This window comes from Mailhella massiliensis (assembly GCF_900155525.1).
GTDB classification, from domain to species: Bacteria; Desulfobacterota; Desulfovibrionia; order Desulfovibrionales; family Desulfovibrionaceae; genus Mailhella; species Mailhella massiliensis.
Genome location: NZ_LT706952.1, coordinates 1081618 through 1138502, shown reverse-complemented (window position 1 = coordinate 1138502; position 56885 = coordinate 1081618). Strand labels below are relative to the sequence as shown.

Genomic DNA, 56885 nt, shown 5'->3' with positions numbered 1-56885 from the left:
ACCGACGCGGAAAGCACCGTGGCCGCCGCCCTCAAGCTGGGCAAGCCCGTCATCATGTGGTCCTGGTCCGAAGCCCGCACCGGCGGCCGTCTGCTGCTGAACTCCTTCTGCGGCGTCAACCTGGCTTCCCATGCCCTGAGCCGCCACGGCAAGAGCATCGTCCATGTGCACAAGGATTCTTCCGATCCCGAAGCCGCGAAGGAAATCTTCCATGCCGCTCAGGCCGCTTCCGTGCTCAACCAGCTCAAGGGGCAGAAGTTCCTGCTCATCGGCGAACATCCCGACGGATTCGATGCCTGCAACTTCAACCCCAACGATCTGTTCCGCCTGTTCGGCATGACCACGGATCATATCGACATCCTCGACTTCATCGAGGAAACCAAGGCTCAGCCCGACAGCGTGGCCGACGCTCCGTATGCCCGCCGTGCGGCCCAGTTCCCGAACCTCGGCGAACTCGACCACGACGCCACCATCAAGACCTGCAAGATCTACGCCCGTATGCGCGACAAGGCCGCCGAACAGGGCTATCTCGGCATGACGGTGCGCTGCTGGCCCCACTTCTTCACCCACTACGGCGCGGCCGCCTGCGGCGCCATGGCCATGATGAATGAAGACGGCGTGCCCTGCGGCTGCGAAGGCGACCTCTACGGCGTGCTCACCGCTCTGCTTCTCACCCGCCTGCAGAACTCCGGCGCGTTCAATACCGACCTTGTGGATGTGGACGTGAAGGACGACACCGTGGTGTTCTGGCACTGCGGCCAGGCCCCCATCGACATGGCCGATCCCGAAGGCCCCATCCGCGGTACCATTCATTCCAACCGCAAGCTTCCCCTGCTTTCGGAATTCTGCCTGAAGCCCGGCCGCTTCACGCTGGCCCGCATCAGCCAGGGCAAGGGCAAGCTGCGCCTGCTCATCGGCGGCGGTGAAATGATCAGCCGTCCTCTGGCCTTCTCCGGCACCGCCGGCGTGGCCCGCATGGACATTCCCGCCGAACAGTTCATGAAGAACCTCATTGCCGAGGGTATGGAACATCATTCCGGCATCGTGTACGGCGACTGCCGCGAACAGCTCAAAATGATAGCCGAAATGGTCGGCCTCGAAGTGGTGGATCTCACCAAGGCGTAATACAGGGAACGGAGGCGGGCCGTAACGGTTCGTCTCCGTTTTCGTATCCGACTGTTTCCCTATTTCCGAAGAAATTTCTTTGCAACATAAGTCATAGCAGAACAAGGCAGAGCACTATGCAGAAATTTGAGAATCTATCCCCATGCAAGGGGCTGGCCCTGGCTTCTCTTGCCGAGAACAAGGCTGTTTTTTCCACCGATGTCGGAAAGCTTGAGGTCACGGTGTATGCGGAAGGCTGCTTCCGCGTCCGCCTCGGCGACGCTGAGGTCAACGATTACGGTATTGTATGCGCCAAGGACGAACGTCTGGCCCTGAATGTGCTGGAAAGCCAGGATGATGTGCTCTGCTCCAGCGGTGAATACGCGCTTCGTCTGACCCGCTCCCCCCTGACCTACAGCCTGGAAAAGAACGGCAAGGTCGTGCTGCCCGTCACCGAAGACAGCCACTTCGTGCGCAAGTTCCGCCTGCCTCCCGTGGCCGCCACGGAAGAAGGCTGGTTTGCCGCTCTGGGCCTGCCCTTCGGCGTGGCCGTGTACGGCGGCGGCGAGAACTACGCGGGGCTGAACCGCCGCGGTATGCTGCTGGACATGTGGAATGAAGACGCCCTCGGCGTGAACAGCTCCGTCTGCTACAAGAACTGCCCCTTCGTGTGGTCTCCCGAAGGTTACGGCGTGTTCGTGAACACTCCCGCCTATGTGCGCATCGGCGTCGGCTATCAGCAGTGGGCCAACCAGAGCCTCTGCCTCGACGTGAAGGACGCCGTGCTCGATCTGTTCTTCCTCTTCGGCGATACCCCCGCCGAAATACTGCGCCGCTACACGCACCTCACCGGCCGTGCCGCCAAGGCCCCGGTGTGGAGCCTCGGCCTCTGGCTCTCCAAGGCCTACTACCGCGTGCCCGCCGAAACGCTGGAAGCCGCTTCCAAGATGCGTGAGATGGACGTGCCCTGCGACGTGATCACCATCGACGGCCGCGCCTGGCAGGATACCGACACCCGCTTCGCCTTTGAATGGGACCCCACCCGTTACGACGATCCCAAGGCCTTCTGCGATTCCTTGAAGGCCATGAACTACAAGATCTGCGTGTGGGAATATCCGCTGGTCTCCATCAAGAACAAGCTCTTCGGCGAAATGGCGGAAAAGGGCTGGCTGCTCCGCGACAAGGACGGCAAGGCCTATGAATACGCCTTTGATCCCGGCCCCTTCGGTCAGGTCCTGACCCAGCTGCCCAACAGCGGCCTTGTGGACTTCACCAATCCCGAAGCCTGGGAATACTGGTGCGGCCGCCACAAGGAACTGTTTGATGCCGGTGTGGACTGCATCAAGGCCGACTTCGGCGAACAGGTGCTGCCCGACATGTACGCCTGCAACGGCGACGACGGCATCCGCATCCACAACGTGTATTCTCTGCTGTACAACCTCTGCGTCTACGAAGCCGGACGCCGTTACTATGGCGAAAACGCACTCTGCTGGTCCCGTTCCGGCTGGGCGGGCAGCCAGCGGGCTCCCATCCAGTGGGCGGGCGACTCCCAGTCCAGCTGGGGCGGACTTGCCGGTTCCATCCTCGGCGGTCTTTCCTGGGGCATGAGCGGCGTTCCCTACTATTCCTCCGACATCGGCGGCTTCTACGGCGATCAGCCCACGCCCGAACTGTTCGTGCGCTGGACCGAAGCCGGAGCTCTCGGCTCCCACATGCGTTTCCACGGCATAGGACCGCGCGAACCCTGGGCCTACGGCGCTGAAGCGGAAGACATCTGCCGCCGCTGGGTGCGTCTGCGCTACCGCCTCATCCCCTATCTGTCCGACGCCAGCGCTCAGGCGGCCGCCACGGGTATGCCTCTCATGCGCTCCATGGTGCTTTCCTTCCCCGATCAGCCCGAAGTGTGGCCCTTCGAACTTCAGTACATGCTGGGCGACAGTCTGCTCGTCGTGCCCGTGGTCCGCGAAGGCGGCAAGGTGCGCTATCGTCTGCCCAAGGGCACCTGGTACGACTTCTGGACGGGCAAGGCCGTTGCCGGCGACCGTACCGTGGAAGAAACCGTCGCGCTTGACCGCATCCCCGTCTTCGTGCGCGAAGGTGCGGTGCTCAAGCTCGGTCCCGTGGTGAGCCATACCGGCGAAATCGAAAACGGAAAGCGCATTGCAGCTGTGACCGTATTCGGTGAAGCTGCGGAAAATTCCTGCACCTACGACGACGAAGTCGCCTTTGAAAACGGAAAGCTTGTTCCCGCCGCTCATGTGAGCGTCGTGGAACCGGAAAAGCTTCATGAATATATTTTTTCCGGAGGAAATATATGCTGAATATGCTTGACAATCTGATCAGGCGGATCAACGGCGTAGCCGTCAAGATCAGCACCGTGCTCATGGCGGGTATGCTGGCCGTGGTGACGCTGAATGTTATTCTGCGTTACTGCTTCGGTTACAGCATCACCTGGACGGAAGAGAGCGCCCGCTTCATGATGGTGTGGATCACCTTCCTGCTCTTCCCCTACGCGCAGCAGCGCGGGGAACTGGTGGCTCTGGACTTTCTTGTGCAGCGCATGCGTCATACCTTCACAGGCGTGGTGCTGGCCATCATTACCGAAGCCCTGGCTCTTGTTGTGCTTTCGGTGTGCGTGTACCAGTCCTACTTCTATATCCAGCGCTCCTTCTCCGCCGTCAGCATGGCCATGCAGCTGCCCATGTGGATTGTTTCCATCGTGTTGCCCTACAGCTTCTGCATGACGTTTCTTGCCAGTCTGCTGTGGTTCCTCAAGCTTATTCCCTGCCTCGGCAACCCGGACAGGCTGAAGGAACTCGATGAAAGCCGCGCGGCTTGATCCAGACGGCGTTACTGCTGAAATATCCATGATTTCCGGAGTTTTTCATGAATATCATTGCTAAGATCGCAGCACTCAAAATGTTTTATCTGGTCTACTTCCTCGGCCTTGTGCTCATAGGTCTTCCCATAGTCTATGTGCTTCTGCTCGCGCCGGGTATCGACCTTGCTCAGAACGGCCAGTGGGCCTTCTTCCCCCTGCTGATGCAGCGTCTGTGGAACGGCGTCGACAGCTTCGCCCTCATGGCGCTTCCCTTCTTCGTTCTTGCCGGCGAACTCATGAGCGCCGGCGGTGTGACCGTGCGTATCGTGACCTTTGCCGAATCCCTCATCGGGCACTTCCGCGGCGGTCTCGGTCATGTGTGCGTGCTGGCCTCCGTCATGCTCTCCGGCGGTTCCGGTTCCGCCGTGGCCGACGCCTCGGCTCTGGGCGGCATGCTCATTCCGGCCATGAAGAGAATGAAGTATCCTGAAGGCATCTCCGCGGCCATCATCGCTTCCGCCGGTATTCTCGCCCCCATCATTCCGCCGAGCGGCCTCATGATCATGTACGCCTTCGTGGAAAACTGCTCCGTGGCGGCCATGTTCGCGGGCGGCATCATTCCCGGCCTCATGATTGCGGGCGGCCTCATGTCGGTCATCGCCTTCCGTGCCCGTTCCGGCGTGTTCCCCGATCCCAAGCCCCGTGCGAGCTGGGCGGAACGCGGCCAGGCTGCCAAGAAGGCCATCCTGCCCCTGGGTACCCCCGTCATCCTCATGGGCGGCATCCTCGGCGGCATCATGACGGCTACGGAAGCTGCGGCCATCGCGGCCTTCTATGCCCTGCTGCTCGGCGTGTTCTACACCCGTGAGATCAAGCCCTCTCAGCTTCCTCACATTTTTGCGAACTCCGCCATCGCTTCCGCCAAGATCCTCATCCTCGTGGGTGCGGCCGTGGCGTTTGCCTCCGTGGTGAGCCTGCGCCATACCCCGCAGATGCTCGGTTCCGCCCTGGTGGCCCTCACGAGCGATCCGTACCTGCTGTTCCTGCTCGTCAACATCACGCTGCTTCTGGTCGGCTGCATCATGGACGCCGGTCCCACCATCCTGATCCTCGGCCCCATCCTCGCTCCCGCCATGGAGGCCGTGGGCATCGACCCCATCCACTTCGGCGTGGTCATGGTCATCAACCTCACCATCGGTCTCATCACTCCTCCCATGGGCCTGGTGCTCTTCGTGACGCAGGGCATCAGCGGCGTCAGCCTGGACAAGCTGGTCAAGGAAATGCTGCCCTTCTTCGCAGTGCTTGCCGCGCTGCTGTGCGTCTTCAGCTACTTCCCCGAAACCGTTCTGTTCCTGCCCAAGGCCTGGGGCCTCATGTAAGTTCGCTGATCCGGCCCCTGAGGGCCGGATCAGCCCCGAATCCGCGTAGGATGCGGCCGCTTAGCGCGGCCGTCCACGGCACATAAACCTTTAACGAAAGGATATCCCTATGAAAGGCTTTGTGAAGTCCGTCGTCTCCCTGTCCCTCGTACTTGGCCTGGCCTGCGCCGCCGAAGCCAAGACCGTGCTGAACCTCGACTTCCTTTCCAATGAAGGAACCGCCGAGCATGCCTCCACCCTGTTCCTGAAGCAGTATGTGGAAAACCGTACCGGCGGCGAACTGCAGATCGACATCTATGCCGGCGCCCAGCTCTGCGGCAATCCCATCGAATGCTTCCAGGCCCTGGAAGCCGGCGTGGTGCACATCTACCCCGCCACCGCCGGCGGCATCGCCGTGGTGTATCCTCCCATCGCCGCTCTGGATATTCCCTACATCATGCCTTCCGAAACCGTGGCTCAGAACGTGCTCTCCGGCCCCTTCGAAGACAAGCTGCGTGAACTCATCTACAAGAACACCGACGGCAAGCTCCTCATGATGAGCCTTTCCAACAGCGCCGGCTGGAGAAACTACGCCAACGCCAAGCATCCCGTGAAGAGCCCCGCCGACCTGAAGGGCCTCAAGCTCCGTACCGTGGAAAACAAGGTGCAGCAGGAACAGGTTCGTCTGAACGGCGCTTCCCCCACCCCCATCCCCTTCATGGAAGTGTATGACGCTCTGAGCAAGGGCGTGGTGGACGGCACCCTGAACTCCATCACCGACCTCACCGCCGTGCGTCTGCATGAAAAGGCCAAGTACATGACCCTCGACGGCCACAACTTCATGTTCTCCGCCTGGTTCATGAACGCCAGCTACTTCAAGAGCCTGCCCAAGGAATTCCAGGATGCCCTCATCGACGGCTTCAAGCTGATGGGTATTGTGGAAAACGGCGTGCAGATGGATATGGAACGTCCCGCTTACGCTGCCTTTGCCAAGGCCGGCGGTCAGACCTACTTCCCCACTGCTGAAGAAAAGGCCCAGTTCATCGAAGTGGTGAAGCCCCTGCGTGAAATGTATCTGAATGAAACCGAAGGCGGCGCTGAATTCCTGAAGGAACTCGATGCGGCCATCGCCAATGCTTCCAAGTTCGAACAGAACCGTCGTGCTTCCTTCGACGCTCTGAAGTAGTCTTGTGAGTTTTTCGGCCGGGGGATTTTGTCCCCCGGCCTGCATGAGGCTTTCTCCAAGCGCCCCAGCGGGTGAGGCGTTTGGACAAAACCGTCATGAAAAGGCGCATCCGCGCCCGCGGACGGGAGGCCGGTTGCCTGCCGACCCTTTTTTTTCTCTGTTACCCTTCTTTTGTGGAGAATCATCATGGCTGTCAGCGTCAAACCTTTCGGCAGATTCTGGAATCAGGATATCAAAGCCACCGTGCTTTCCAACAAGAACGGCATGGAAGTGGAAGTGCTCGATTACGGCTGCATCATGCGCCGCCTCGTGGTGCCGGGCAAGACCGGTTCCGCCGACGTGATCCTGGGCTTCGACAATCTCGCCCAGTACCTCTACGGTCATCCCTGCTACGGCATTCTCGCCGGTCGTGTGGCCAACCGCATCCATAACGGCGAATTCACTCTGAACGGCAAGACCTATCATCTGCCCTGCAACGAAGGCCCCACCGGTCAGCATCTGCACGGCGGTCTCCGCGGCTTCGACAAGTATGTGTGGACGTCCGAAGCGGAAGAAAAGGACGGCGTTTCCCGCGTCGTTCTGCGCAGAACCTCTGAAGACGGCGAACAGGGCTACCCCGGCGAACTCGACGTCGTGGCCGAAATCAGCCTCGATGAAGACAACGGCGTGGCCATGAACTTCACCGCCACCGCCAAGGAGCAGGACACCATCGTCAATCTCGCCAACCATAACTACTACAACCTTGCGGGCCACGATTCTCCCAGCATCGAAGGTCACGAACTGCGCCTGTATGCCGATGCCTACACCCCCGTGCAGAGCAACATGATCCCCACCGGTGAAATCCGCCCCGTGGCCAAGGACCCCGCCTACGACTTCACCTCCATGAAGCGCATCGGCGATCAGATGGCTCTGCCCGGCCTGCCCGACCGCATGATCGACGTGAACTATGTGCTGAACGGCACGCCTTCCTCCGAAGCCGGGCTCACCCTCGCCGCGGAACTGCGCGATCCCGTTTCCGGCCGTACCATGACGGTGTCCACCGATCTGCCCGGCATTCAGTTCTACAACGGCTCCAAGCTGAGCCTGCGTCACTGGGAAGGCAAGGACGGCGTGGTCTATCAGGCCTTCAACTCCCTGTGCCTGGAAACCCAGTTCTTCCCCGACGCGCCGAACCAGCCTTCCTTCCCCTCCATTGTGCTCAAGGCCGGTGAAACCCGCACCACGCACACCATGCACCGTTTCAGCTGGTAAAGCAGGGCCGGGGCGGAAGCACGGCATGTTCCCGCCCCTCCCGTCGTATTCCTTCCACCTTTTCACATCTCTGCGAGGTTCCCCATGCCCTTTTATACAATGAACGAACTCCTTGCCCTCGACCCCGCCAAAGACTGGTGCATCGGTCACTTCAACGTGCACAACTACACCACCCTCGGCGGCGTGGTGAAGGCCGCTGAAGAAATGAAGGCCCCCGCCATTCTCGCTCTGGGCGCCCAGGCCTACAAGCACATCGGCATGGAGAACATCATGGCTCTGTGCTTCTCCGCCATGGAACAGAGCAACGGCCGTTTCGCCCTGCACATCGACCATGCCCGCGATCTCGGCCTCATCCGCAAGGCTCTGCGTCTCGGCGCTTCTTCCGTGATGTTCGACGGCTCTTCCCTGTCCTTTGAAGAGAACATCCGCATGACGAAGGAAATGGTGCAGATGGCCCACGACTACGGCGCGAGCGCCGAAGGTGAAGTGGGTGAAGTGCCCATGCCCGGCGGCAGCCGTGCCGACATCATGTACACCGATCCCGATCAGGCCGCCGAATTCGCCGAACGTACCGGCGTCGACTTCCTGGCCGTTTCCCTCGGCTCCATCCACGGCATGAAGACCAGCTCCATGGATCTCGATCAGGATCTGCTGCGCCGCCTGAGCGCCATCGGCGTGCCGCTGGTGCTGCACGGCGCTTCCGGCGTGACCGAAGACGCCATCCGCACCGCCACCCGCAACGGTCTGCGCAAGATCAACATCAACACCGCGCTGAAGTGCGCCGCCGTGAAGCACATCCGCGAACGCCTCGCCGTGGAACCCGACTGCGATCTGCTGGCCCTTCTGGAAGACGGCCGCGAAGGCGTGCGCGCTCTCGCCGCCCACTACATGGAGCTGTTCGGTTCCGCCGGCCGTGTGGCCGACTGTACCGTCAGCGGCAACTCCCTGCCCGAACATCTGCTGCAGGGCGAATAAAGCTTTTCCTTCCCGGCCGGAGGCTTCCGGCCGGGAGTCCTTTTTCCTCCACAGACGGGCGGAGCACCGCTCGTTGCCCATGAGAGCCTGAATATGAATATTGTCTGCATCGGCAACCTGTTCCTTGATCGAGTCTATCAGGTATCCGAACTGATGAGCCGCCCCCAGAAGGTGGGCACGACCAGCCTGACCATGCGCGGCGGCGGCCCTGCGCCCACCGCGGCCATCGCGGCTTCCCGCCTCGGTGTGAAGACTGCCTTCTGGGGCCGTGTCGGCGACGATGCCGAGGGCCTGTGGCTTAAGGATCTGCTGGCGAGCAAGGGTGTGGATGTTTCCGGCATGGTCATCTGCCCCAATTCCCGCACTTCCTCCGCCTGCATCATGGTGGACCCCTCGGGTGATCGCCAGATTCTCGCCTATACCGATCCGGCCATGGACGCCGGAGCCGAATCCCTGCCCGTGGATACGCTGGATTCCGATACCCTCATTCTGAGCGACATGCGCTGGCTGCCCGTCATGCCCCACGTCATGGACGAAGCAGAAAAGCGGGGCATCAAGGTGCTGCTCGACGTGGACGTCGTTTCCGACGATCCGAGGTACCTTGCCTGCGTAAAGAGGGCCGATTACGTCATCTGCGCCGATCTCGGCATGAAGAAGATGCTTGGCATCGACGATACCATGGAAGCGCTGACCGAGCTTGGCCGTATCTGCAAGGGCGTTGTGGCCGCCACTCAGGGCGTGGAAGGCTCGCTGTGGAATATTGACGGCGTCATCAGCCGCGTGCCCACCTTCCCCGATGTGCCGGTCACCGACAGCACGGGCGCGGGCGACGTGTTCCACGGCGCCATGGCCGCGAGTCTCGCGCAGGGCTACGGCGTTCTGGAAGCCGCGCGTCGTGCTTCCGCCACTTCCACGCTGCTCTGCCGCAACGGTCACGGCTGGGACGGCATTCCCACTGCCGCAGACGTGGATGCCTTCCTTGCGGAAAGGGAAGGGCGCGCATAACGGTTTTTTGAAAAAAGCGGCCGTCCTGTACCGCCGCGCCCGCCCGGAACACAAGAGCAAAGCCCGGGTACGGGCGAAAGGATGCGTATGCAGCCTGCTGTAAAAACGTTTTTTACAGCCATACGTTCCGGGTCTGCCCCGAGTTCCGAGGGGCTTGTCCATGACGGCAGCGCCATATTTCTCGATGATGACGGGGTTCACCGCATTGCGGTGAACCCCGTCACGGTTTAAGGCCTCCGTCCGCCAAGGGGAAGTCCGGCCGCATGGTGCCTTGCCGGAGCTTTTTCCGCCGCCTTCCACCGCGGGAATATTTTCAAGGGGTTCCGCCGGTTCCGCGTGCGCAGGATTTTTCAGGAGAGAGGCTTCATGGAAGGGGCAGGGCGGATTCCGGGAATTTGGGGAAGTCTTCTCTTGACCGGGACCGCAGGAACGCGGCAGAAGGGGTACCGCCCGGCCTGCGCTGTTTCCGTCGTTTCCGGTAACCGGGGAGGGGATGTGCGTCCATGGCCGTCGTTGATTGCCAAGCCTGCCGGATTTGACTATAAGAAAAAGAATTTCAACAGCACGGGGGCGGACCATGCTGCAGAATCACATCGATCAGCTTCTGGATGTTTTCAGCGACGGTGTCTGCGTTACGGATACGCAGGGGATCGTGCTTTTCGTCAACGCCATGCACGAAGAACTCACCGGTGTTCCGCATGACAGTATGATGGGACATAACGTGCTGGAATTTCTGGGGAAGGGCGTTTTCGACGTGGTGCTCAACCCCGAAGTGCTCCGTACGGGAAAAACGGTGACCCGTGTGCAGACTCTTGCCAACGGGCGTCGCCTTGTGCTGGAGGGGCATCCTCTTTTCGATCATAACGGGCATGTGGCCTTCTGTGTCACCCTCATGCGGGATGAAAGCCGGCTTCAGGATCTGCGGGGCAAGGTGGCCTTTCAGAAGGAACTTCTGGAGGTCTTCTCCAAGCTCAGCAATTCTCCCAAGCAGGAAAGCCGTATGCCGGAAATCGTTTACAGTCCGGCCATGACGCGCCTGCGCGGCAGGATATCGGTCATTGCACAAACGGATGCGCCGGTACTCATCATGGGTGAGACGGGCGTAGGCAAGGACGTGCTGGCACGCCGTATTCACAGTGAAAGCGGAAGAGCGGAGCGGCCCTTCATCAAGGTGGATTGCGGCAGCATATCGCCGCAGCTCATCGAAACGGAGCTGTTCGGCTATGTGGGGGGCACGTTTTCCGGCGCGAACAAGAACGGCAAGGTGGGCCTTATCGAAGCCGCTTCCACGGGTACGGTGTTTCTCGACGAAATAGGAGAACTGCCCCTTGCCATGCAGACGCGGCTTCTGCGTTTTCTGCAGGACGGCGAGGTTCTTCGCGTAGGTTCCACCACGCCGAAGAAGCTGGACGTGCGCGTTATTGCGGCCACCAACAGAAATCTGGAAAAGGCTGTGGCCGAAGGGGAGTTCCGCAGCGACCTTTATTATCGTCTGAAGATTGCGGTGCTGGAAGTGCCGCCGCTGCGTGCGAGGCGGGACGACATACTGCCCATGGCGCAGGTCTTTCTTGATTTTTATTCCCATAAGTACGGGAGAAGACTTTCCTTTTCCCCCGAGGCGGAAAAGCTCATGCTCCATTATTCGTGGCCGGGCAACGTGCGCGAGCTCAAGAACATGGTGCAGGGCCTTGCGGTTCTCTGCCCGGACGAAGTCATCGGGCCTTCGCATCTGCCGTTTGCCGCATCCATGCCCGGGTACGGCGCGGAAGGCGACGAGACTTCCCCCATCGTGTTCGACGGGCGAAGCTACAAGGACATCATGAAGGATGTGGAAGGCGTAGTGCTCAGGGCTGCCATGCAGAAATACGGCAATATCGCCAATGTCGCCCGGGAACTGAACGTGGATCGCAGCACCATTTTCCGCAAGGTCAAGGAACTGGAGAAGCGGGGAGTGTCATTCGACTGACGCCGGTTCTTCCGCCGGTCGTACGCAGACACGGCGTTCCGTTGCAAGGTCGCGCAGCGTCACGCTGTCGGCATAGCGCTCCATGCATGCGCCGAGTCCGCTCCAGAAGTGTACGGAGGCGCACTGTTTCTGAAAATCACACGGAATCCCGTCCGGGGCGAGGCAGTCCACCGGGGCGAGGTTTCCTTCCACGGCGCGGAGAATATCGCCTGCCGTGCATCGTTCCGGCGGAAGTGCCAGGCGATAGCCGCCCTGGCTTCCCCGTTCGCCTTTCACAAGGCCTGCGCGGCACAGAGGCGTCATGACCCGTTCAAGGTATTTCAGGCTGATGTTCTGGGACGCTGCAATATCCCGGAGCGGCGTATTTCCCTGCTCGTGATGCCGGGTAAGTTCTATCATCACGCGCAGGGCGTAGCGGCTTTTGGTGAAGAATTTCATGGTATCCTCCTGCCGGGATGATGCCGGAGCATGTTGTTGTGCCCGTTGTCCGAAGAAATTGCCCGATGCGGATGAAGGGGCTGTTTCTCGGAAAAGTTCCGGTGAAAGCGATGCTCGGCTGTTGCCGGAAAGCTTCCGTCTGATCCTGGCGAAGTTCGGCTTGTCCATGCCGGGAGCATTACCCTTCCGTGCATGGCCGCGGCCGGTTGGGGAAGCGTTGTCTTTGCCGGATTCGCTGCTTCCTGCGTTCGAACTTGTCGCCGTACCTGCCGGATCCTGCGCCGGAGCAATGCGGCGTGGCCTCCGGCAGGGGACCATAAGGATAATCATGCCAGAGATGCGGCAAAAGGTCGAGAAAAAAGGCGGTTCTGTTTCTTTCCGTGCATCTTTTGAATGCTCTGGCCGCGAAGATGAGGTTTCCGCGGCCTGCGAAGTTCGACAGGGACACCGTTCCCAGGCTTTTTGACGCGTTGCCTTGTTACCGTTATTTTTTGCCTGCGTTGCCGGAAAAGCCCGGAGTTTTCTGCCGGGAGACCGGTAAAGGAAACGTATGTTTCCAGAGGAGGATATGCCCATGCGCTGCCCGCGTTGTTCTTCGGAAAATCTGATTTCCCTGGACAGGCACTATTTCTGGACGTGGATGGCCGTGAAGATTTTCAGGCGGAAGCCGCCGAAGCCGGAAAGGAAGAAACAGCTGCTGCGCTGCCTCGACTGCGGGAAAATATTTTCCATGTACGACGTATAACGGAAAGGATTTCTCCTGCGTCGTTGCCGGCCTGTGCAGAGGGATGGATTTTCTATGAGGGGGGAGTCCGCTCTGGTGAAGGAATAAAAAATGCTCTCCATGGGAACGTTACGGTTACGCCATGGAGAGCATGATGAAGATGCCCCGTCCTGCGGGGATGTCGACTTTTTGGTGGAGGCGGGGAGAGTCGAACTCCCGTCCGAGAAAGGTCCACGCAAGGCCTCTACAGGTATAGTCTGCGTATGGCTTTTCGCCTCAGGATTTGCCCGCAGACGGGCATCCGTCGGTTATCCCGCCGTAAGATCTCACGCACGCCCCGGAAGGAGCAGACGTGCGCCAGCCCGATGGATTGGCGCCTCGGCGACGTATCGGGCGTCGGCCGCTTCGGCGTGACGGTCTATGCCGTCAGGGTGCCCCGCCGCTTACGCAGCGTAGGCGTATTCGTAATCGTTGTTGGCAATTACTTTGTTGCCGCTTTTTACGAGGCCAGCGGCGCCTCGACCTGCAACCATGGCTTCCAGCATCCCCGTCGAAACCAATGCGCCCCCTTGCGGAGGCCTTTGCTGACATGGGTCAGAAAGACCGGCTTGAGCTTCATACTTGAAGCGCTGTTAATATACGCAGGAAAGGCCTCTTCGTAAAGAGGGGGGAGAGGGCATTCGTTGCGGTTGGGGCAGAAGGGCGCCTGCGCCTTGCGGAGTTTTCACCGGGCGGCAGGATCGGCAGACCGGGGACTGTTTCCCATGTGCGGATGCTTCATTGCCGCAATCGTTCGTCCTCCGCAGTTTTTCCGCAGAGCTTCCCGCGCCGTTTTCAGGGCAGGGCGTTTTCGTCGGTGCTTTATGCCGGAGATGATCAGTCGAAGTCGGCCAGAAGCGGAGCCATGCTGAAGGAGCCGAGCCTTTTATTGCTGCATTCGCGCCTCATGCGGGCCATGGCCTCGTAAAGGTGGGGGGAACCCAGCCCGTTGTGGATGGAGCTGTAGGCTTCGATGAAGGCGGCCAGAGTATCGCAGACCTTGATGAGCTCTCCGTCCTTGGGATCGCATTCATTGCGGTTGAAGTTTTCCTGCAGGGCAAGAAAGCCGTCCTGCTTCAGAATGGTTCCGCCTTCGCGGCAGGTATCGTTGAATTCCGACTTCGTGGCGAGGCCCAGATAGTAGTCCAGTCTTTCGCGGATATGGCCGTAGCCTTCCTGTTCCAGCGGATCGAGTATTTTGCTGTGAAGTTCCTCATCCTCATACTGATGGATGATCTCCGGCAGCTGGGCCACGGAGCGCTTGACCGGAGTGATGATATCGCGCGTGAGCAGTTCCGCAAGGTCGTGGAAAAGACCGCAGTAGAAGTCGTTGATGCGGCGCTGTTCGCAGCCGTCCAGATACAGGCTGAACAGATAGGAATACACGGCCACGATGAACATGTGCCCCAGAACGGAGGTGGCGGGCACGCGCGGCGTCTGCGCCCAGCGTATCTGAAAGCGAAGCTGCCCGCAGAGGTTGGCCATGCGCGCAAGGGCCGTGCCGGAACCGGCGAGCAGCTCGTTCACGCCTTCCACATCCTTCAAGGCCAGGAGCCTCTTGTTGAAGGAAGGGCCTATTTCCTTGATTTCCTCATCGAAGCCGTTGAGGGGCTCGATGAGAGCAAACTCCCAGCGTGAGGCATACATGTGCGCGGCGCTCAGAATGCGGTCGGAAAGGCGGTTTGTCTCTTCGGCGGGGCGCTGATGATAGCGCACGAGTCTCTGCCAGAAATCTTCGTCCAGAGGACGTATGCGCGGCTCGAGTTCCTTCAGAGCCCAGGCGGTGAGTTCGGCGTAGTGTTCCTTGTTGGCCTTGATGCGGTAGAAGACGGGGGGCTTGATGTCGGTAATGATAAGCCTGTAGAAATAATCGAAAATACCGCCCTCGATGATGTCTATTCCCATGCGGCGGTGTTCTTCTTCCGAAAGATGTTCCGCATTCTGCTGCCAGAGCAGGAAGGCCGCGATCATCTTGTGGCCCTGCTTGTCCAGTTCGAAAAGTTCCACGGGCCGGAGCTTGTCGTTCCAGCGCCGCATGTTCGCGCCCGAGAAAATGAACTGAAGAAGGCTTTTTCTTATGCTCCGCATGGCCGATTCCTCACTTGCTTAATCTTCCGTTTTATGGCAAATACCTTCTTTCGAATGTTCTGGCAAGGGAACGGCGGTCTGGTAGCCGCTCCCAAGGTGCGCTTTGCCGGCTCCCCGTTGCGGGCGAAACGTCTCCGGTTTCCCTTCGAAAAAGAACGAATGTAACGAGGAATGCGCTTCTTCGCCCTTCCGGGCCGGGAAGCCTTTTTGTGACTACGCCTCTTCAACGGCACACTCATGCGGTTCCGCTTCCTGCGGGACAGGAGATATTTTCATGAAAACTTTCAGCCCGACCCCGGCCGACATCGACCGCCAGTGGTATCTGGTTGACGCCGAAGATCAGATTCTTGGCCGCCTCGCCACCCAGATCGCCCATCGTCTGCGCGGCAAGCACAAGCCTGAATTCGCCCCTCACATGGACAACGGCGACTTCATCGTCGTGGTCAACTGCGAAAAGATCCGCGTGACCGGCACCAAGATGCACGACAAGTTCTACTACAGCCACTCCGGCTGGGTTGGCGGCCTCAAGGAAGTCAGCCTTGAAAAGCTGCTGGCCACCAAGCCTGAAGAAGTGCTCCGCAAGGCCGTTCGCGGCATGCTGCCCAAGAACCGTCTTGGCCGCGCCATGCTGAAGAAACTGAAGATTTATGTGGGCGCCGAACATCCCCACGCTGCTCAGGCCCCCAAGCCGCTGACCTTTGAGAAGTAGGAGCCACGCCATGTCTACCTCTTTTGATTATGGTACCGGCCGCCGCAAGACCGCCATCGCCCGTACCCGCCTTTATCCTGGTTCCGGTCAGATTGAAGTCAACGGCCGCCCCATGGATCAGTATTTCCCCCGCAAGACCCTGCAGATGATCGTCCGTCAGCCTCTTGCCCTCACCAAGCTCGCCGAACAGTATGACATCAAGGTCAACGTGTGCGGCGGCGGCATTTCCGGTCAGGCCGAAGCTGTCCGCCTCGGCATTTCCCGTGCTCTGCTCCAGGCCGATCCCGCTCTGCGCGGCGTTCTGAAGCATGCCGGCTTCCTGACCCGCGATGCCCGTAAGAAGGAACGTAAGAAGTACGGTCTGGCCGCTGCCCGCGCCCGTTACCAGTACTCCAAGCGTTAATCCTCCGATTTTCGCGACCAAAGAAGCCCGCCCTCCGGCGGGCTTCTTTCTTTTAATCCGTCCGGTGGAGCGGAAGGCGCGCCGCTTACGGTATGGGGCCCGCGGCAAGAGAGGCCGGAACCTTTGCCGGCATGGACACGGGCTTCCAGGCACCGTTTTTGTGGAGAGTGCTGCGGAGGGATCCTTCAAAGGGAAGAATCGGAAAATTGTTGCATATGCGCCAGAAATATTTCGGCAGGCGTGTAGGATGCCCCCAGATTGCTCTGGAGGTTGTCCATGTCTTTTTCGCCGAGAATCATCATGTTGCTGCTGGTGTGCTGCTATGCCCTGTGGGGCGGCGGCATGATTGCCATGAAATATGCGTTCGAGTCGTTCGCCGTTCTGCATGTGGTGTTCGCCCGCGTGGGTTTTGCCGCGCTGTTCTATCTGGCGCTTCTGCCCAAATGGCGACATCTTCCCTACCAGAAGGGCGACTGGAAGTATCTGCTGCTTCTCGTCATGTTCGAACCGTGTCTTTTCTTTTTGTGCGAAACCTTCTCCATGAAGTTCACCACGGCTTCCCAGGGCGGCGTCATCGCGGCGTGCTTCCCCCTCTGCACGGCCGTGGCCGCGTGGATATTCCTGAAGGAAAAGCTCACCGGGCGCACCATTGTGGCCATCATTCTTGCGGTGATCGGCGTGGCAGGTTCCTCGTATTTTGCGGAAGGCGACGCCAAGGCCTCCAATCCTCTGCTGGGGAATCTGCTCATGTTCGGCGCGGTGCTTTCCTCCAGTGGTTATGCCGTGTGCGTGCGCTTCATTTCCCGCCGCTATTCCTTCCTGAGTATTTCCGCCATTCAGGCCATAGGCGGGAGCCTCGCCTTTTTCCCTGCGCTTCTTTCCGCCCCCATGCCTGAGTCCGTCACCATGCCTGCGCTGGCCGGACTCCTTTATATGGGCGTGGGTGTGGGCATTCTGGCGTATCTTATGCTCAACTTCTCCCTCAAGTATCTGGAAGCGGGCATCGTGTCGCTGTTCGGCAATCTCATTCCCGTTTTCACGCTGATTTTCGCCTATGTCCTTCTGGGAGAAAGGCTCAATGTGCCGCAGGTGGCCTGCGTAGGGCTCGCGCTTTTCGGCGTGGCCATTTCCTCCATGGGAAAGAAGGACTGACGGAGGCCGCGCCGTGCGGCTGTCCCCTGCAGGGCGCGGGAAGCATGTTCCCGCGCCTTTTTCTCTTCATAAAGCCGTTTGCATTCCTTCCGCGCGCGGCGTATGGTTAAGCTCATGAAAACAGCGCTCCCCGCGCTGGAGAGACGGGCTCTGCCCGGAAGGAACCATATGACAGCAGCTTTGTCTGAGCGGAAGGATGCTCCTTCTCAGCTCCATGTGCCCGAATCGGGCTGCATTACGTTTATAGGCATGGCCGGAGCGGGCAAGACCACGGTGGGCCGCATGGTGGCCCGTTCGCTGGGCTGGGCCTTTGTGGACAGCGACCATATCATCGAGGCGGCCTATGCCGCGCCCCTTCAGAGCGTGGCCGATGCCATGAGCAAGGAAGCCTTCATTGATATGGAGGCGGAGATCGTGGGCCGCCTGCGTCTCTGCCGCACCGTCATAGCCACGGGCGGCAGCGTGGTGTACCGGGAAAGCTCCATGAAGCACCTTGCCTCTCTCGGCCCCGTCGTCTACCTCGACGTACCCATGAAGATCATTCTTGAACGCATCGCCCGCAACCCCGACAGAGGGCTGGCCATAGCGCCCGGCCAGACACTGGAGGAGCTTTTCCGTGAAAGGGAGGAGCTTTACCGCCGTTACGCCACGGTGAGCGTGCCTGCCTACGGTCTTGCGCCTGCGGAAAGCGCGCGCCTTGCACTGGAGCAGCTTGCTTTTTTGTGACGGGAAACAGGCAGCACGACGCTGTTTTTCCCGTTCGGCTTCCTTTTTTCTTATGCACGTCCGGGCGGGTGAAGGTACGGGCGGGGGCTTAAATCATTCTTGACGCCCTCATGCCCTCAAGGGTAATCTTTGCCGATGTCCGCCGCCTTGTTGAGGCGTGCCTATGTTGCTACTTTTTCCTTATTAAGGAGTTTTATTATGCTTCGTCGCACTGTCATTGCGCTGGCTGTGGCCTTTTTCTGCTCCGCCGTCATCCTGCCTTCCCAGGCTCAGGCCGCGGGTAAGATAGGCGTCGCCAATCCCCTGCGCCTTTCCGCTCAGAGCGATCCCGGCAAGGAAGCCGAAAAGCAGCTGACCTCCATGTTCGGCAAGGAACGTGAACAGCTGGAAAAGCAGAATGCCGACCTGAACAAGCAGGCTGAAGATCTGCGCAAGCAGGCTGCCGCCCTTTCGGAAAAGGCCCGCAACGAACGCGCTCAGAAGATCCAGAAGATGGCCCAGGAGCTGGAAACCAAGGGTACCGCCTACACTCAGCGTCTTTCCCGCGTACAGCAGGCCATCAACTCTCAGATGAACGATGTGCTGCGCACGGCCTGCGAAAACTATGCCAAGAAGAACGGCTACGACATGATCATCGACGCTTCCGTCGTCATGTTCTATGTTCAGGCCAATGACGTGACGAGCGGCCTGATCGAGGAAGTCAACAAGGTCTGGAAGTCCAAAGGCGGCAAGTTCAATCTCAGCTCCGCAAAATAACAAAGGAGCCCTGAATGCCCAATCCTTCGTTCAAGCTTTCCGAAATCGCGGAAAAGCTCGGGGTGCGCCTGGCGCTGAAGAATCCCGAGGACGACATCGTCATCACCGGGATCAACACGCTGGAAGAGGCCGGTCCTACGGAACTGAGCTTTCTGGCCAACCCCAAGTACGTTTCACAACTGTCCACCACCAAAGCGGGGGCCGTCATCGTGCGGCCCGAACATGAGAACGACGTTGAGCGCGCGCTTGTCACGGATAACCCCTATCCCATGTTCGCGCAGGCTCTGACGCTGTTCGTCAAGCCTCAGGGCAGCTTCACGGGGATAAGCCACATGGCCTGCATCCATCCCGAGGCTGTGCTTGGCGAGGATTGCACCGTTTATCCGTTCTGCTACATCGGCCCGCGTACCGTGCTCGGCAAGGGCTGCGTCATTTTTCCCGGCTGCTATATCGGAGAGGATTGCGAGCTGGGAGATGGCTGCATCCTGTACCCCCGCGCCGTGCTCATGGCCGGAACGAAACTCGGCAAGGCCTGCGTGCTTCAGCCGGGGGCCGTGCTGGGCGGTGAGGGCTTCGGTTTCGTGCGGACTTCGGAAGGCATCAGAAAGGTGCCGCAGATCGGGCATGTGGAACTCGGCGACCATGTGGAAATCGGCGCCAACGCCACCATCGACCGTGCGGCCCTGAGCGCCACGCTCGTGGGCGACGGCACCTGCATCGACAACCTGGTCATGGTGGGGCACAACGTGCATATCGGAAAAGACTGCCTCATCGTTTCCCAGGTGGGCATTTCCGGTTCCACGCACGTAGGCGACAACGTAACCATGGCCGGGCAGGCCGGTATTTCCGGGCACCTGCACATCGGCAACAATTCCACCATCGGACCGCAGGCCGGCGTTGCCAAGGATATTTCCGAAGGGCAGGTGGTCGGCGGTTCTCCCACCATGGACTATAATACCTATCTGCGTAACGCCACGCTCATGCCCAAGCTGCCCGAGCTCTTCAAGCGGGTGGCCAGGCTTGAGAAGGAAATGGGCCACAAGCCCATGGCCAGCGACAAGACGGATCGTTCCCTTGTGGCCATGTGGAACCGCTGGATGTCCATGATGCATCATCGTTGATACGGCTCCGGCGGCGAAGCCGCCGGCTGCCGCCGCCCCGCCGTTCGTATCTCACGGCGGGGGAACGCGGCGCGGCAGAGCCTCACTATAAACCGTTAAAAGGCAACACACCATGAGCGAGTCCATTTCCCTCGGCATCAAGGAAATCCTGAGCATCCTGCCCCATCGCTATCCTTTCCTTCTGGTGGATCGCGTGGACGAGCTGGTGCCCAGCGACCATATCCGCGCCTACAAGAACCTTACGTTCAATGAACCTTTCTTCCAGGGGCATTTTCCGGGCGTGCCCGTCATGCCCGGCGTTCTGATCATCGAAGCCATGGCCCAGACCGGGATCATCCTCGTGGCGCACAGCTTCCCCGAGTTCAAGGAACGCCCCGACCAGATCTATCTGTTCACCGGCATCGAAAAGGCGCGCTTCCGTTCGCCCGTCCGTCCCGGAGACAAGCTGGTCATGGAATGCACCAATCTGACGCATAGAATGCAGCTCTGGAAGATGGATACCAAGGCCTATGTGGACGGCAACGTCGTTGCCGAAGCGCGGCTCACCGCATCTGTTCTTCCCAGGGAGTCCTTCTGATATGGCAGCACCTCAGATCCATCCGAGTGCGTTTGTGGCACCTACGGCTCAGCTCGGCGACGACGTGATCGTCGGCCCCTGCGCCGTCATTGAAGATGATGTGGTCATCGGCGCGCGTACGCGCATCGATGCCTTCGCCTCCGTCAAGCGGTACACCACCATGGGGGAGGACAACCATATCTATTCCTATGCCGCCGTGGGCGGAGAACCTCAGGATCTGAAATTCCATGGCGAGGTGAGCAGCCTCGTCATCGGCAACAGGAACAATATCCGGGAATTCACCACGCTGCACCGCGGTACGGAAGCGGGCGGCGGCGTTACCCGTGTGGGCGACAACAACCTGCTCATGGCCTATGTTCATGTGGCGCATGACTGCACGGTCATGAATAACATCGTCATGTCCAACAACGCCACGCTTGCCGGTCACTGCTTTGTGGACGACAACGCCATCATCGGCGGACTTTCCGCCGTGCATCAGTTCGTGCGCGTGGGCAAGCATGCCTTTGTGGGCGGCATGTCCGGGCTTGCGCAGGATCTGCCGCCGTGGATGCTCGCCGTGGGCAACAGAGCCACGGTGCAGTCGCCCAACATTGTGGGCCTGCGCCGCGCCAAGGCTTCCATGGAGCTGCTTTCCGGCTTCAAGCAGGCCTACCGGATGACGTGGTACTCCGGCATTCCCCGCCCCGATGCGCTCATGCAGCTTGAGGCGGAATACGGCCATCTGCCCGAAATCGTGGAATTCATCAACTTCGTGCGGGAAAGCAAGCGCGGCATTCTGCCCGGTGACGAACGCAAGAAGATCATGGATCTTGCCTGATGCCCCGGGCCGCCCGTCGGCCGCAGGGAAAGCATGAGGATGACAAGGAAAAAGGGTCGTTTGTTTCAGACGACCCTTTTTTTGCCGTTTTTTCCGAACCTGTCGGACGGCCGGCGGCTTCGAGCTTAAGGGGCCTTCTCTGTCTTTTCCCGGCGGAAAGGTGCGGCCTGAGCGGAAAATTCTTGCTCCGTCTGCCGGTTCTTCGGGCGGAAGGGGGGGCGCAAAAGCTGCGGATATCGGGCGTTTTTGCCGCTATGTTCACGGCAAGGCCGGATGCCGTGAGCCTGAGGCAGACTGCTTCAGGCGGCTGTATATTATTCTGCTTCCTGCCGAAGGGGGACGTCCCGGAGATGTTTCCCCACCGGGGCGGGTTTTTCCTGTGTCGGCAGATGCGTTTTCAGCGGAAAGGAGAAGCTCATGAATAACTTTGTCTACAATACTCCCACCAGAGTGGTTTTCGGCAGGGGAGTGGAAGAAGAATGCGGTCGCCTGGTGCGCGAGTCCGGCGGCAGCCGGGTGCTGCTGCACTACGGCGGCGGCAGTGTGGAACGCTCCGGCCTGCTGGGGAGAATACGGGCCTCGCTGGACAAGGAAGGCCTTTACCGGGTGGAGCTCGGGGGAGTGGTACCCAACCCCCGCCTTTCCCTTGTGCGCGAAGGGGTGGCTCTGGGCCGCAGGGAAGGGGTCGATTTCGTGCTCGCCGTAGGAGGCGGCAGCGTCATTGATTCCGCCAAGGCCATAGGATACGGCCTGGCCGATGAGGGCGATGTGTGGGACTTCTACGAACGAAAGCGCAAGGCAAAGGGCTGCGCCCCCCTGGGGGTGGTGCTGACCATTGCGGCCGCAGGCAGTGAAATGAGTCCTTCCTGCGTGATCACCAACGAGGAAGGCTGGATCAAACGCGGTTATACCAGCGAGTATTCCCGCCCCCGCTTTGCCGTGATGAATCCCGAACTCACCATGACGTTGCCCGCCTATCAGACGGCCTGCGGCTGTGTGGATATCCTCATCCATACCATGGAACGCTATTTCCACCGTACGGGCGGCATGGAGATTACCGACGGCATTGCGGAAGCGCTGCTGCGCACGGTGATGAAGAATGCCCTCATTCTCCGGGACGATCCCTCCTCCTACGATGCCCGCGCCGAAATCATGTGGGCGGGAAGCCTTTCGCACAACGGTCTTACGGGCTGCGGTACCGACGGCGGGGACTGGGCTTCCCACAAGATAGAACATGAGCTGAGCGGGCTTTTCGATGTGGCCCACGGCGCGGGGCTTGCGGCCGTATGGGGAAGCTGGGCCCGCTACGTGTACAGGGAGGATGCCGCGCGTTTTGCGCGTTTCGCCCAGAAGGTCATGGGTGTTTCCGGCGCCGGTACTCACGAGGAAATGGCCGAAAAGGGCATTGAGGCCATGGAGAATTTCTTCCGTGCCATACATATGCCCACGAGCCTGACGGAGCTCGGCGTTTCTCCCACGGAGGAGGAAATCCGCGATATGGCGGCCAAGTGCGTCCGCGGTGTGGGAGGCCCCGTGGGGGGGGTGCGTCCTCTTCTTGAGGAGGATATTGAGAAAATCTACCGTATGGCGAGATAGAAGCAGACGATTCTTGCGGCAGGCGAAGGGGAGAGCGCTCTTCAGGCCGGGAATCCGGCCTGTGGGGACCGGGTCGGAAACGTGCGCCGCAGACGTCGCCTCGCATAAAAGAGAGGCATTGATGGAAGATTCCCGCTATTCGGGCATACCGTATCATGTGCTCATGAAGGGCTCGGCCGTGGGCCGCCTCAATGCGCCCTGGAGAAGGGTGCTTCACCTTGCCCAGAGGAAAAGCATCCGCAAGGGGCAGAGCATCGACATCCGTACGAGCCTTTCGGGGCCGGACGGCAGACCGTACTTTTACTACGTCGTTTCCGGCAAGATACGGCTTTCCTATGTCAGCAGGAACGGCGAGGAGCGTACCATTCTGTACGCCGGGCCGGATACGCTCATGAATGTGCCTTCCGTTCTTGTGGGGGACGAGGATAATACGCTGGTCACCTGCACGGAAGATGCCGAAGTGGCCCTGTTTGATTCGGCGCTGCTTTCGGATGAGGACTTCGCCTCGCAGCATCCTGATCTGATGATCAATCTGGTGCACTCGCTGAGCGTGCACATGGTCATTCATTCCCAGCGCCTGGCGGAAGCCTCCCTTTCCAATTCCGTGGCGCAGGTGTGCAGGATCATTCTTGAACTTTCCGACCGCCACGGCGGCAGAGCCAGATTTTCTCCGGAAATGACGCAGCAGGAACTGGCGCTGCTTCTGGGGATGCACCGAACGACGCTGACCCGTATTCTGTGCCGCCTCAGGGAAGGCGGTGTGCTCGGCAGATTCACCCGGCATGACATGGAAATTCTGGATCGTGCCCGCCTTGTCGAAATGGCGGAATCTTCCTGAAGAACCATACATATAGTTACGGGGCCGTTCCTCAGGGGCGGCCCTTTTTTTGTTTCTGCACATGCTGCGGAAGAGGCATGCCGGCCTGCTTTTTTCATGGATGACGAAAAAGTGAAAAAAGGGGCAAAAATGACGCAAATGCACTACTGCGCGGCCTCCAGAAGTTCCATAACCGTATCATACGGAAAGTGGAAAGGAGGTCTTTCATGCACGATTCTGGAGAGATGGCGGTCATCACCCATGAGACCGACGTGCTTGTCCTCGGCGCAGGCGCATCCGGCTGTGGAGCGGCGCTCGCCGCAGGAGGAAAGGGCGTACGCGTGCTTCTGGCGGACAAGGGCAAGCTGGAAAGCTGCGGTTCGCTGGGCGGCGGCAATGATCATTTCATGGCCGTTCTGAACAGCGGCGCCCCGGGCGACGACGCGCAAACCGCCATAGATTTCTACTGCACGCCCATGACGGGGTACACCCCCGCGCATGTGAGGCAGTGGCTGGATACCATGCCCCGCATGATATCCATGCTCAAGTCTCTGGGCATAGAATTTCTGCATAATCCCGACGGCAGCTTTTACAGGACTACCGGTTTCGGACAGCCCGGAAGCTGGTGGAGCCATATCAACAACGGCAAGTACATCAAGCGCAGGCTGGGCGGACTCGTCCGCAGCCGTGGCGTGGATATTCTGGAATACTTCCAGTGTACCAGGCTGCTCGTCAGCGAGGGGCGTGTCGTAGGTGCGGCGGGCTTCCATGTTCTGGACGGATCCTTTCATGTGATCCGGGCCCGCGCGGTAGTGCTCGCACTGGGGCGGCTTGCCGGACGTGTATCGGTGAACTCCTCGCTCAATCCCTTCAACTCGGCTTTTTCTCCCTTCATCACCGGCAGTCAGATAGCGCTGGGCTACGAGGCCGGGGCGGAAATCATCACGCTGGATACCGAACAGGAAGCCACGCTCATCCCCAAGGGATGGGGATGCCCGGGCATGAACGGCATCACCTCCAGCGGCGCAAGAGGCATCAACGCCCTGGGCGAACGGTATATGGCCAAATATCACCCCATGATGGAAGTGGGTCCGCGCTGTTTGCTGGTGAGGGGAACGTCGCAGGAACAGTCCGAGGGCAACGGCCCGCCCTTCGTGCTCGATCTCACCCATATCGACAAGGATATTCTGCACCATCTGCAGTACGACAGCATGCCCGGCGACAAGGAAACCTGGAACGACTACTGCGCTCAGGCGGGCATAGACTTCAGCACAAAGCCCATGGAAGTGGAGCTTTCCGAGCTCTACGTCAACGGCATCATGTATCTGAAGGACAACTTTGAATCGCGCTCCGTGAACGGACTGTTCGGCGGCAGCATGTTCCACGACTTCTCCGGCTCCATCTGCAGCGGCTATATTGCCGGAACGCACGCAGTGGAGGCCTGTTCCCGCTATGCTCTTGCCGATATGGACGATGAGAAGATCCAGCAGGAAAAGGAGAGAGTGTTTCTCCCTCTGCATACGGAAGACGGTATCCGTCAGGAAAAGTTCGAGGCCGCCATACGTCAGGTCATGAACTATTACATGGGCTATGTGCGCAGCGGCAAGGGCATGCATGTCGCCCTTGAGAAGCTGGCCTTCATCGAGTCCCAAAAGAACGAGGTCATGGCCGCCAATCTGCACGAACTCATGCGCGCGCACGAATCCTTCCATCTGCTGCGTACCTGCATGCTCACGACCATGGCTTCCCTGGAACGCAGGGAGACCCGTTTCGTCTACCGCCGTTCCGATTATCCCGACATCGATCATTCCTATGACGACAAGCTGCTCGTGGTCTTCTGCAAAGAGGGCGCGCCGTACTGCGAATGGCGTACGCCCCTTGTCCCGCAGGAATGAACGGGGCGGACTTTTTCTGAAAATACACGTCTGCTCCGTGCCCACGCCCTTTTTGCCGTACCGAAGTTACGGCGGCATGCCGGAAGCTGCGCCGTAGCGCAGCCGGATGATGGGCGGATTTGTCCTCTCATTTTTCAAGGAGCTGGAGATGCCTCCTTTTTTCAGTAAAGAAACCAAGAAGGTTTATGTCCGTAACGACGGACGCCTCGGGCAGGGCCGCACTTCTCCCTGTGAGAACGCCTGCCCCCTGGGTAATCCGATTCAGAAAATGGAAAAGGCCATTGCCGAAGGCGATGCCGCCCGCGCTCTGTGTATCCTGCGCGCCGTCAATCCTTTCCCGGGGGTGACGGGCCGCGTCTGTCCTCATCCCTGCGAGGAAGCGTGCAACCGCAAGTGCTACGACGAGGCTCTTTCCATCCGCGCGCTGGAACGTCATGCCTCGGATGCCGGTTTTTCCCGTCTCCGCAGGCTGAATCCTCTGCCCGCCACCGGCAGGAAGATAGCCGTGGTGGGGGCAGGCCCCGCAGGCCTGGCCTGCGCGTATATTTCCGCCCTGCTCGGACATGAGGTGACCGTGTTTGAAGCTTCGCCCGTGGCCGGGGGCGTGCCTCGTCAGTCCATTCCCGATTTCCGCCTGCCCAAGGATGTGGTGGACCGGGAAGTGGGCGTGATTCTCGACCTCGGCGTCAGGATTCTGACCAATACCGAAGTCGGGCGCGACATCAGCCTCGACGAACTGCGGGAAAGATATGATGCCTGCCTGCTGGCCGTGGGCAACCGGAAGGAGCGCATGCTTTCCATTCCCGGCATCGAACATGCCCTGCCTGCGGTATCGTTTTTGAAGAATTCCAATCTGCACCGCGAAAGCCTCGAAGGAAAGAAGGTCGTCATTCTGGGCGGGGGCGGCGTGGCCTTCGACAGCGCCTTCACCGCACGCAGGCTCGGCGCGGCGCAGACCAGCCTGATATGCCTGGAAGACCGTGCGTGCATGCGCGTACCCGCAGCCGAAGTCGCTCAGGCGGATGATGAGGATGTGGCTCTTCACACCGGTTATCTCGCCGCTTCCATTGAAAGTGAGAACGGCCGTGTCCGTGCGGTGACGGCGGACGCCGTTTCGTCTTTCCGCTTTGACGAGGCGGGCAGACTGCATGCCGAATTTCTCCCCGAAGGCAAGCTGCGTGTGGAGGCCGATGTCGTGATCTGCGCCAGCGGCCTGATGGCGGATCTTTCCCTGCTGGATGGCGGCGAATGTGCGCAGATGGAAAGAACCCCGCGCGGCGGAGTGAAAACCCGCTTCGCAGCTTCTTCTGTTCCGGGCATCTTTGCCGCGGGGGAATGTTCCAGCGGCCCCTCGCTGGTATCCGCGGCCATTGCCGAAGGCCGCCAGGCGGCTTTTGAGATGCATGCCTATCTTACGGGAAAGGAAGCGGGATGCGCCGTCGACGCATGGCTTGACGAGGAGGACCGCCTCTGCCTGCAGTACCTTGAACACAAGGGAACGCAGCACGAGGTTGCCTTTGAGGAAATCGTCAACATCACGCATCATGAAAAAGCCGTACGCAGAAGCACCTGTCTGCATACGGCGAAGGATACATGGCTTGCCTTTGAGGAACTGGACAAGGGCTTTTCCGAAGAGGATGCCCGGGAAGAGGCGGCCCGCTGCCTGCACTGCGGCCACTGCCAGGAATGCGGAGAATGCGTGGCGAGCTGCCCGGGGCTGATTCTCAAGCCCGGAGACGGGTCTCCTGCGGTTGCCTACCCCGATGAGTGCTGGCACTGCGGCTGCTGCCGGCTGGCCTGCCCGGGAGCGTGCATATCCTTCAAATTCCCCCTCCATACCTTTTTATGATGTCATACCCGCCCCGCCGGGGCGGGAAAACGCGCGAGGAGAAACTCTATGAAGAAGCTGTCCCTTGTTCTGCTGAGCATGGCTCTGTGTCTGTCCGGCATGGCCCTTCCCCAAAGATCGGTTGCGGCCGAAGCCGAATATGTGCTGAGCCTCAATCTGCCCATTCCCCCCGTCCACAACCGCTGGAACCATGCGCTCAAGCCCTGGGTGGAGGAACTGGAAAAACGCAGCGGCGGTCGCATCAAGGTGGAGCCGTATTTCGCCGAGGCCCTGAGCAAGGAAGCCGACGCCTTCGAATCCGTGAAGACGGGCGTGGCCGATATGGCGGAATTCAGCTTCGACGTGGCGGTGGGACAGTTTCCGTTCCATGAACGTGTCTTCACCACGGTAAGCCCCGGCGTCTCCATGGAAGATCCCACGGCCTTCGTTCTGGCCGTTCAGGAATCCTTCCCCGAAGTGAAGAAGGAATTCGAGGGCGTGAAGGTGCTGTTCACCCATGCCCAGACCGTGGGCATGCTGATCGGCAGCAAGGATCCCATCAGAACTCTGGACGACTTCAAGGGAAAGAAGATCAACGTGCTCGGCGACTATCAGGTGGCGCAGAAGGTGGGCGCTCTCGGCGCTTCCGTGGTCAGCGTACCTCTTGCCGACGTGTTCACCAGCATTCAGCAGGGTGTCATCGACGCGGCGACGGTGGATTACGACCTGCTTGTTTCCCGCAGGCTCGGCGACGTGGTCAAGCACGTCACCGCCGTGCAGACCACCTGCTTCGTGTTCTGCGTGATGATGAATCAGGACGTGTACGACAACATGCCCGATGATCTGCGCGCGGTGATAGACGAGGTGTCCGGCGAATACGGGCGCAAGGTCTTCACCGACTTCTGGAACACGCTGCCGTACCAGAGCCTTCATACCTGGCTGGAAACCATGGGCGGGAGCCTCCATGTGCTGACCGATGCGGAATACGCGCAGATCGACGGGCGCGTCGCTTCCGTGAAGGACGAATGGGTGGAAATCCTCAACAAGGCCGGATACCCCGGAGCCGCCATGGCCGAACGCATCCACGAACTGCAGGCAACCTATGCCAGGCCGTGGAAGGACAGCCGTTCCATGAAGATCTTCCAGGAAGGCGTGAAAAAGTAATCCGCCGTTCACAGCGTACCTGTCGCATCCGCATCCGCTCCTATGGGCGATGCGGATGCGTCCTGTAAATTTTTTGCCGTGCCGCGAGGCTCCCCCGGTCTCCGGCCAAAGGAAAAAGATATGGAGAATTCCCGCATCGCCGGTTCCGTTCAGGACGCCGGACTCCCCCGTATTCTGGACAGAGCCGCCGCCGTACTGCGAACGACGGAAAAGCCGGCCTTCATCCTCAGCGCGGCGGGCATGGGCATATTCATGCTTATGGTCATGCTCACCTTCGCCGATGTGTTTCTGCGCTATTTGTTCGGCAGCTCCATACCGGGTACGACGGAGCTGACGGAACTTCTCATGGTGATCGTCGTCTTTTCCTCCGTTGCCGTCACGCAGTGGCAGAAAAGTCACGTCACCATGGATATTCTCACGTCGAGGCTGAAGGAACCCTCCCGCGCGCTTCTTGAAGTGGTGACGGGATTCTGGTCCGTGGTCATCGTGCTGTTCTGCGCCTGGACCACGTTCCGTTACGGCATGAAGACCTCTTCCGTGACGCTGGTGCTCCGTATTCCGCTGGAGCCGTTCATCTGCTTTGCCGGATTCGGCTTCTGCATGCTGGCCGTCGCCCTGCTGACGCAGCTTCTTGAAGTCATGGCTTCGGCCATACGGCAGAACGGCACGGCCAGAACGCTGCTTGCCCTGGCTGCGGGCATTCTCTGCGTGGCCGTCATGTGGTACGTCGCCACGCACAGGGTTCCGGGCATGTCCTCCATCAAGGTGGGGGTGGCCGGGCTGACGCTGCTTTTCGTTCTCTTTTTCCTCGGAGTGCCCGTAGCCTTCGCCCTTGTGGCCACGGGACTCATATTCATAGCGCAGCTCAAGGGTATTCCGGCATCCTTCGGCACTACGGGCAAGGCGCTCTACGCCACGGCGGGGAGCTATTCCTGGGCTCCTCTGATGTTCTTCATGCTTATGGGCTACCTGTGCTTCTATGCCCGCTTCGGGGAGGACATCTACAACTGTGCGCGCAAGTGGATGGGCCACATGCGCGGCGGGCTGGCCATGGGCAGCGTGGTGGCCTGTTCCCTGTTCGGCGCCGTGGTGGGCGACGTGCTTTCCGGCAGTATCGCCATGGCGGCCATAGCCCTGCCCGAAATGCGCAAGAACGGATACGACGATGAGCTTGCCGTGGGCACGCTGGCCTGTTCCGGCACCATAGGCTGCCTCATCCCGCCGAGCACCACGTTCATCATCTACGGCGTGCTGGCGCAGCAGTCCATAGGCGATCTGTTCATTGCAGGCATCATTCCGGGCATTGTGTGCATGTTCTGCTTCATGCTGGCGGTATGGCTCATGGTATGCAGAAAGCCGTCGCTCGCGCCCCGCCTGCCCCGCGCCTCCATGACGGAGCGCATCGTTTCGCTCAAATCCGGCCTGCCGATCATGCTCATCTTCCTTCTCGTCATCGGCGGCATTTACGGCGGCGTGTTCACCGCCACCGAAGGCGGAGGCATCGGCGCCTGCGGTACGCTCATCCTTGCGCTGCTCATGCGCCGCCTCAGCCTGAAGGACTTCATCCATACGCTTCAGGATTCGGCAAAGTACATTTCCATGTGCTTCACCGTGCTGTGCGGCGCCATCGTGCTCAGCTACTTCATGGCCATGACGCGTATTCCCATGGTGCTCGCCAACACCATCGCAGGCATGGATCTGCCCGCCATGCTGGTCATGGCGGCCATCGTGCTGGTATTCCTCATTCTGGGCTGTTTTCTTCCTTCCATGCCGCTGCTGCTCATCTGCGTGCCCATTTTCGTGCCCATCGCCAAGGTGTTCGGATGGGATCTCATCTGGTTCGGCGTCATCATCGTCATTCTCGACAACATGGCGTCCATCACGCCGCCTTTCGGCATCAGTCTCTTCGTCATGAAGGAAGTGGCATCCGTTTCGCTGGGAACGATGTACCGCGCGGCCGTGCCCTTTGTGGCGGCGCTGCTCGTGTGCCTGTTCATCATCATTCTCTTCCCGCCCCTGTCCACGCTGCTGCCCGCACTGATGAAGGGATAGCGGCAGGATGAGCCCGCGGCGCGGCGGGTCGGAAAAGGCATAAAAGAACCCCCTCGGGCGTACGGCGTATGCCGGGCTTCGAGGGGGCTTTTTGTATTATCTGCGCGCGAGTTCCCGCTCCATGTCGCGGGATTCGGCGCGTCGCTTGAGCTCTTCACGCTGATCGTGCAGCTTGCGGCCCCGGGCGAGGGCTATTTCCAGCTTGACCTTGCCGTGCTTGAAGTAAATTTTCACAGGTACCACGGTAAGACCCTTCTGCTCGATGCGCGTGGCAAGCATGTGTATCTCGCGGTGATGGAGCAGGAGCTTCTTGTCACGGTCGGGTTCCTGCAGCACATAGCCGCCGCGGTCGTACGGCGCTATGCGCATACCGACCACGAAGGCCTCGCCTTCGCGGCATTCCACGAAGCTGTCTCCGAAACTGACCTGTCCGGCCCGGAGGCTTTTCACTTCCGGCCCGGTAAGGACGATGCCCGCTTCGAAAAATTCAAGAAATTCGTAATACTGGCGGGCCTTGCGGTTGTCTATGCGGGGTGTGTCGGCCATATCCGGCTCCCAAGATCATATAAAGAGGAGCCCGAAAGCTCCGTTGAAATACACTAAACAGGAATAATTCCCATAACTTTCTGGTAGCATACAAGGCTTCTGCCCGCAAGGGCCGGCGCTTCGGAGACCGGTCCCCCGGATTTCGGTTTCAGCCCTTCATGCCCGAAATGAGCGCGTAGATCTCGCCCGTGGTCCAGCCGCGTGCGCGGGACTGCACGCGCCGTGCCACGGCACGGGGAGCGCCGCCCAAGGGGCGTTCTTCCTCAATGAGGGCGAGCACTTCTTCCCTGCTGCTTCTGGCATGTCCTTCGGGCGGGCCGAGCACCACCGTCACTTCGCCGAGTATGCCGGAAAGGTCGGGCACGGCATCAAGGCGGAAGCGCAGATATTCCTCATGCGTCTTGGTCAGTTCCCGTGCGACGCATACTTCACGCGGGCCGAGCAGGGCGAGTGCGTTTTCCAGCGTTTCCGGCAGTCTGTCCTTGCGTTCAAAAAAAACCAGCGTGACGGGAAGCGTCGCGTAAGGGGCGAGAGCCGCCTCCTGATCGGAGCGCTTGCGCGGCAGAAAACCGAAGAAGACGAAGGGCTGGGGCGGAATGCCGGAACCGGCGAGCGCCGTAACGGGCGCGCACGGGCCGGGAATGACGGAAACGGGCAGTCCGGCTTCCCTGCAGGCTCGGATGACCACATAGCCGGGGTCGGCCATGACGGGCATGCCCGCATCGGAAATAAGGGCGATGTTTTTGCCTTCGCGCAGCAGTTCCAGCACGGAGGCGGCCTTTTCCTTTTCGTTGTGGTCGTGATAGCTGACGAATCGGCGCACCGTCACGCCCCAGCGGGCGCAGGCGAGGCCTTCGCGCTTGGTGTCTTCGGCCAGCACGATGTCCGCCTCTTCCAGGCAGGCGCGGGCGCGGGGGGAAAGATCACCAGGGTTGCCAAGAGGAGTCCCCACCACCCAGAGCGTGCCGGGCTCCCTGATCTGCGTATTCGATGACATTTCGTATGAGCTCCGTTTGGTAGGTTCCCTGCGCGGCCGTCACGCAGACAAGGTCGATGCGGCAGGGGCGGCCCCAGGCCCCGTGTTCGGCAAGCCATGCCCGAGAGGCGCGGCGCAGCGTGTTTTTCTTGGCCGCGGTTAGCGCCTCGAAGGGCCTTTGCATGCCGCCCTGCGAGCGCGTCTTCACTTCCACGAACACAAGGGTGTCACGCTCCTGCGCCACGATGTCAAGTTCCAGGTGGCCGCTCTTCCAGTTGCGGGCAAGGATGCGCCAGCCCATGCGGCAGAGCATGGCGCAGGCGGCCTCTTCTCCTTCCGTGCCCGTGCGTGCCGCCTCTTTGCCTGCCTTCTGCCGGGAAAAGGGCGCGCTCAGCAAAGCCAGCCCTGCTCCTGTTCCTTTTTCGGCAGCACGCTGCGGAAATCCAGCCTGTGCAGCGGACAGGGGCCGTATTTTTTCAGGGCTTCCCGGTGTTCCTTGGTGCCGTAGCCCTTGTGCCGGGCAAAGCCGTATTCGGGCCAGCGTGCGTCGAGCCTGGTCATGAGATCGTCGCGGAAGGTTTTGGCCAGAATGGACGCCGCGGAAATGGAAGGAATGAGGGCGTCGCCGTCCACCACGGCTTCCTGTTCGGGCAGCGGGATGCCGAAGGAACGGAAATAGAGCGGAGGAATGATCTGCGTGCCGTCGATGAGAAGACGCGCGGGCACGGCTTTTTCCTTCACCTTCATGCGCACGCGCATGGCGGCTACGGCGCGCGTCATGGCCATGAGCGAGGCCTGAAGAATGTTGATGCGCGAAATTTCGTTCATCCACGCGAGCCCTATGCCCCAGCCCACGGCAAGGCTCCGTATTTCCACGGCCAGCCTTTCCCTTTCCTGCGCCTTGAGCGCCTTGGAATCGTCCAGCCCCATGAGGTCGAACCCGTCGGCAAAAATGACGGCTCCGGCCACGACGGGGCCGGCAAGGCAGCCTCTGCCGGCTTCGTCGGTTCCGGCGGTAAGCGGTTCCTGCATATCCGGGGCGCTGAACAGCATCCCCTGTTCGATGACGGCTTTTTTGCGGATTCGGGCCATGGACAACCTGCTCGCGTGAAAAGAAAGAGGGACATCATAGACAAAATCCCCCGCCGGAAGGACCCGGAAGGGGATTGTCTCTGCTCGAAACCAGGGCCCGGGCAGGCCGGGCCGGAATCCTAGTAGCGGTTGCGGGGCTTGATGCGGGCAGCCTTACCGCGCAGATCGCGCAGGTAGTACAGGCGGGAACGACGCACGCGGCCTTCGGTCACCACTTCGATGCGGTCGATGAAGGGGGAGTGCATGGGCAGGATGCGTTCCACGCCCACGCCGTCGGAAATCTTGCGGACGGTGAAGGTGGAGCCGGTGGTGCCGCGCTGAATGCGGATCACGTTGCCCTGGAACATCTGGATACGTTCCTTTTCGCCTTCGACGATACGCAGATACACCTTGATGGTGTCGCCGGGCTTGAAGGACGGGATGTCCATACGCATGTGTTCGCGTTCAATCTTCTTGATGATATCCATGGGGGACTCTCCTTGAGGAAATGGTGTTTATCCCCGGTCGCCGAGCAGCCTGTCCAGAAGAATGGCGGCGGCGGCGCGAACGGGAAGATGATTGTATTCGTCCATCCAGCGCAGTGGCGGCAGGACGGCGTCGCATTGCTCCAACACCTCAGGCGCAATGCCATGCCCGGTTCCCAGCAGAAGGAGCACGGGCCTGTCCGCGAGCCTGTCTCGCACCTCGTCGAAGGTGGAGGCGGGCCGGCGTTCCCGGTGTTTTTTATCTAGGAGAGGCTGGGCACTGGTGCCGACCACGAAGGGCGGCAGGCCGCGATCGGTTGTCAACGTCGCAATCGCGCTTTCCAGAGATTCCTCAGGCCTGACCAGTCGAAGGGCTTCGGCTCTGTCGGCGTTGAACGACAGGCCGGGTCCTTCCGTCCAATGAGAGAGCAGTGTTGCCAAGAGTCTGAGCTGATCCTTCAGCGGCGTGACCACGAAGAATCCACTGATCCCATAGGTGCGGGAAATTCGTGCTATATCGTGAATATCGAGGTTTGTCAAAGAGGTTGTGCCCGTTTTCCGATCTTTTAATCGCACGGGATGATGCAGCAGGGCCACGGAAAGGTTTTTGGCAGGGCGGAAGCGGGGAGCGGCGCGAAGAATTTCCCTGTCGTGATGGGTAAGCACGGCGTGGTCGAGCAGATCGGGCCTGTGTTTTGCCGTAGCCAGCACCGACTGTTCCCTCCGCCATGCGGCGATGTGGGCGTGATTGCCCCCCTGCAGCACGGCGGGAACCTCGAGTCCCTCGAAGTTTTCCGGCCGGGTGTACTGCGGGTATTCCAGAAGTCCGTTGCTGAAACTTTCCTCGTCGCCTGATTCATCCTTGCCCATGAAGCCGGGCTGCAGACGGGCCGTGGCCTCGATGACGGCAAGGGCCGCCGCTTCGCCGCCGTTGAGAACCGCTTCGCCCACGCATACGGGTTCCACGGGCAGAAGGTCGAAAAGGCGCGCGTCGAAGCCCTCGTAGCGGCCGCATACCAGGGTGAGTTCCTCTTCCTTCGCAAGTTCCCGGGCGAGAGCCTGCGTGAAGGGCCGCCCCGCAGGCGTGAGCGCGATGAGCCGCCCCTTTCTGCCGTTGCAGGGCGGAAGTTCGCGCAGGGTGCGCACCAGAGGATCAAGCATGAGCACCATGCCCGGGCCGCCGCCGTAGGGACGGTCGTCTACGGAATGATGGCGGTCCGTGCTCTTGTCGCGCGGGTTGGAGAAGGTAAACTCCACAATGCCCGCTTCCCGCGCCTTTTCCATGAGACCGCTGGAAAGGGGCGAGTCGAACCACTCGGGAAACAGGGTGACCAGATGGTAACGCATGGGCTTACGCTTTGGAGGAAGAGGCCGCGTCTTCCTCTTCCTGCCCGTCGTCGGGCAGGTCTGCGGCGGCGCCTTCCCGGTACAGGTCGAGCAGGCCTTCCGGGGGGGCGATGGTGGCCGTTTCCGCCGTAAGGTCGATATCCCGCACGAACTCGGGCACGGCGGGGAACAGTATTTCGTAGCCGCCTTCCTTCTCGGGCGCGCGGATGACCCACATCTCCTGTCCGGCGGGGAAATCCACGTTCTCCAGTTCTCCCACCACCGTACCGTCTTCAAGGCGCACGGAAAGACCGATGAGGTCGCGCAGATACGGTTCGTCCTCCTCCGCCTCGGGCAGGAAGGAGGCGTCGATGAGCAGTTCCTGACCGCGCAGCTGTTCGGCTTTGGAACGGTCGTTGCAGCCTTCGATGCTCAGGATGAGCTGATCTTTCCACAGATGCCATTCGCGGATGCGCACGGGGCGCGGCGCGAAGCGTCCGGCACGCAGCATGAGCGGCTTTTCCAGAAGATCGGCGGAATCGGCGTAATAATCCACACGGATCTCGCCCTTGACGCCGTGGGGCTTGGTGAGGCGCCCCAGAACAACGAGAGAGGACGCGGGCATTATTCGAGAATTTCCAGAACGACGCGTTTTTTCGTCTTGGCGGACACCGCGCCGAGAATGGTGCGGATGGCGCGCGCCGTGCGCCCCTGCTTGCCGATGATCTTGCCGAGGTCGTCGCGGGAGACGGAAAGTTCCAGCACGGAGCCCTGATCGTTTTCCGATTCGCTCACGGCCACCTGATCGGGGTTGTCCACCAGCGATCTGGCGATGAATTCCACAAGTTCTTTCTGTTGCATGAAGATCTCCACGCGCGTCTGCCTCATGGGGCATGCGCGAAATTTTCTGCACAGTAGCATTCCGCTCCGCCGCCCGTCAATCAAGGCGGGAGACCGTTTTTCCGGTCTGTGTTTCCGAAGAAATTCCTGCACTGGGGGGATATGGCGGAAGCTCCCGGCTCTTCCTGCCGGGGAGCGGAAACGCGGGAGAGGGACGGAATAGCTGTTTCCCCCCTCTGGACGAAAAATGCGCGCGAAGCCGGAGCTTCGCGCGCATTCGGGTTAAAGGGAGATCAGACTAGGCCCACTGCACCAGACCGGAGCGGAGCACGTTGTCCATGGGATCGGCAAAGGGCACCACGCGCAGGCCGTAGGCATGGAGGCCGTTTTCCCTGGCCGTGCAGGCGGCCTCATAGGTGAGGATGCCGTTTTCCTCACCGGTGAGGGTGAGGTTGATGATCTGCGGTTCGTCGGTGAAGTTCGCGCCGTCGCTCACGCCGAGCACGAACTGGGCGAGCAGTTCGTCGCTCTTCATTTCTCCGGGGTTCAGGGTGAGCTTCACGGTGAAGGGCTTGCCGCAGTACACGGTATCGCCTTCCAGACCGGAAACCTCGATGGACTGGATGCTGGCGGTGTTGAAGCGTCCGGGGATGTTCTTCTGCCATTCGGTGAGTCTGCGGGCCTTGGCCTGACGGTCGGCATCCATGGCCACGCCGCGGCGGGCGGCCGGGATGTAGATCTTTTCCATGTAGTCGCGCACCATGCGGCGGCAGCCGTACATGGCGGTGAGCGTCTGCAGGGAGTTCTTGGCCACGGCTATCCAGCCGTGGGGCAGGGCGTCGGAATCACGCTGGAAGAACAGCGGCACCACGTCGTTTTCCAGAATCTGGTACAGGCTTTCGGCGTCGGCATAGTCGTTCTGTTCGGCGGAGAGGGTGGCATAGGTGGCCTTGGGACCGATGGTCCAGCCGTTCTTGCCGTTGTCGCCTTCCACCCACCAGCCGTCGGAGATGCTGAGGTTGATGCCGCCGTTGACCGGCACCTTTTCGCCGCTGGTGCCGCTGGCTTCATGAGGACGGCGGGGCGTGTTGAGCCACACGTCGCAGCCGCGGGAGAGCAGGCGGGACACTTCGAGGTTGTAGTTTTCCACGAAGAAGATCTTGCCGAAGAAGCGGGGATCGCGCGACCAGCGCACCACGTCTTCGATAAGTTCAATACCCTTGCTGTCCGCAGGATGGGCCTTGCCGGCCATGACGAGCACGGTGGGACGGTTCGGGTCGTTGAGCAGACGGGCGAGGCGGTCGGGATCGGCAAAGAGCATGGTGGCGCGCTTGTAGGGAGCGAAGCGGCGGGCGAAGCCGATGATGAGCGTGTTCTGCGTGAGGTTCGAGAGCCACTGTACGCGCTGATCGCCGGAGATGTCGGAATAGGCGGAGCACTGGGGCAGGCGTTCGCGCAGAGCGTCGATGAGCGTCTGCTTCTGTGCGCGGCGGGCGGCCCAGAATTCATCGTCGGGAATGGACTGCACCTTGTTCCAGGCCGGATCCTCGGGGCGCAGGTCGAGCCAGTTGGCGCCGAGGTAGTGCCAGAGCAGAATGCGGAAGGCGGGGCCCACATAGGAGGCGGTGTGCACGCCGTTGGTCACATGGCCGATGGGCAGTTCCGCTTCGGCGAAGCCCTTCCAGATGTTGCGCCACATGCGGCGGGAAACCATGCCGTGCATGGCGCTCACGCCGTTGGCCTGGGAGGACATGCGCAGGGCGAGCACCGTCATGTCGAAGTTGTTGGGATCGCCTCCGTCCTGACGGCCGAGAGCGAGGAAGTCCGCCCATTCCAGACCGAGCATTTCGGCGAAGGGCGGGAAGTAGCGGTGCATGAGATCCACGGAGAAGCGTTCGTTGCCGGCGTCCACGGGGGTGTGCGTGGTGAACACGCAGGAGCTGCGCACGAGGGTCTTGGCTTCTTCCAGGGTGAGGTCGTCGCCCTTCATGTGCTGGCGCAGGCGTTCCAGCACGAGGAAGGCGGAATGACCTTCGTTCATGTGCCAGACGGAAGGCGTGATGCCGAGTGCGGCCAGCATACGCACGCCGCCGATGCCCAGCAGGATTTCCTGACGCATACGCACGTCGCGGTCGGCCTCATAGAGACGCGCGGTGATGCGGCGGTCGTCGTCGTTGTTCTTGGATACGTTGGTATCCATGAGATACAGCGGCACGCGGCCCACCTGCAGCTTCCAGATGCGGGCGTACAGGGTGCGGGAACCGAGGGGCAGGGAAATCATGAGCGGGTCGCCCTTGTCGTCGAGCATGGCTTCGAGGGGTAGGCACGCGGGCTGATTTTCGGGGTACTGCGGGTTCTGATGGCCGCGCTTGTCCACGGTCTGCTGGAAGTAGCCGTTCAGGTAGAACAGGCCCACGCCGATGAGGGGAAGGCGTTCGTCGCTGGAGGACTTCAGGTGATCGCCGGAAAGCACGCCGAGGCCGCCGGAATAGAGCTGCAGGCTTTCATGCAGACCGTATTCCGTGGAGAAGTAGGCGATGGGACGTTCGGGGGAAATCACCGTGGTGCCGTCTTCCAGCGTGTCGGTGACGAGCGGCTGCGCCATGTAGGCGTCGAATTCTTCGGCGAGCTTGTTCAGACGCGTCACGAAGGTGACGTCGGCGGCAAGGTCGTGCAGACGGCTCGGCGAGGTACGTTCCACCATGGCGATGGGATTGTGGCCGGATTCCTCCCACAGATCGGGGTCCATTCCCTTGAAGAGAGCCATGGCTTCGGGCTGCCAGCACCACCAGACGTTGTTGGCAAGGTCGCGCAGGCGGCTCAGTTCGGCGGGCAGTTCCGACACGGCGTTAAGCGTGCGCAGGAAGGGGATGGAAGAAGGACGCATGGCGAGTTCCTTGGAGATGGAGGATGCTTTGTGGCTGGAGGCGAAACGACGGGAGTGGGCCTTTTCGTTGGCCATGTCGTAGGCCTGTCTGTAGAGCTGGAAGAACTGATCCCACGAGGCGTGGGCTGCGGCGGCGCGCACGGTGCGGCGGCGCTGGTCGAGTTCCTCGGCGGAGCAGGAAGCGCAGTGAACGATGACGTCGGCCAGAGAATCCACGGTGCGGGCGTAATCGGCGTTGCGGCGGGCGATGACGCCTATGCCGGGCTGGATGCCGATTTCGTTTTCCATCTGGCGGATCCAGAGGCCGAAGCCGGAAAGATCGGTGGTGACGGTGGGCACGCTGTAGGCGGCGCTTTCATGGGGAGTATAGCCCCAGGGCTCGTACCAGGAGGGGAACACGCCGAGATCGCAGCCGGAGAGCACGTCGAAATAGGGCATGTTGAAGAAGCCGTCGTGCCCGTCGAGCAGAGCGGGAACGAACACGACCTGCACGTTGTCGTCCTTCTCGTTGTTCAGACCGAGGCGGCGGCAGGTGGTGAGAATGGGATCGTTGGGAGCGTCGTAGACCTGATGGCTGGTGATGAAGCCGGCTTCGGGCATGGAAGGATCGGCCGTCACGGAAGGATCGCCGCTTATGGCCTTTTCGTTCACGCCGGTATGGCCGCCCATCATGAGCATGAGCGCGAGCACCTTGTTGGAGGTGTTCTTCATGGACTTCTTGGCCTTGGCGAGCGCGTCGAGGAAGAGGTCCACGCCCTTGTTGTGATACTCGTAGCGGCCGGAAATGACGAGAATGCGGGTATCGGGGGTGATTTCCCGGCGGAGCAGGCGGCTTACGGGCGCAAGGAGCTTTTCACGGTTCTTCAGGGCGCTTTCGCGGTCGGCGCTGTAGTCGTGGATGACGGAAAGATCGAGCCCGTTGTCGGTGATGATGTCGGGCGTGCGGCCGAGGAAGACGCGGGCCTCTTCGGCGGTGATGCCGCTCACCGTGGTGAACACGTCGGCCTCGCGGGCGCTCACGGTTTCCATGGAGCACTTGGCCGTGACGTTGTAGCGGTAGGCTTCCTGCGAGGGAGAGATTTCCGACATGCGGGCGTAGATGTCCACGCCGTTGCCGGCCATGGCGCGGCCGAGCACGGTGGCGTGGGTGGTGAACACCGTACCCATGGTGGGCGCGAGCTGCTTGAGGGCGAGAATGCCCGCGCCGCACATCCATTCATGGAAGTGGGCCACGCCGTGGCTCTTGTTGCGCGTGGCGAGAACCTGATGGATGGTGGCGATGACTTCGCCGCAGGTGTAGCTGAACAGCACGGGTTCGATATAGTCCCAGCCGCCGGAAAGAGAGTCGACGCCGTAGCGTTCCCAGAGCTGGCGCAGTATCTGATTCGAGTCGTGGCGGCCGTTGAAGTCCACGAGGATGACGCGCGGACGGCCGGGGATTTCCCAGCGGCCGAAGCGGCAGCGCAGATCCTTGTCCTTCAGGGGGTAACGCAGAGCGTCCCAGCAGGGTTCGTCCGTCTCGGTGAACTCCGTGTTTTTCTTGGTGTCCGGGCCGATGAGGAAATACTCGCCGTTGTAGGCGTTCATGGCCTGCTGCGCCTTGCTTGCGACGACTTCATAAATGCCGCCGACTTTGTTGCACACTTCCCAGCTGACCTCGAAAAGGTGGGTGCGTGAAGGTTGGTTCATGGAAACTCCGTAAAGGGTGGATTCCAACGCGAAGGGCCTCGCTTTCCCCGGAACGGGGAGAGCGGGGCCGCGGCGTTGGTTCTTTGGTATGGCTACTGGTTGGATTTGGCAACGAGCCGTATGCGCAAGTCCGCCAGAATGTTCATGAAGTTGGTATAGGCCTCAAGGGGCGTCCCGTAAGGCGACAGAGCCGGGTACGCGTTGCCGTCCGAGGTGCGGATGGTACCCATGTAGTAGAGGTGATCGGATGTCTGCAGTTTCCTCCATATTCCGGTGAGTTCTTCATCGTTGAGGTAGTCCACCAGCCCCTGACATTCGCAGAGGGCGCGGAAGGCGTCCTTCTGCATGTCGTTGCCGAGCCAGGGAGCAAGGTCGCCCGCCCGGGACATGGGGTAGGGAACATCCAGCGCGGCGTAGGCGCCGTAGCGGTCGGCCGCCTCGGATACGGTGAGGAAGTCGAATTCCGGGTCGCTCAGAATCTGATCCGGCAGAGCGTGCATGAACTCGAAAATGCCCGTTTCGGCGCCCTGATGTTCACCGAAGCTTTCGTAGTTCATGGAAAGGTTGATGACTTCTCCGTTGCCTTTCACGCTGCGCAGCCAGTGGGCGTAGGTTTCGGCCATGAGCGGATAGGCCGCCCACGAACGGTCGGAGAAGCGGGAGGCGATGTCGGCGGAAAGAGAGGGACTCGTCAGCATGAGCTTCATGCCCGGGCAGCCTTCAGGACGGTAGACGAAGTGCGGGCTGCGCCAGTCGAGCACGTCGGCCGCGCCTTCGGCGAGGATGACGGCATAGCCCATGTCCTCCGCCATGCGGGCCACGTCGTTGCTGTAGATGAGCTCGGTGTTGCGGAAGGCGCGGGGATGCTGGCCGAACAGCTCGTGCATACGTTCGCGGTGGCGGCGTACCGTCGCGCGGAATTCCTCTTCGGAGAAGAGGCAGGAGAGACCGTGGTTGTCGGTTTCATCCAGAAATTCCACACAGCCTGTACGGGCAAGGGCCTTGAAGCTTTCCAGAGCCTCCGGCGCATAGGTCTCGAGCTGCTCGATGACGGTGCCGGAAAGGGAAAACGATACGCGGAAGCGTCCCTGATGACGTTCGATAAGCTCAAGAAGCAGCGCGTTCATGGGCAGGTAGCAGGTTTGGGCCACCTTGCGGATGATGCTGCGGTTCAGTTCCACATCTTCATAGTCGTTCTTCGCCCCCATGTCGAAGAATCCGTAGGGGCGTAAACGGCAGGGCTGATGAACTTCAAAGGTAAAGCATACGGAAGGCATGGCTCAACTCCGGGCATTGGGGCAGACATGGGCGTAGGCATCGAGAATGCCGTCGGCGGCGCGTTCCCAGGTGAGGGTCTGCAGCGCTTCCTGGCAGAGCCTGAGGCTTTCGGCGGCCATGTCGGGATGGTTCAGCACGTCAAGGATTCTGTCGGCCATCTGACGCACGTCCCAGTAGTCCACGGTCAGGGCTCCGGGCAGCACTTCGGCGCAGCCCGACTGCTTGGAAAGCAGAATGGGCGCGCCGCACTGCAGAGCTTCCAGCGGAGCGATGCCGAACGGTTCGGACACGCTGGGCATGACGTAAAGGTCGGCCATGGAATACATGCGCTGCACTTCCCTGCCGCGCATGAAGCCGGGGAAGTGGAAACGGCTGCCCATGCGCAGCTGCGCGACGCGGCGGATCATCCGCGGCAGAAGGTCGCCGTTGCCGGCCATGATGAAGCGCACGTCGGGCATTTCGTTGAGCACGAGGCGCGCGGCTTCCACGAAGTATTCCGGCCCCTTCTGGAAGGTGACGCGGCCCATGAACAGGACGCGCTTCTCCTCCCGGACAAGTTCGGGAATCTCGAAGGTGGGAATTTCCTCATGCAGGAAGGCGCCGTTGTACACCACGGAAACCTTTTCCGGCGGAACGCCGTAGCGTTCCACGGCCACCTGCTTGGTGCGCTGGCTGACCGCGATGACGTGATCCGCAGCCTGCAGACCGTCGCGTTCGATGTTGTATATCTTATCATAGCCGTGATCGCCGCAGCGGTCAAACTCCGTGGCGTGCAGATGCGCGACGAAGGGCAGTCCGCTCAGGCGGCTGGCCGCGATGGCGGCCGGGTAGGTCATCCAGTCGTGGGCATGGATGACGTCGGCCTTCTTCTTCATGTGTTCTTCCAGCACCACGGCGGTGGCGGCGGTGCTGAAGCGGTACACCTCGTCCATGAGGTCGTCGTGGTATCCGCCCCGGAAGTGGCTGATCTCCTCGACATACTGGTCGTTTTCCCGGAAAACGTCGGGGTCGATGTCGCGCCGGCCGAATTCGTAGCTGCCGTAAGGATTGAGTCTTGCGCTTACGGGGCGCATGAACAGGTGGGCGAACTCATCGGCCTCCTGCTGCTGGTGCACCTTTTCCACGGCCTTTTTCAGGGCCCGCGAAATGGGAATGCCGGAGGCGGAACGAAGAAAGGTTCCGCTCGGCGACGAATCGGCCTTCATGCTGGGCAGGATGAAGGCGATGTCCGTTCCTTTTTCCATAAGCCCCTGCGTTATGCCGTAGCAGGCCGTCCCCAGCCCGCCGCTGATATGCGGCGGAAATTCCCATCCAAGCATCAGAACGCGCATTATGTTATCCCCCGTTATATCGGATAAAATGAAAAACTCTGTTAACGGATGTCCCGGCCGGCTTCCTCAAGGGAATCCAGCCAGCGTTTCCATTCTCCCGTGTTATAGTGTTTGATGGTGAGCAGCAGACGGAGAGCTTCCGCAGAACTCCAGGCCTGCGCGATGCAGCCCCCCGGCGTATGGGGCGCCTCTCCGTCGAAAATTTCCGACATGCTGCCCAGACCGGCCTCCTGAAGGTGCACGGTGAAGAGCGGCGTGAGCGCGGTGATCGCGTCGCGCACGGCCTTGGGCGTACGGGCCGTTTTTACCACGGCGTCCATGTACGCGCCCGCGGGCCACGGCCATACCGTGCCCTGATGATAGGCCTTGTCGCGTTCCTTCTGCGCGCCCCGGCATACGGGCCGATATTCGGGATCGGAGGGGGAAAGCGTGCGCAGTCCGAAGGGCGTGAGCAGATGTTCGCGCACGCATTTCACCACGGAGGCCTGTATCTTCTGCGGCAGGGGGGAACAGGGCACGGCCACGGCGAAGATCTGGTTGGGGCGTATATGTCTGCCCGGACCTTCTTCGGGGTGCCAGGTGTCGTACAGGCCCCCGCCCATGAGAGCGGCGTCTTCTTCCGAAGGTCGGAAGACACGGTTGAACGCCTTTTTCAGGCGGGGCAGCAGCGCCGTTTCCGCGGGCGGCATTTCTTCAAAGGTTCCGGCCAGTTCCTTGGCAAAGGAAAGGGCGTCGAACCACAGGGCGTTCAGCTCCACCGCGCAGCCGTGACGGGGCGTGACGGGTATGCCGTCTATGGAGGCGTCCATCCAGGTGAGCTGCGTCGTCGCGTTTCCGGTATGCAGCAGGCCTTCCTCGTCGGCATATACGAGCATGTCGCCGTTTTCATCGGGCATGGTGCCTGCGGCGAAGCTGTGCAGAATGTCCTTGATGACGGGCCAGCAGGTTCTTTTGATGAAGGGCATTTCCTTCGGGCAGGCAATGGCCAGACGATGCACGGCCAGCATGTACCACAGCGAGGCGTCGGCGGAGTTGAAGGCCGGTTCTCCGTTGCCCGCGCCGATGAGATTGGGCACGAGGCCGTTTTTCACCGTGCCGCCTATCTGGCGCAGTATGGCCTTGCCTTCCTTCAGTCTGCCGGAAAGGAAGGTGAGCCCGGGCAGGGCGATGAGCGTGTCGCGCCCCCAGGGGCCGAACCAGTGATAGCCCGCAGGCACGACGGCTTCGCCGCCTGCGGTGATGAGAAAGCGGTCGTTCTCGCGGCGCAGATGTTCCAGAACCGCTTCCTTGAACACGGGCCTGGGAGCGGTGGCCGCATGGCGTTCCCACACGGTTTCCGGCGCCAGGGAAAGCGGCCCGGTACCGGCGGAAATCCAGAGCGGGAATCCGGCCTCGAGCGTGGCGGAAAACTCGCCCGGCATGAGCAGATCTTCCGAAAAATCGTAACCGCGTTCCTTCTCCACGGGGTAGAGCACCTTGAAATACCAGTCGGGGGAGGAGGCGAAGGCGGAACGGTGCAGCCCGGGGTGGGAAATCTGCATGTACAGGGGCGGCACGTCTTTTCCCGCCTGGAAGGAGAAGCCGGGGTACTCGGCATATTCCTTGCCCAGCGTGTGGAGGGAGAAGGCGGAATCTTCGGAAGAGGAAAGGTGGTTGATGTTCCGGCCGGAGAGCAGGGGGCGGAGCACGATGCGCACGGGGCCGAGTTCCCGGGCGGCGGGAGTATCGGCAAGAGCATAGCGGATGATGAGGCGCGAGGAATTTCTGTCGAGAATAAGGGAGCGGAGCAGCGTGATTTCCTCCTCTCCTTCGCCGGAAAGGCGGAAGGCGAAGGTCACGCCGTCGTGATCGCAGACGACTTCCTTGAGAAAACGCCAGCCTTCGGGATAGATGACGCCGGGGTGAACGCGGCTGGAAAGGGGAATGACCCTGCCGTTCACCGCAACGGAATCTTCAAGAGAGGAAAGGAGCATATATCGCCCCGAAGGGGTCTGTACGGCCAGCAGTCCGTGATAGCGGCGGGTATTGCATCCCTGTGCGGTGCCGGAGGAATAGTCCCCCAGAGTGTTGGTGAGGAGCCATTCCCGGTTCATGTTGCTGGTGGGGTGTGACGTATCTGGACGAATATGATATTCCATGAAAAACTCTGATTTGGGAAAATCCTGCCCGTCAGGAAAAAGGAGGGCGAGCCCGGGATTCTGGCACGCTGCGCCGAAATGGCAAGCTTTGAGGGGTCACAGGTGAAGAAAAGAGCATAGTCCCTTTTCAGGGCGCGGAAAAGCCCCTTTCCCATGAGAATGATATCTTGTTTGCCCGGGCATGGCAATGTTGCCGTGTCTGTGCTATCTGCATGGCCATGCAGGGAGGTTCGACATGGATATGCTTGCGGCCGATATTGGCGGAACCCGAAGCCGTTTTTTCAGGTTTTCCTGTAATGGCGGAGAGATATCAATAAAAGAAGGGGTGGTTGTTCCTTCGGTATGCGATAGCTTCGATGCGCTGCTTGAGAAAATTTTTGCTTGTCGGCCGGAAGATGCAGAGAAATGGAAAAAAGTATCTTTGCTGATTTTTGCCGCAGCCGGTCCCGTGAAGGACGGGGGCGTGTCCATGACCAACGCTTCCTTTCGTGTGGAGGCGGGGCCTGCCCTGGCCCGTTTCCCCGGAGCGCGGTGCCTGGTGATGAACGATTTCGAGGCGCAGGCCTGGGCCTGCCTTTCTCCCGCCATGCGCGAGGCGGAACTGCTCCTGCCGGGGCGCGGCGTCTCTGCCTGCGCGGAGCGTTTTGACTTTGCGGCTCTTTCCGGCCTTGCGGAAAGCCGTGCTCCCGTGGCGGTGCTCGGCGCGGGCACGGGGCTTGCGGAAAGCCGTGCTCCCGTGGCGGTGCTCGGCGCGGGCACGGGGCTCGGCGCGGCCTGGCTTCTGCCCGGAGACGGGGCGTCCCGGGGCTCGCGCGTTCTTGCATCGGAAGGCGGGCACATGCCTTTTCCCTTTGAAGGCGGGAGGGAGAGAGACTTTGCCGACTGGCTTGCCGGAAGACTGGGCGGCGGGCCGGTAACGGCGGAACATGTGCTTTCCGGTCCCGGACTGGCGCGTCTTTACGAGTATCTGAGCGGAACGGCTGCGGAACCGGCGCTGTTTACGGCGGAGCCGGGATTTGCCGGTTCCGAATGCTGCGCATGGTATGCGCGTTTTTACGGCCGGTTCTGCCGTATGGCCGCGCTTGCGCTGCTGCCTCAGGCGCTGGTACTGACGGGGGGCGTGGCGGAAAAAAGCCCGGCCCTCGTGCGGCACGGAGAATTTGCAGAGGAGTTCTTCCGGGAAAGGGAGGCTCGCAGGCAGTTGCTTGCCGAGATTCCCGTATGGGTGAACCGTCATCCGCAGGCCGGGCTGTGGGGCGCTGCCCGCGCCGGTGCGGCTTTTGCCGGGCACGCCTAGCAGCTCCCGGTACGGGCGTTTCGCAGGTATCCGGTCGGAATGCCGTCCGTCGGGCAAAGGTTCCGCGGAAGGCTCTTCCGGCCTTTTTCAAGCTTCCGCCGTGAAAGGGCGGAAAAGGAGCAGGTTCATGTTTGAGGAAAACGACGTTCTGGTTCTGTCGCTGGCGCAGGCGCTGAAAAGGCGCGGCCTTGTCTGCGCGAGCGCGGAATCCTGTACCGGTGGTCTGGTGGGAGCCATGCTCACGGCCGTGCCCGGTTCGTCCGACTGGTATCTGGGCGGCGTCATCTCCTACGCCAACAGCGTGAAGCAGGGCCTTCTGCAGGTAAGGGAAGAGGATCTCGCTTCGGTGGGCGCGGTAAGTGAAGCCGTGGTGCGTTCCATGGCTCTCGGCGTATGTGCGGCCGTGGGCGCGGATGCGGCCATGAGCATCAGCGGCGTGGCCGGGCCGGGGGGCGGCAGCGCGGAAAAGCCCGTAGGTACGGTATGGATAGGCTGGGCCCTCAAGGGTGAAAGCCGCGCACGGCTTTTCCATTTTTCCGGCAGCCGCGACGAGGTGCGCGTGCAGGCTGCAAGGGCGGCCGTGAGCGGCCTTGCGGCATGGCTGGAGGAAGCCTGAGAATCAGTCGCCCTTCTTCGGCGCCGTGTTTTTTCCGGTCTCTGTCGTTTCCAGGGAGGGCCGGCGCACGGAGTCGAGGCATGTTCCGTACATGCCGCTTTCGCACTCTTCCATGAATATCTGCCACACGGTGACGAAGAGCACGGCAAGGGTGGGGCCGGTGACGAAGCCGTCCATGCCGAAGAGCATGAAGCCGCCCAGGGTGGAAAGCAGCACGAGAAAGTCGGGCAGTTTGGTGTCGCGCCCTACAAGAAGAGGCCGGAGAAGATTGTCCGCGAGTCCGATGACACATGCGCCGTAGGCGATGAGCAGTCCGCCTTCCCAGTAGTGGCCTACGGCGATGAGATACAGGGCCGTGGGCAGCCAGATGAGCGCGGACCCCACCACCGGGATGAGGGAAAGTATGGTCATCACCACGCCCCACAGCACGGCGGCGCGTATGTCGAGAATCCAGAACATGAGCCCGCCGAGCGCGCCCTGAGCCATGGCCACGAGCAGGCTCCCCTTCACCGTGGCGCGCATGACGCCGGCGAACTTGGAGAACAGCCGCTCTTCCCGGTGATCGCCGAAGGGCAGGGCGCGTATGAGCAGCTCGCGTATGCGTCCGCCGTCCCGCACAAGGAAGAAGGAGATGTACAGCACCAGCGCGAGGTTGGTGAGAAGCTGCGCCGCGCTGCCGCCGAGGGCCATGGTGTTTCTGGCGATGAGGCTGCCCATGGAAAGGGCCGTCCTGCTCAACGCGGCCTTGATCTGCTCCGGCGTATAGCCGTACTGTGCAAGCCATGCCTGAGCCTCGGGGAAATGTTCCTTCAGGCGGTCCACCGCGTCCACCAGAGAGGCCGTTCCCGAGGAGAGCCTGTCGTACAGGGCGACGCCTTCCGCCACGCAGGAATAGAGCAGCCAGGCGAGCGGCAGAATGATGATGAAAAGGCACAGCAGCACGGTGAGCAGCGATGCGAGGTTCGGCTTCATGCCGTATCTGTCGCGCAGGCGTACATGAACCGGCGAAAAGAGCACCGCGATGACCACGGACCAGAACAGCACGTCGAAGAACGGCAGAAGAAGCCATCCGAAAAGCACGGAGGATGCCGCAAGGAGAAGAAGAAAGGCGCGGGCTTCAAAGCTCTGCATGTTGTCGTGCATGGCGTATCCTCCGGCCGTATGCGGCCGCGTCAGTTCTTTTCCAGCCGCGCCTCGAGTCCGGCGTCCAGCCGGACGCGGAACGCACCCTCGCTGCGGTCGATGCGCACCATGCCGGGAGCGGCCTTTTTCATGGGATGGATATATTTGGCCAGGGAATACTGGATGTCGGCGTTTTCCTGGTCTTTCTGCCAGCTTTTGAGCGCCGCGAGCACGCCCGCTTCATGGAGCGTTCTTTCCGGCACCTCCTGTCCCGCATGGTCGCGGCGGATGATGACGTGGGCGCTCGGGCCGTCGGCCGTATGCAGCCAGTAGTCGTGGGGAGCGGCGAGCTTGAGCGCAAGGGCGTTGCCCCTGGTGTCTCTTCCCCGGAGAATGAGAAAACCGTCGCTGCTGCGGAAGGCCTGCACCTGCCTGGGCAGATCTCCGGGCAGGGCGGAGGGCTTTTTCTCCGTACCCGTTTTGGCGCGGGAGGGCGCGGCTCCTGCGCCGGTGACGGAAGCGAGGGTGCGGAGCATGGCGGATTCGGCCCGTTCCTTCTGTTCCCGTACTTCGGCCCGTCGCCTTTCCAGATGTTCCAGCCCGCGGCGTCCGCGCCCGGCCTGATGAAAGAGCTCGGCCATGTTCTCACGCACGGTGAGCCTTTTGTCGAGCCGGAGCGATACGGGGCCTTCCGGGCCGTCCAGAATGACGGATTCGGCCTTTTCTTCCGGGGAAAAGCGGTAGAGCTGGCTTTGCAGCAGAAGGGCGTCCTGCTGCTTTTCACGCATGGCGAGAAGGCGCTTTTCCTCCCCGTCCAGCTTGTCGAGAAGCTTTTTGAGGCGTGTCACTTCGGCGGCGAAGGGCCGCGCCGCGTTTTCTCTGGCCTGCCGGGCAAGCTGTTCATAGACCAGCGTTTCTCCCGCGCGGGCCAGCGCCTCCAGCGGGTCTTCCAGCACATGTTCCTTCCATGTTCCGCCCATGGAGGCAAGCTGCTTTTGAGAAAGCGGCCAGGCCGAGGCTTCGCAGCGCCCGCCCTCGCCTTCATAGAGAAAAACGTCGCCTCCGCCCGCTTCAAGATCCATGAGCAGAGCGCCCGCGTCCAGCGGGTCGAGCCCGGCGAGGCTGCGGCGCAGGGCGGGAGTAAGCACGGGGTATTCCTTCCACCGTTCGGGAGGAAGGGCGAGAACGTCCGCGTCGGGCCAGGAGATGTCTTCGGGGAGGGAGGGGGCTTCGAAAAGCAGGGAGGGACCTTCGCGCAGGTCGAGCAGAAGCCAGACTTCGGGTTCTCCGGCAAGGCCGAGAAAGAGCCTGCGTTCGGGCCATGCGCAGACGGCGTGAATGATGCGCCTGCCGGAAAGATACTTGCGCAGGCGCATGACGAAGGCCGGAGGCTCGGCGTTGACGGGAACGCGGTGTGCGGCGACGAACAGAAGGGGGGCTTTGCGGTCGGCCTTCAGAACAAGGTGACGTTTCCCTTCGCGTCCGTCGCCTCCGTACAGGGTGAATACCGTGACATGGGGACCGGGCGCATGGATTTTTTCCATGCGCGCACCCATGATGCGGGGAATGAGCGCCTCGCAGAAACGGCGGAAAAGGTGGGCATCCATGGCGGCATGGAAGACAGGGACTCAACTGCCCTGTATCTTTTCGCCTTCTTCCTGACGGGCCTTGCAGGAAACACAGAGCGTGGTGACGGGACGCGCCTTGAGTCGTGCGAGGCTGATATCCTCGCCGCACTCTTCGCAGATGCCGTATTCACCGTCGTCCATGCGCTTGAGCGCATCCTGTATCTTGGTGATGAGCTTGCGTTCGCGGTCGCGTATGCGCAGCGTGAAGGAACGGTCCGACTCGGCGGTGGCACGGTCGGAAGGGTCCGCATACGATGAATGGCTGTCCGTCATTTCTTCCAGAGTGGAATCGCCGTTGCGCTGGGCCTCAACGAGCATCTGGTTGAGAAGGTTGCGGAAATATTCCAGATCTTCAGGGGTCAAGGTTCCTCCTGGCAGGCAGTTGCGCCCTGCCGTTTGAATTTCCGTTGTTTAAACCATAAAGGTATCGTTGTAAAGCGGCGAAGTGTTACAGGGGAAGGCTTTTCAGCGCCTGGAGAAGCGTGGGGAAATCCTTCGTCGAGACGGGGGAAAGCCCCTCGGTCTGGAAGGAGAGGAAGGGAATGCCGGCCCCTTCCGCAGCGCCCTTGTCGGAGGTGCTGTCGCCGATGAAGAGCAGTCGGGCGGCCGGAATGTTCCATGTCTTCATGATGAGCAGCGCCCCGTCGGGAGCGGGTTTGGGGCGGGCGACGTGACTTGCCAGAACGATGGGGTCGAAGTAGCCGTGCAGGCGGCAGTTGTCCAGAAGCATGTCCATGCCGTCGGTGCGGTTGGTGTTCATGGCGAGCCGGACGCCCCTTTCCCGGCAGAAGTCGAGCACGTCGTGCAGCCCCGGATAGCAGGTGATGCGGGGCATGATGTCGCGTACATAGGAAATGCGCCTTGCCGCGTCGCGCAGAAGCGGCTGGAGCGGCCTCGGAAACATGGCGTCCATGGCCTGATGCACGGTGGCGGCCTGAACGAAGTCCTCCTGCTCTTTCGTGAGTCTGGGCAGGCCGAGGTAGTCGCGCAGGTAGTTGTAGTAGGCGATGTTGGCTTCGCGCGAGTCGATGACGACGCCGTCGCAGTCGAAAATGATGCCGAGGGGCAGACCGCCGCATTGTTCGGAGATCCGGCCCGCAAGGTCGGTGGCGCAGAGATGGGACATGGCTATCTTACGGTGTCTTCAGGCAGAAAAAAGGTAAGGGTGCGGTTCCATTGCCCGGGGTCGAGTTCGCGTTTCAGGCGGGCGCATTCGTTGCGGCCGCAGAGTGCGGCAAGCTCGGAAACCCTGAAGCTCAGGGCCTTGCCGCCGGAGGGCGTATTCTCCCGGGGGGCTTCCGTATCGGCAAGGGCTGCGGCCATGGCGGCGCTTGCCACCGTGAAGGCCGTGGACTCGGGCATGTCCTGCACGAAGGCAAGCGCCGCGAAAAGCGCCTTTCTCCAGTCCGGCAGGTCTCTTTCCGAAGGCATGGCGGACGGTTCCGCCGTTCTGGTGCGGCCGGAGATGAGCCCGGCCAGATTCATGCGCGCCGCGCCTATGCTGTTTTCCAGCGCGGCCATGTCCAGCGCCTGTTTTTCCTGAAGCCAGAGCAGCAGCAGAATCTGCTGCGCGGTATGGCGCAGAGGTGCTTCCTCTTTTTCCGCGGGAAGCCCCGCCATTTCGTTCAGTGCGCGGCGTTCCGCCGGAGAAAGGTCGGCCGGGGCGCCTTCCGCACCCAGAGTCAGCACGGGGGAACCGCTCGCGCCGTCCCGGCAGGCGCGTTCATAATCGGCAAGGCAGGCGGCGGCCATGGAGCCGGAAAACGGCAGAGCCGGTTCCCAGGCGTTTTCCGGCCTGCGGGGCAGACCGGGCCAGAGCGTGCGGCAGCGCGCAGAATCCGGCATAAGCTCGGCATGAAGATAGGGCAGGGCAAGAAGTAGTGTTTCCATATGGTTGTCGCTCCTTTTTCCACTATAAGGCCGGACGCGATTTCAGGCAATCCTGAAAACGGGCCCGGCGGGCTTTCCGTACGGGGTGAAGCGCTTGACCTTTGCCCTGTCCCTCCCGTATAGGGTATGAACGAACTTGGAGAGAAAGACCCCGGAGGTTTGCCATGTTTGGTATAGGAATGCAGGAACTTCTCGTCATCCTCGTGCTCGTGCTGGTGATATTCGGCGCGAAACGTCTGCCGGAAATCGGCTCCGGTCTCGGCCGCGCCATCCGCAATTTCCGTCAGGCATCGTCCGAGCCTGATGAAATAGACATCACCCCCAAGGACAAGATCAAGAGCGACGAAGACAAGAAGGCGTAAGCCTGCGCCGGGATTTCCCATGACCGTTGAACAGATTTCCGTGTTCGTGGAGAACAGGTCGGGGCAGCTCGGCGACGTGACCCGCGTCCTTGAGGAAGCCGACGTCAACATCCGTGCGCTGTCCCTTTCGGACACCACGGACTTCGGGGTATTGCGCCTTATGGCCGACGATACGCGCAAGGCGCGCGAGGCCCTCGTCAAGGCCGGTTTCACCGTGGGCTCCACTCCCGTGGTGGCCGTGGACGTGGCCGACAGGCCCGGCGGGCTGGGACGGGTGCTCGGGGTCCTTTCCGGGCAGGGCATCAATGTGGAATATCTCTATGCCTACACGCAGCAGGAATCCACAAGGGCCACCATCATTTTCCGTTTCGACCGTACGGATGAGGCGGTAAAGACGCTTCTTGAGCACGGTATCCGCGTACTCGGCCCGGAAGATATAGGCGGGTAGTTTTTTTCTGAAGAAAAGGCCCCGGTTCTGAACCGGGGCCTTTTTCATGCCTGAACGTCCTGTGCGCGCCGGGCGCGTTTTTTCGCCTTCTTTTCCGCGAAGGCTTCCTTTCTTTTTCTGCGTTCCTCCGCTTCTCTGGCGAGGCGCGCGGCGTTTTCCGCCTTTTGCGCGGCCCTGCGGGCTTCGGCTTCCTTTTTCTGCCGGAGGGCTTCCTTCATGCTCAGAATGCAGCCGCACCATTTCTGCCGGTAGATGCCGAGTTCCCTGGAAAGATTGATGCCGTCCCACCACCAGGGGCGGAAATCGCGGTACAGAAAGGCTGCTCCGGCAAGAGCGGCCGCCCTTTCGGCCTCGGCAACGATGCTTTCATGGTGCTGATAGCGGGAATAGAGCAGGCTGGTGGTAAAAGCGTCGAAGCCTTTTTCCGCGGCAAGGGCGGCGGTGCGCTCCATGCGCGGCCGGTAGCAGAGCGCGCAGCGTTTTCCTTCCTCCGTGACGCCGTGAAGGCCGCGCACCCAGAGTCCCGGGTTTGCGGCCTCCCCCTCCTCCAGCAGCGGGACGTTGAGCTTTTCCGATACTTCGCGCATGGCGTCGCGTCGTTTTTTCCATTCCTCCGCAGGGTGGATGTTGGGATTGAAGAAAAAGGCCGCAGGCTCGAAGCCCTCGTCGCGCAGGTGCACGATGGGCATGAGCGAGCACGGGCCGCAGCAGACATGAAGCAGAATACGGGGCATGGGCTACTCTCGGGGCGGACATTCCGGTTGCCGTCTTCCGGGCCGGAAGGGTTTGCGTTTGTTCCGAAGTATCCTTCCCGGGAGGGAAGGGCAAGTCCGGGGAGGCCCCGGCACATGCAGGAGGCGGCCTTCGGGCCGCCTCCGCAGAACAGGGTTTCGGGAGTCCGCGAGAGCCGCGCTACCTGTCGTATTCGTGAGAAAGTTTGAAGATGACGGGACTGAGCAGCAGAAGGCCGATGAGGTTGGGCACGGCCATGAGCGCATTGAGCACGTCGGCAATGTCCCATACGAGATCGAGCGTCATGAGCGCGCCCACGGGGACCACGCATACGAAGATGATGCGGAAGGGCTTGAGCGCCCTGTCGCCGAAAAGGTAGATCCAGCAGCGTTCGGAATACACGCACCAGCCGAGGATGGTGGTGAAGGCGAACATGGCGAGGCAGAGAGAGACCAGGGCCGAGCCTGCGCCGGGCAGGGCGGATTCGAAGGCCGCCGCGGTGAGGGGGGCGCCGGAAAGAGCGCTTTCCGCCGACCAGAGGCCGGAACAGAGAATGGCGAGTCCCGTCATGGTGCAGATGATGATGGTGTCGATGAAGGGGCCGAGCATCCCCACATAGCCCATGGCCACATGGTCGTCGGTGGTGGCGGTGGCGTGGGCCATGGCTGCGGAGCCGAGGCCCGCCTCGTTGGAGAAGATGCCGCGGGCCACGCCCATCTGAAGGGCGAGCATGACGGTGGACCCCGCAAAGCCGCCCGCTGCGGCGCTGCCGGTGAAGGCGTCGTGGAAAATGGTGGCGAACACGCCGGGCACCTTGTCGATGTGGATGATGATGACGATGAGCGAGCAGGCGATGTAGATGAGGGACATGAAGGGTACGAGCCTGCCGGATACCGATCCTATGCGCGAAACGCCGCCGAGAATGACCACGGCGATGAGGATGAACAGAAGTACCGCCGAAACGGCGGGCGGAACGCCGAAGGAGGCGTGCAGCGCGTCCGCGATGGAATGGGACTGCGTCATGTTGCCGATGCCGAAGCCGCAGATGCCGCCGAAAAGGGCGAAGAGCGTACCGAGCCATGCCCATTTTCTGCCCAGACCGTTTTTAATGTAGTACATGGGGCCGCCCACCACATGGCCGCCGGGGGTGACTTCGCGGTATTTCTGGGCGAGCACGGTTTCCGCGTACTTGGTGGCCATGCCCACCATGGCGGTGCACCACATCCAGAACAGCGCTCCCGGACCGCCGGTGAAAATGGCCGTGGCCACGCCTGCGATGTTCCCCACGCCCACGGTGGCGGCAAGGGCCGTCATCAGCGCCTGGAAGGGGGAAAGTTCTCCGTGAACGCCTTCATTCTTGGTGCGGCCCTTCCACATGAGGCGGAAGCCTGCGCCGAGACGCGTCCAAGGAAGGAATTTCAGGCCGAAGGTGAGGTAGAGACCCGTGCCGAGAATGAGGGCCATCATGACGGGTCCCCAGACATATCCGTCCAGCACTTTGATAAAACGGGAGAATTCTTCCATGTCGCAATCTCCTCGCCCCGTTCGGGAACGTTCCTTTTCAAGCAGATCCGCCGCCGGAAAGGCCGGACGTGTACGGCGCTCGCCCTGCGGAAGGGACCGGGCTCTTATTAAACATTTCTGTTGATAGCATCGAAAAATAATACATGGCAAGAAAAATATACTGGCGCGGAAAAAAGAGTAATTTTTTATCGGGGACGCTGTTTTTCCGCAGAGTTTTTTACTTTGTTCCGGGCAGGGTCGTGCGGCGCATGAGATAAACAATTTTGTTGATATGATGTTTTCGGAAGAAGGCGGAAGCGGAAAGGCAGGGGCAGGGGCGGCCCGGCGCACGGCGGAGTCTCGCCGTGTTTTCCGGGGGGAGGAAACGGCAAAGACATGTCGCAGACTTTACATGCGGGGCGTCCCCGTCGTAGAAAATGGGGAAATGGAGAGAAGCGGAGGTTGGCTGTGGAGGCGTTCACGTTCCTTTATATCAATGTCGTCTGGTTGCTGGCCGGTTTTCTGAACGGGGTGACGTCCTTCGGCGGTAATCTTTTCGCCGTTCCCCTCATGACGCTGGTCATGGAAACCAAGGAGGCGATCATTTTCAGTTGCCTGGTGGGGACGAGCATCACCGTGAGCATTTCCGTGCTCTACCATCACGATCTGCCGAAAAAGGAATTTTTGCTGGCGCTTCTGGCCAGCGCGGCGGGCGTGCCCTTCGGGCTGGCCGCGCTGAAGCTGGCTTCGCCGCAGTCCATACTCATCGGTTCGGGAATGATTCTTCTGCTTTTTCTCATCTGGCAGGTCGTGGCGGGCCGCCTGCACTGCGCCTTCCGCGTTCCCGTGTGGAGCATCATTCCCGCAGGCGTGCTGGCGGGGCTTCTCATGGGGGCCACGGGCATGGGCGGGCCCATGCTCGCCATGTATGCCGTGCTGCGCGGCTGGAGCAAGGAAGTCACGCTGTCCATGCTCAACACCCTTGCCGCGCTTTCCATGATTTTTCTCATCATTCTGCAGTGGAAGGACGGCCTGTACACACCGGACATGCTGCGCACGGCGGTGTGGGCCGTGCCCTGCTGCGTGATCGGCGTACTTGTGAGCGTTCCTCTGATACGGCGGCTCAATCCTCACGTGTTCCGCCTGCTTCTTCTGGGAATGCTGGTGTTTTCCATGCTCATGCTTTTCGCACGGGGGGCGGGATTCTAGGCTGTTCTCTGTGACGGGGGAAAAGCCGGGGCTTCCGACAAGAAGCTCCGGCTTTTTTCACCGGAGAGGGCATTTTTTGTCCGGCAGAAAAGGGACGGCCCGTCTCCGGCAGAGTTTCGCGCAGGCTTTGCCCCGTCAGTCCCGGACGATGTTGAACTTTTTTATTTTCAGGTACAGCGTGCTTCTCGCCACGCCCAGCACGGCCGCCGTGCGGCGGATGTTCCACTGGTTTTCCTGCAGGGTGGCCCGTATGGTTTCCCTTTCGCTGTCGCGCAGCTTGCCGCGTACCGGAAAGCCGTCCATGGCGAGGGCGGCGATGTGCGAGGGCAGATCCGCCAGCGTGATGCGCCCGTGTTCCGCCACGGCCACCGCCCGTTCGGTGCAGTTTTCCAGTTCCCGCACGTTGCCGGGCCAGCTGTACAGGTTCAGGGCGGCGAGAACATCGTCGTCGAAGCCGGTGAGGCGCTTGTTGAGTCCCGCGGAGAATTTTTCCAGAAAGGCTTCCGCCAGAAGGCGAATGTCGCCCTCGCGTTCCGTAAGGTTGGGAATGTGGATGACGAAGGCGTTGAGCCGGTAATACAGGTCCTTGCGGAAAATATTCTGCGCCACGGCATCCTGAAGGTTCCGGTTGGTGGCGGCGATGACCCGCACGTTCACATAGGTGGACTTCTTGCCGCCCACACGGGTGACTTCGCCGTTCTGCAGCAGGCGCAGCAGGCTGACCTGCGCCTCCAGCGGCATTTCCCCGATTTCATCCAGAAAGATGGTACCGCCGTCCGCCAGTTCGAACTTGCCCGGCTTTCCCTGTTTCACGGCGCCGGTAAAGGCGCCTTCGTTGTAGCCGAACAGTTCCGACTGCACGAGGTTGCGCGGAATGGCCCCGCAGTTGACCACGATGAAGGGCCCGCGCCTGCGGGCGCTCGCGTTGTGTATGGACTGGGCG

52 protein-coding genes and 1 other RNA gene (2 of these 53 only partly in view) are annotated in these 56885 nt (G+C 61.0%); 30 read left to right on the top strand and 23 right to left on the bottom strand.

The features are described from left to right. The 9 genes from CZ345_RS15450 to CZ345_RS15410 form a co-directional block, all read left to right on the top strand. Window positions 1–1125, top strand: partial view of a fucose isomerase gene (locus CZ345_RS15450; protein WP_077073947.1) — the 3' portion only. 234 nt of this gene lie to the left of the window's left edge; 1125 of the gene's 1359 nt are visible here — the last part of the coding sequence; its start codon lies off the left edge, out of view; the stop codon is at window positions 1123–1125. 116 nt (window positions 1126–1241) lie between these two features. Then, window positions 1242–3425 carry a glycoside hydrolase family 31 protein gene (locus CZ345_RS15445; protein WP_077073946.1) on the top strand — a complete coding sequence of 728 codons (2184 nt, stop codon included), beginning with the start codon at window positions 1242–1244 and terminating at the stop codon, window positions 3423–3425. After that, window positions 3419–3943 (top strand): TRAP transporter small permease, encoded by a 525-nt coding sequence (locus tag CZ345_RS15440; protein ID WP_077073945.1) that lies wholly within the window; start codon window positions 3419–3421, stop codon window positions 3941–3943. Before CZ345_RS15445 ends, CZ345_RS15440 begins: the two co-directional genes overlap by 7 nt. Window positions 3944–3990: 47 nt before the next feature. Next, window positions 3991–5304: a TRAP transporter large permease gene (locus tag CZ345_RS15435; protein ID WP_077073944.1), complete on the top strand. Its 1314-nt coding sequence runs from the start codon at window positions 3991–3993 to the stop codon at window positions 5302–5304. Between the two features lie 109 nt (window positions 5305–5413). Further along, window positions 5414–6469 carry a TRAP transporter substrate-binding protein DctP gene (gene dctP, locus CZ345_RS15430; protein WP_077073943.1) on the top strand — a complete coding sequence of 352 codons (1056 nt, stop codon included), beginning with the start codon at window positions 5414–5416 and terminating at the stop codon, window positions 6467–6469. A gap of 186 nt (window positions 6470–6655) precedes the next feature. Next, window positions 6656–7720, top strand: coding sequence for an aldose epimerase family protein (locus CZ345_RS15425; protein ID WP_077073942.1), 1065 nt, complete (start codon window positions 6656–6658; stop codon window positions 7718–7720). 84 nt (window positions 7721–7804) lie between these two features. Beyond that, window positions 7805–8695: a class II fructose-bisphosphate aldolase gene (locus CZ345_RS15420; RefSeq protein ID WP_077073941.1), complete on the top strand. Its 891-nt coding sequence runs from the start codon at window positions 7805–7807 to the stop codon at window positions 8693–8695. A gap of 93 nt (window positions 8696–8788) precedes the next feature. Next, entirely contained in the window at window positions 8789–9700 is a 912-nt protein-coding gene (locus tag CZ345_RS15415) for a carbohydrate kinase family protein (protein WP_077073940.1), read from the top strand. Between the two features lie 577 nt (window positions 9701–10277). Continuing rightward, the gene (locus tag CZ345_RS15410; RefSeq protein WP_077073939.1) at window positions 10278–11666 is read left to right on the top strand and encodes a sigma-54 interaction domain-containing protein; all 1389 of its coding nucleotides are present in this window, start codon (window positions 10278–10280) and stop codon (window positions 11664–11666) included. Here the strand turns inward: CZ345_RS15410 and CZ345_RS15405 are convergent. Further along, a complete protein-coding gene (locus tag CZ345_RS15405; protein ID WP_077073938.1) occupies window positions 11655–12104 on the bottom strand; it encodes an RrF2 family transcriptional regulator in 450 nt (149 codons plus the stop codon). The two genes, CZ345_RS15410 and CZ345_RS15405, sit on opposite strands and share 12 nt — an antisense overlap. Here CZ345_RS15405 and CZ345_RS16785 point away from each other — a divergent pair. Continuing rightward, window positions 12088–12570 carry a hypothetical protein gene (locus tag CZ345_RS16785; RefSeq protein WP_144277390.1) on the top strand — a complete coding sequence of 161 codons (483 nt, stop codon included), beginning with the start codon at window positions 12088–12090 and terminating at the stop codon, window positions 12568–12570. The genes CZ345_RS15405 and CZ345_RS16785 overlap by 17 nt on opposite strands. A gap of 102 nt (window positions 12571–12672) precedes the next feature. Next, complete coding sequence (locus tag CZ345_RS16935; RefSeq protein WP_154674819.1) at window positions 12673–12849, top strand: hypothetical protein; 177 nt, start codon at window positions 12673–12675, stop codon at window positions 12847–12849. Between the two features lie 169 nt (window positions 12850–13018). On the opposite strand, the gene ssrA is transcribed toward CZ345_RS16935, so the two are convergent. Both ssrA and CZ345_RS15390 read right to left on the bottom strand, forming a co-directional pair. Beyond that, window positions 13019–13397: a transfer-messenger RNA gene (ssrA, locus tag CZ345_RS15395) on the bottom strand. Window positions 13398–13704: 307 nt separating this feature from the next. Then, complete coding sequence (locus CZ345_RS15390; protein WP_077073936.1) at window positions 13705–14955, bottom strand: HD domain-containing protein; 1251 nt, start codon at window positions 14953–14955, stop codon at window positions 13705–13707. Window positions 14956–15229: 274 nt separating this feature from the next. Between CZ345_RS15390 and rplM the strand changes: the two genes are divergently transcribed. The 14 genes from rplM to CZ345_RS15315 all read left to right on the top strand — a co-directional run bounded on the left by rplM (window position 15230) and on the right by CZ345_RS15315 (window position 30568). Then, on the top strand, window positions 15230–15664 hold the full coding sequence (gene rplM / locus CZ345_RS15385) for a 50S ribosomal protein L13 (protein WP_077073935.1): 435 nt from the start codon (window positions 15230–15232) through the stop codon (window positions 15662–15664). A 10-nt stretch (window positions 15665–15674) separates the two neighbouring features. After that, window positions 15675–16067 carry a 30S ribosomal protein S9 gene (rpsI, locus tag CZ345_RS15380; RefSeq protein ID WP_077073934.1) on the top strand — a complete coding sequence of 131 codons (393 nt, stop codon included), beginning with the start codon at window positions 15675–15677 and terminating at the stop codon, window positions 16065–16067. Window positions 16068–16343: 276 nt separating this feature from the next. Next, window positions 16344–17219 carry a DMT family transporter gene (locus CZ345_RS15375; protein WP_077073933.1) on the top strand — a complete coding sequence of 292 codons (876 nt, stop codon included), beginning with the start codon at window positions 16344–16346 and terminating at the stop codon, window positions 17217–17219. A 168-nt stretch (window positions 17220–17387) separates the two neighbouring features. Beyond that, window positions 17388–17945, top strand: a complete 558-nt coding sequence (thrB, locus tag CZ345_RS15370) for a homoserine kinase (protein ID WP_077073932.1) — start codon at window positions 17388–17390, stop codon at window positions 17943–17945. Between the two features lie 198 nt (window positions 17946–18143). Continuing rightward, on the top strand, window positions 18144–18701 hold the full coding sequence (locus tag CZ345_RS15365) for an OmpH/Skp family outer membrane protein (RefSeq protein WP_077073931.1): 558 nt from the start codon (window positions 18144–18146) through the stop codon (window positions 18699–18701). A gap of 14 nt (window positions 18702–18715) precedes the next feature. After that, complete coding sequence (gene lpxD, locus CZ345_RS15360; RefSeq protein ID WP_077073930.1) at window positions 18716–19822, top strand: UDP-3-O-(3-hydroxymyristoyl)glucosamine N-acyltransferase; 1107 nt, start codon at window positions 18716–18718, stop codon at window positions 19820–19822. Between the two features lie 112 nt (window positions 19823–19934). Beyond that, window positions 19935–20399, top strand: coding sequence for a 3-hydroxyacyl-ACP dehydratase FabZ (gene fabZ, locus CZ345_RS15355; protein WP_077073929.1), 465 nt, complete (start codon window positions 19935–19937; stop codon window positions 20397–20399). 1 nt (window position 20400) lies between these two features. Continuing rightward, the gene (gene lpxA / locus CZ345_RS15350) at window positions 20401–21216 is read left to right on the top strand and encodes an acyl-ACP--UDP-N-acetylglucosamine O-acyltransferase (RefSeq protein WP_077073928.1); all 816 of its coding nucleotides are present in this window, start codon (window positions 20401–20403) and stop codon (window positions 21214–21216) included. Window positions 21217–21633: 417 nt separating this feature from the next. Further along, the gene (locus tag CZ345_RS15340) at window positions 21634–22812 is read left to right on the top strand and encodes an iron-containing alcohol dehydrogenase (protein WP_077073926.1); all 1179 of its coding nucleotides are present in this window, start codon (window positions 21634–21636) and stop codon (window positions 22810–22812) included. A gap of 121 nt (window positions 22813–22933) precedes the next feature. Further along, window positions 22934–23650, top strand: a complete 717-nt coding sequence (locus tag CZ345_RS15335) for a Crp/Fnr family transcriptional regulator (protein WP_077073925.1) — start codon at window positions 22934–22936, stop codon at window positions 23648–23650. A 206-nt stretch (window positions 23651–23856) separates the two neighbouring features. Continuing rightward, a complete protein-coding gene (locus CZ345_RS15330; protein ID WP_077073924.1) occupies window positions 23857–25524 on the top strand; it encodes an FAD-binding protein in 1668 nt (555 codons plus the stop codon). 148 nt (window positions 25525–25672) lie between these two features. Beyond that, the gene (locus tag CZ345_RS15325; RefSeq protein ID WP_077073923.1) at window positions 25673–27373 is read left to right on the top strand and encodes an FAD-dependent oxidoreductase; all 1701 of its coding nucleotides are present in this window, start codon (window positions 25673–25675) and stop codon (window positions 27371–27373) included. 48 nt (window positions 27374–27421) lie between these two features. Further along, window positions 27422–28516: a TRAP transporter substrate-binding protein gene (locus tag CZ345_RS15320; RefSeq protein ID WP_077073922.1), complete on the top strand. Its 1095-nt coding sequence runs from the start codon at window positions 27422–27424 to the stop codon at window positions 28514–28516. Window positions 28517–28636: 120 nt separating this feature from the next. Beyond that, window positions 28637–30568, top strand: coding sequence for a TRAP transporter large permease (locus tag CZ345_RS15315; protein WP_077073921.1), 1932 nt, complete (start codon window positions 28637–28639; stop codon window positions 30566–30568). A gap of 96 nt (window positions 30569–30664) precedes the next feature. On the opposite strand, the gene smpB is transcribed toward CZ345_RS15315, so the two are convergent. The 12 genes from smpB to CZ345_RS15255 form a co-directional block, all read right to left on the bottom strand. After that, window positions 30665–31114 carry an SsrA-binding protein SmpB gene (gene smpB / locus CZ345_RS15310; RefSeq protein WP_077073920.1) on the bottom strand — a complete coding sequence of 150 codons (450 nt, stop codon included), beginning with the start codon at window positions 31112–31114 and terminating at the stop codon, window positions 30665–30667. Window positions 31115–31262: 148 nt separating this feature from the next. Continuing rightward, window positions 31263–32111: a 16S rRNA (cytidine(1402)-2'-O)-methyltransferase gene (gene rsmI, locus CZ345_RS15305; protein WP_077073919.1), complete on the bottom strand. Its 849-nt coding sequence runs from the start codon at window positions 32109–32111 to the stop codon at window positions 31263–31265. Continuing rightward, window positions 32038–32484: a YraN family protein gene (locus CZ345_RS15300; RefSeq protein WP_077074143.1), complete on the bottom strand. Its 447-nt coding sequence runs from the start codon at window positions 32482–32484 to the stop codon at window positions 32038–32040. The genes rsmI and CZ345_RS15300 overlap by 74 nt, the downstream gene beginning before the upstream one ends. Further along, window positions 32481–33143, bottom strand: coding sequence for a ribonuclease HII (locus CZ345_RS15295; protein WP_144277412.1), 663 nt, complete (start codon window positions 33141–33143; stop codon window positions 32481–32483). Before CZ345_RS15295 ends, CZ345_RS15300 begins: the two co-directional genes overlap by 4 nt. Window positions 33144–33301: 158 nt before the next feature. Then, window positions 33302–33649: a 50S ribosomal protein L19 gene (gene rplS, locus CZ345_RS15290; protein WP_077073917.1), complete on the bottom strand. Its 348-nt coding sequence runs from the start codon at window positions 33647–33649 to the stop codon at window positions 33302–33304. Between the two features lie 27 nt (window positions 33650–33676). Further along, window positions 33677–34993, bottom strand: coding sequence for a tRNA (guanosine(37)-N1)-methyltransferase TrmD (gene trmD, locus CZ345_RS15285; protein ID WP_077073916.1), 1317 nt, complete (start codon window positions 34991–34993; stop codon window positions 33677–33679). Between the two features lie 4 nt (window positions 34994–34997). Further along, window positions 34998–35597, bottom strand: a complete 600-nt coding sequence (gene rimM / locus CZ345_RS15280; RefSeq protein WP_077073915.1) for a ribosome maturation factor RimM — start codon at window positions 35595–35597, stop codon at window positions 34998–35000. Beyond that, window positions 35597–35833: a KH domain-containing protein gene (locus CZ345_RS15275; RefSeq protein WP_077074142.1), complete on the bottom strand. Its 237-nt coding sequence runs from the start codon at window positions 35831–35833 to the stop codon at window positions 35597–35599. Before CZ345_RS15275 ends, rimM begins: the two co-directional genes overlap by 1 nt. A 277-nt stretch (window positions 35834–36110) precedes the next feature. Then, window positions 36111–40388, bottom strand: coding sequence for an alpha-glucan family phosphorylase (gene glgP, locus CZ345_RS15270; protein ID WP_077073914.1), 4278 nt, complete (start codon window positions 40386–40388; stop codon window positions 36111–36113). A gap of 92 nt (window positions 40389–40480) precedes the next feature. After that, window positions 40481–41665 (bottom strand): glycoside hydrolase family 57 protein, encoded by a 1185-nt coding sequence (locus tag CZ345_RS15265; protein WP_077073913.1) that lies wholly within the window; start codon window positions 41663–41665, stop codon window positions 40481–40483. Window positions 41666–41668: 3 nt separating this feature from the next. Then, window positions 41669–42997: a glycosyltransferase gene (locus CZ345_RS15260; protein WP_077073912.1), complete on the bottom strand. Its 1329-nt coding sequence runs from the start codon at window positions 42995–42997 to the stop codon at window positions 41669–41671. Window positions 42998–43038: 41 nt separating this feature from the next. After that, window positions 43039–45135, bottom strand: a complete 2097-nt coding sequence (locus CZ345_RS15255; RefSeq protein ID WP_077073911.1) for an amylo-alpha-1,6-glucosidase — start codon at window positions 45133–45135, stop codon at window positions 43039–43041. Window positions 45136–45316: 181 nt separating this feature from the next. On the opposite strand from CZ345_RS15255, the gene CZ345_RS15250 reads away from it, so the two are divergent. Both CZ345_RS15250 and CZ345_RS15245 read left to right on the top strand, forming a co-directional pair. Continuing rightward, a complete protein-coding gene (locus CZ345_RS15250; protein WP_083717536.1) occupies window positions 45317–46432 on the top strand; it encodes a glucokinase in 1116 nt (371 codons plus the stop codon). Window positions 46433–46559: 127 nt separating this feature from the next. Continuing rightward, window positions 46560–47048 carry a CinA family protein gene (locus tag CZ345_RS15245; RefSeq protein WP_077073909.1) on the top strand — a complete coding sequence of 163 codons (489 nt, stop codon included), beginning with the start codon at window positions 46560–46562 and terminating at the stop codon, window positions 47046–47048. 3 nt (window positions 47049–47051) lie between these two features. On the opposite strand, the gene CZ345_RS15240 is transcribed toward CZ345_RS15245, so the two are convergent. The 5 genes from CZ345_RS15240 to CZ345_RS15220 form a co-directional block, all read right to left on the bottom strand. After that, the gene (locus tag CZ345_RS15240) at window positions 47052–48191 is read right to left on the bottom strand and encodes an AI-2E family transporter (RefSeq protein WP_077073908.1); all 1140 of its coding nucleotides are present in this window, start codon (window positions 48189–48191) and stop codon (window positions 47052–47054) included. Window positions 48192–48220: 29 nt separating this feature from the next. Then, a complete protein-coding gene (locus CZ345_RS15235) occupies window positions 48221–49777 on the bottom strand; it encodes an NFACT RNA binding domain-containing protein (protein ID WP_077073907.1) in 1557 nt (518 codons plus the stop codon). 21 nt (window positions 49778–49798) lie between these two features. Then, entirely contained in the window at window positions 49799–50161 is a 363-nt protein-coding gene (gene dksA / locus CZ345_RS15230) for an RNA polymerase-binding protein DksA (protein ID WP_077073906.1), read from the bottom strand. A gap of 85 nt (window positions 50162–50246) precedes the next feature. Beyond that, on the bottom strand, window positions 50247–50924 hold the full coding sequence (locus tag CZ345_RS15225; RefSeq protein WP_083717534.1) for an HAD family hydrolase: 678 nt from the start codon (window positions 50922–50924) through the stop codon (window positions 50247–50249). Window positions 50925–50926: 2 nt separating this feature from the next. After that, window positions 50927–51688 carry a hypothetical protein gene (locus CZ345_RS15220; protein WP_077073905.1) on the bottom strand — a complete coding sequence of 254 codons (762 nt, stop codon included), beginning with the start codon at window positions 51686–51688 and terminating at the stop codon, window positions 50927–50929. Window positions 51689–51852: 164 nt separating this feature from the next. Here CZ345_RS15220 and CZ345_RS15215 point away from each other — a divergent pair, with 164 nt between their 5' ends. Both CZ345_RS15215 and CZ345_RS15210 read left to right on the top strand, forming a co-directional pair. After that, window positions 51853–52050, top strand: coding sequence for a twin-arginine translocase TatA/TatE family subunit (locus tag CZ345_RS15215; RefSeq protein ID WP_077073904.1), 198 nt, complete (start codon window positions 51853–51855; stop codon window positions 52048–52050). Window positions 52051–52069: 19 nt separating this feature from the next. Beyond that, window positions 52070–52498 (top strand): ACT domain-containing protein, encoded by a 429-nt coding sequence (locus CZ345_RS15210; protein ID WP_077073903.1) that lies wholly within the window; start codon window positions 52070–52072, stop codon window positions 52496–52498. Window positions 52499–52542: 44 nt separating this feature from the next. On the opposite strand, the gene CZ345_RS15205 is transcribed toward CZ345_RS15210, so the two are convergent. Both CZ345_RS15205 and CZ345_RS15200 read right to left on the bottom strand, forming a co-directional pair. After that, window positions 52543–53232 (bottom strand): epoxyqueuosine reductase QueH, encoded by a 690-nt coding sequence (locus CZ345_RS15205; RefSeq protein WP_077073902.1) that lies wholly within the window; start codon window positions 53230–53232, stop codon window positions 52543–52545. A 178-nt stretch (window positions 53233–53410) separates the two neighbouring features. Next, a complete protein-coding gene (locus CZ345_RS15200; RefSeq protein WP_077073901.1) occupies window positions 53411–54754 on the bottom strand; it encodes an alanine/glycine:cation symporter family protein in 1344 nt (447 codons plus the stop codon). A gap of 447 nt (window positions 54755–55201) precedes the next feature. Here CZ345_RS15200 and CZ345_RS15195 point away from each other — a divergent pair, with 447 nt between their 5' ends. Then, window positions 55202–55942, top strand: coding sequence for a sulfite exporter TauE/SafE family protein (locus tag CZ345_RS15195; protein WP_077073900.1), 741 nt, complete (start codon window positions 55202–55204; stop codon window positions 55940–55942). A gap of 135 nt (window positions 55943–56077) precedes the next feature. Here CZ345_RS15195 and CZ345_RS15190 read toward each other — a convergent pair whose 3' ends face one another. Next, window positions 56078–56885: the 3' end of a sigma-54-dependent Fis family transcriptional regulator gene (locus CZ345_RS15190; protein WP_239446709.1), read on the bottom strand. Its footprint extends 1118 nt past the window's final position; only the last 808 of its 1926 coding nucleotides appear in the window; the start codon falls outside the window, past its right edge — the gene reads right to left on this strand; its stop codon occupies window positions 56078–56080.

Bases quoted from the DNA above. Each gene is read 5' to 3' on its own strand.
- CZ345_RS15445 (WP_077073946.1), top strand. From the start codon at position 1,242: ATGCAGAAATTTGAGAATCTATCCCCATGCAAGGGGCTGGCCCTGGCT.
- CZ345_RS15440 (WP_077073945.1), top strand. From the start codon at position 3,419: ATGCTGAATATGCTTGACAATCTGATCAGGCGGATCAACGGCGTAGCC.
- CZ345_RS15435 (WP_077073944.1), top strand. From the start codon at position 3,991: ATGAATATCATTGCTAAGATCGCAGCACTCAAAATGTTTTATCTGGTC.
- dctP (WP_077073943.1), top strand. From the start codon at position 5,414: ATGAAAGGCTTTGTGAAGTCCGTCGTCTCCCTGTCCCTCGTACTTGGC.
- CZ345_RS15425 (WP_077073942.1), top strand. From the start codon at position 6,656: ATGGCTGTCAGCGTCAAACCTTTCGGCAGATTCTGGAATCAGGATATC.
- CZ345_RS15420 (WP_077073941.1), top strand. From the start codon at position 7,805: ATGCCCTTTTATACAATGAACGAACTCCTTGCCCTCGACCCCGCCAAA.
- CZ345_RS15415 (WP_077073940.1), top strand. From the start codon at position 8,789: ATGAATATTGTCTGCATCGGCAACCTGTTCCTTGATCGAGTCTATCAG.
- CZ345_RS15410 (WP_077073939.1), top strand. From the start codon at position 10,278: ATGCTGCAGAATCACATCGATCAGCTTCTGGATGTTTTCAGCGACGGT.
- CZ345_RS15405 (WP_077073938.1), bottom strand. From the start codon at position 12,104: ATGAAATTCTTCACCAAAAGCCGCTACGCCCTGCGCGTGATGATAGAA.
- CZ345_RS16935 (WP_154674819.1), top strand. From the start codon at position 12,673: ATGCCCATGCGCTGCCCGCGTTGTTCTTCGGAAAATCTGATTTCCCTG.
- CZ345_RS15390 (WP_077073936.1), bottom strand. From the start codon at position 14,955: ATGCGGAGCATAAGAAAAAGCCTTCTTCAGTTCATTTTCTCGGGCGCG.
- rplM (WP_077073935.1), top strand. From the start codon at position 15,230: ATGAAAACTTTCAGCCCGACCCCGGCCGACATCGACCGCCAGTGGTAT.
- rpsI (WP_077073934.1), top strand. From the start codon at position 15,675: ATGTCTACCTCTTTTGATTATGGTACCGGCCGCCGCAAGACCGCCATC.
- CZ345_RS15375 (WP_077073933.1), top strand. From the start codon at position 16,344: ATGTCTTTTTCGCCGAGAATCATCATGTTGCTGCTGGTGTGCTGCTAT.
- thrB (WP_077073932.1), top strand. From the start codon at position 17,388: ATGACAGCAGCTTTGTCTGAGCGGAAGGATGCTCCTTCTCAGCTCCAT.
- CZ345_RS15365 (WP_077073931.1), top strand. From the start codon at position 18,144: ATGCTTCGTCGCACTGTCATTGCGCTGGCTGTGGCCTTTTTCTGCTCC.
- lpxD (WP_077073930.1), top strand. From the start codon at position 18,716: ATGCCCAATCCTTCGTTCAAGCTTTCCGAAATCGCGGAAAAGCTCGGG.
- fabZ (WP_077073929.1), top strand. From the start codon at position 19,935: ATGAGCGAGTCCATTTCCCTCGGCATCAAGGAAATCCTGAGCATCCTG.
- lpxA (WP_077073928.1), top strand. From the start codon at position 20,401: ATGGCAGCACCTCAGATCCATCCGAGTGCGTTTGTGGCACCTACGGCT.
- CZ345_RS15340 (WP_077073926.1), top strand. From the start codon at position 21,634: ATGAATAACTTTGTCTACAATACTCCCACCAGAGTGGTTTTCGGCAGG.
- CZ345_RS15335 (WP_077073925.1), top strand. From the start codon at position 22,934: ATGGAAGATTCCCGCTATTCGGGCATACCGTATCATGTGCTCATGAAG.
- CZ345_RS15330 (WP_077073924.1), top strand. From the start codon at position 23,857: ATGCACGATTCTGGAGAGATGGCGGTCATCACCCATGAGACCGACGTG.
- CZ345_RS15325 (WP_077073923.1), top strand. From the start codon at position 25,673: ATGCCTCCTTTTTTCAGTAAAGAAACCAAGAAGGTTTATGTCCGTAAC.
- CZ345_RS15320 (WP_077073922.1), top strand. From the start codon at position 27,422: ATGAAGAAGCTGTCCCTTGTTCTGCTGAGCATGGCTCTGTGTCTGTCC.
- CZ345_RS15315 (WP_077073921.1), top strand. From the start codon at position 28,637: ATGGAGAATTCCCGCATCGCCGGTTCCGTTCAGGACGCCGGACTCCCC.
- smpB (WP_077073920.1), bottom strand. From the start codon at position 31,114: ATGGCCGACACACCCCGCATAGACAACCGCAAGGCCCGCCAGTATTAC.
- rsmI (WP_077073919.1), bottom strand. From the start codon at position 32,111: ATGTCATCGAATACGCAGATCAGGGAGCCCGGCACGCTCTGGGTGGTG.
- CZ345_RS15295 (WP_144277412.1), bottom strand. From the start codon at position 33,143: ATGCTGTTCAGCGCCCCGGATATGCAGGAACCGCTTACCGCCGGAACC.
- rplS (WP_077073917.1), bottom strand. From the start codon at position 33,649: ATGGATATCATCAAGAAGATTGAACGCGAACACATGCGTATGGACATC.
- trmD (WP_077073916.1), bottom strand. From the start codon at position 34,993: ATGCGTTACCATCTGGTCACCCTGTTTCCCGAGTGGTTCGACTCGCCC.
- rimM (WP_077073915.1), bottom strand. From the start codon at position 35,597: ATGCCCGCGTCCTCTCTCGTTGTTCTGGGGCGCCTCACCAAGCCCCAC.
- CZ345_RS15275 (WP_077074142.1), bottom strand. From the start codon at position 35,833: ATGCAACAGAAAGAACTTGTGGAATTCATCGCCAGATCGCTGGTGGAC.
- glgP (WP_077073914.1), bottom strand. From the start codon at position 40,388: ATGAACCAACCTTCACGCACCCACCTTTTCGAGGTCAGCTGGGAAGTG.
- CZ345_RS15265 (WP_077073913.1), bottom strand. From the start codon at position 41,665: ATGCCTTCCGTATGCTTTACCTTTGAAGTTCATCAGCCCTGCCGTTTA.
- CZ345_RS15260 (WP_077073912.1), bottom strand. From the start codon at position 42,997: ATGCGCGTTCTGATGCTTGGATGGGAATTTCCGCCGCATATCAGCGGC.
- CZ345_RS15255 (WP_077073911.1), bottom strand. From the start codon at position 45,135: ATGGAATATCATATTCGTCCAGATACGTCACACCCCACCAGCAACATG.
- CZ345_RS15250 (WP_083717536.1), top strand. From the start codon at position 45,317: ATGGCAATGTTGCCGTGTCTGTGCTATCTGCATGGCCATGCAGGGAGG.
- CZ345_RS15245 (WP_077073909.1), top strand. From the start codon at position 46,560: ATGTTTGAGGAAAACGACGTTCTGGTTCTGTCGCTGGCGCAGGCGCTG.
- CZ345_RS15240 (WP_077073908.1), bottom strand. From the start codon at position 48,191: ATGCACGACAACATGCAGAGCTTTGAAGCCCGCGCCTTTCTTCTTCTC.
- CZ345_RS15235 (WP_077073907.1), bottom strand. From the start codon at position 49,777: ATGGATGCCCACCTTTTCCGCCGTTTCTGCGAGGCGCTCATTCCCCGC.
- CZ345_RS15225 (WP_083717534.1), bottom strand. From the start codon at position 50,924: ATGTCCCATCTCTGCGCCACCGACCTTGCGGGCCGGATCTCCGAACAA.
- CZ345_RS15220 (WP_077073905.1), bottom strand. From the start codon at position 51,688: ATGGAAACACTACTTCTTGCCCTGCCCTATCTTCATGCCGAGCTTATG.
- CZ345_RS15215 (WP_077073904.1), top strand. From the start codon at position 51,853: ATGTTTGGTATAGGAATGCAGGAACTTCTCGTCATCCTCGTGCTCGTG.
- CZ345_RS15210 (WP_077073903.1), top strand. From the start codon at position 52,070: ATGACCGTTGAACAGATTTCCGTGTTCGTGGAGAACAGGTCGGGGCAG.
- CZ345_RS15205 (WP_077073902.1), bottom strand. From the start codon at position 53,232: ATGCCCCGTATTCTGCTTCATGTCTGCTGCGGCCCGTGCTCGCTCATG.
- CZ345_RS15200 (WP_077073901.1), bottom strand. From the start codon at position 54,754: ATGGAAGAATTCTCCCGTTTTATCAAAGTGCTGGACGGATATGTCTGG.